The 49,680-nt window shown below is 69.5% G+C and carries 41 protein-coding genes and 1 pseudogene; 18 read left to right on the plus strand and 24 right to left on the minus strand.

Translation table 11 applies throughout. From position 1 onward, the window contains the following. Positions 1-581 (minus strand): annotated as a pseudogene (locus AB6A66_RS15970) (hypothetical protein); the annotation flags it as partial. Positions 582-722: 141 nt separating this feature from the next. Here AB6A66_RS15970 and AB6A66_RS15975 point away from each other — a divergent pair. The 6 genes from AB6A66_RS15975 to lexA all read left to right on the plus strand — a co-directional run bounded on the left by AB6A66_RS15975 (position 723) and on the right by lexA (position 5,594). After that, entirely contained in the window at positions 723-1,304 is a 582-nt protein-coding gene (locus tag AB6A66_RS15975; protein ID WP_371038364.1) for an aminodeoxychorismate/anthranilate synthase component II, read from the plus strand. Then, complete coding sequence (trpD, locus tag AB6A66_RS15980) at positions 1,301-2,323, plus strand: anthranilate phosphoribosyltransferase (protein ID WP_371038363.1); 1,023 nt, start codon at positions 1,301-1,303, stop codon at positions 2,321-2,323. Before AB6A66_RS15975 ends, trpD begins: the two co-directional genes overlap by 4 nt. After that, complete coding sequence (trpC, locus tag AB6A66_RS15985; protein WP_371056667.1) at positions 2,320-3,135, plus strand: indole-3-glycerol phosphate synthase TrpC; 816 nt, start codon at positions 2,320-2,322, stop codon at positions 3,133-3,135. The genes trpD and trpC overlap by 4 nt, the downstream gene beginning before the upstream one ends. Then, positions 3,135-3,611, plus strand: coding sequence for a cyclic pyranopterin monophosphate synthase MoaC (moaC, locus tag AB6A66_RS15990; protein WP_371038361.1), 477 nt, complete (start codon positions 3,135-3,137; stop codon positions 3,609-3,611). Before trpC ends, moaC begins: the two co-directional genes overlap by 1 nt. Beyond that, a complete protein-coding gene (gene glp, locus AB6A66_RS15995) occupies positions 3,608-4,783 on the plus strand; it encodes a gephyrin-like molybdotransferase Glp (RefSeq protein WP_371056668.1) in 1,176 nt (391 codons plus the stop codon). The genes moaC and glp overlap by 4 nt, the downstream gene beginning before the upstream one ends. 103 nt (positions 4,784-4,886) lie before the next feature. Then, positions 4,887-5,594 carry a transcriptional repressor LexA gene (lexA, locus tag AB6A66_RS16000; protein ID WP_371038359.1) on the plus strand — a complete coding sequence of 236 codons (708 nt, stop codon included), beginning with the start codon at positions 4,887-4,889 and terminating at the stop codon, positions 5,592-5,594. On the opposite strand, the gene AB6A66_RS16005 is transcribed toward lexA, so the two are convergent. After that, entirely contained in the window at positions 5,588-7,636 is a 2,049-nt protein-coding gene (locus tag AB6A66_RS16005) for a ComEC/Rec2 family competence protein (RefSeq protein WP_371056669.1), read from the minus strand. The genes lexA and AB6A66_RS16005 overlap by 7 nt on opposite strands. Positions 7,637-7,823: 187 nt before the next feature. Here AB6A66_RS16005 and gltX point away from each other — a divergent pair, with 187 nt between their 5' ends. From gltX to AB6A66_RS16020, 3 genes are all read left to right on the plus strand, one after another. Then, positions 7,824-9,239: a glutamate--tRNA ligase gene (gltX, locus tag AB6A66_RS16010; RefSeq protein ID WP_371056670.1), complete on the plus strand. Its 1,416-nt coding sequence runs from the start codon at positions 7,824-7,826 to the stop codon at positions 9,237-9,239. 114 nt (positions 9,240-9,353) lie between these two features. Next, the gene (gene gltA, locus AB6A66_RS16015) at positions 9,354-10,649 is read left to right on the plus strand and encodes a citrate synthase (protein WP_371038356.1); all 1,296 of its coding nucleotides are present in this window, start codon (positions 9,354-9,356) and stop codon (positions 10,647-10,649) included. Positions 10,650-10,820: 171 nt separating this feature from the next. Further along, positions 10,821-11,474, plus strand: a complete 654-nt coding sequence (locus tag AB6A66_RS16020; RefSeq protein WP_371038355.1) for an alternative oxidase — start codon at positions 10,821-10,823, stop codon at positions 11,472-11,474. Positions 11,475-11,480: 6 nt separating this feature from the next. Here the strand turns inward: AB6A66_RS16020 and AB6A66_RS16025 are convergent, their stop codons facing one another. The 10 genes from AB6A66_RS16025 to AB6A66_RS16070 all read right to left on the minus strand — a co-directional run bounded on the left by AB6A66_RS16025 (position 11,481) and on the right by AB6A66_RS16070 (position 22,860). After that, positions 11,481-12,257 carry an enoyl-CoA hydratase-related protein gene (locus AB6A66_RS16025; RefSeq protein WP_371038354.1) on the minus strand — a complete coding sequence of 259 codons (777 nt, stop codon included), beginning with the start codon at positions 12,255-12,257 and terminating at the stop codon, positions 11,481-11,483. Positions 12,258-12,338: 81 nt separating this feature from the next. Further along, positions 12,339-12,794 (minus strand): cytochrome c-type biogenesis protein CcmH, encoded by a 456-nt coding sequence (locus tag AB6A66_RS16030; protein ID WP_371056671.1) that lies wholly within the window; start codon positions 12,792-12,794, stop codon positions 12,339-12,341. After that, entirely contained in the window at positions 12,791-14,779 is a 1,989-nt protein-coding gene (locus tag AB6A66_RS16035; RefSeq protein WP_371056672.1) for a heme lyase CcmF/NrfE family subunit, read from the minus strand. The genes AB6A66_RS16030 and AB6A66_RS16035 overlap by 4 nt, the downstream gene beginning before the upstream one ends. Before the next feature lie 55 nt (positions 14,780-14,834). Further along, positions 14,835-15,422: a holin family protein gene (locus AB6A66_RS16040; RefSeq protein ID WP_371038351.1), complete on the minus strand. Its 588-nt coding sequence runs from the start codon at positions 15,420-15,422 to the stop codon at positions 14,835-14,837. Further along, positions 15,413-16,024 carry a holin-associated N-acetylmuramidase gene (locus AB6A66_RS16045; RefSeq protein WP_371056673.1) on the minus strand — a complete coding sequence of 204 codons (612 nt, stop codon included), beginning with the start codon at positions 16,022-16,024 and terminating at the stop codon, positions 15,413-15,415. The genes AB6A66_RS16040 and AB6A66_RS16045 overlap by 10 nt, the downstream gene beginning before the upstream one ends. Positions 16,025-16,121: 97 nt before the next feature. Next, positions 16,122-16,571 carry a cytochrome c maturation protein CcmE gene (gene ccmE / locus AB6A66_RS16050; RefSeq protein WP_371038349.1) on the minus strand — a complete coding sequence of 150 codons (450 nt, stop codon included), beginning with the start codon at positions 16,569-16,571 and terminating at the stop codon, positions 16,122-16,124. 19 nt (positions 16,572-16,590) lie between these two features. Beyond that, positions 16,591-17,619 (minus strand): N-acetyl-gamma-glutamyl-phosphate reductase, encoded by a 1,029-nt coding sequence (argC, locus tag AB6A66_RS16055; RefSeq protein WP_371056674.1) that lies wholly within the window; start codon positions 17,617-17,619, stop codon positions 16,591-16,593. 28 nt (positions 17,620-17,647) lie between these two features. After that, complete coding sequence (locus AB6A66_RS16060) at positions 17,648-18,460, minus strand: glutamate racemase (protein ID WP_371038347.1); 813 nt, start codon at positions 18,458-18,460, stop codon at positions 17,648-17,650. A gap of 13 nt (positions 18,461-18,473) precedes the next feature. Continuing rightward, positions 18,474-19,352 carry a lysophospholipid acyltransferase family protein gene (locus AB6A66_RS16065; protein WP_371038346.1) on the minus strand — a complete coding sequence of 293 codons (879 nt, stop codon included), beginning with the start codon at positions 19,350-19,352 and terminating at the stop codon, positions 18,474-18,476. Positions 19,353-19,440: 88 nt separating this feature from the next. Beyond that, positions 19,441-22,860: an indolepyruvate ferredoxin oxidoreductase family protein gene (locus AB6A66_RS16070; protein WP_371056675.1), complete on the minus strand. Its 3,420-nt coding sequence runs from the start codon at positions 22,858-22,860 to the stop codon at positions 19,441-19,443. 183 nt (positions 22,861-23,043) lie between these two features. Here AB6A66_RS16070 and AB6A66_RS16075 point away from each other — a divergent pair, with 183 nt between their 5' ends. Further along, the gene (locus AB6A66_RS16075; RefSeq protein ID WP_371056676.1) at positions 23,044-23,949 is read left to right on the plus strand and encodes a LysR family transcriptional regulator; all 906 of its coding nucleotides are present in this window, start codon (positions 23,044-23,046) and stop codon (positions 23,947-23,949) included. A gap of 253 nt (positions 23,950-24,202) precedes the next feature. Here the strand turns inward: AB6A66_RS16075 and AB6A66_RS16080 are convergent, their stop codons facing one another. Both AB6A66_RS16080 and AB6A66_RS16085 read right to left on the minus strand, forming a co-directional pair. Then, complete coding sequence (locus tag AB6A66_RS16080; protein WP_371056677.1) at positions 24,203-24,379, minus strand: hypothetical protein; 177 nt, start codon at positions 24,377-24,379, stop codon at positions 24,203-24,205. Between the two features lie 166 nt (positions 24,380-24,545). Beyond that, on the minus strand, positions 24,546-24,806 hold the full coding sequence (locus AB6A66_RS16085) for a hypothetical protein (RefSeq protein WP_371038342.1): 261 nt from the start codon (positions 24,804-24,806) through the stop codon (positions 24,546-24,548). Positions 24,807-24,926: 120 nt separating this feature from the next. Between AB6A66_RS16085 and purL the strand changes: the two genes are divergently transcribed. Beyond that, complete coding sequence (purL, locus tag AB6A66_RS16090) at positions 24,927-27,086, plus strand: phosphoribosylformylglycinamidine synthase subunit PurL (protein WP_371056678.1); 2,160 nt, start codon at positions 24,927-24,929, stop codon at positions 27,084-27,086. A gap of 87 nt (positions 27,087-27,173) precedes the next feature. On the opposite strand, the gene AB6A66_RS16095 is transcribed toward purL, so the two are convergent. Next, a complete protein-coding gene (locus AB6A66_RS16095; RefSeq protein WP_371056679.1) occupies positions 27,174-28,052 on the minus strand; it encodes an NAD(P)-dependent oxidoreductase in 879 nt (292 codons plus the stop codon). Positions 28,053-28,143: 91 nt separating this feature from the next. Here AB6A66_RS16095 and AB6A66_RS16100 point away from each other — a divergent pair, with 91 nt between their 5' ends. After that, positions 28,144-30,618: a penicillin acylase family protein gene (locus AB6A66_RS16100; RefSeq protein WP_371056680.1), complete on the plus strand. Its 2,475-nt coding sequence runs from the start codon at positions 28,144-28,146 to the stop codon at positions 30,616-30,618. Here AB6A66_RS16100 and AB6A66_RS16105 read toward each other — a convergent pair. Next, the gene (locus AB6A66_RS16105; protein ID WP_371056681.1) at positions 30,613-31,542 is read right to left on the minus strand and encodes a DMT family transporter; all 930 of its coding nucleotides are present in this window, start codon (positions 31,540-31,542) and stop codon (positions 30,613-30,615) included. The genes AB6A66_RS16100 and AB6A66_RS16105 overlap by 6 nt on opposite strands. 79 nt (positions 31,543-31,621) lie before the next feature. On the opposite strand from AB6A66_RS16105, the gene AB6A66_RS16110 reads away from it, so the two are divergent. Further along, the gene (locus tag AB6A66_RS16110) at positions 31,622-32,566 is read left to right on the plus strand and encodes a LysR family transcriptional regulator (protein ID WP_371056682.1); all 945 of its coding nucleotides are present in this window, start codon (positions 31,622-31,624) and stop codon (positions 32,564-32,566) included. 21 nt (positions 32,567-32,587) lie between these two features. Here the strand turns inward: AB6A66_RS16110 and hflX are convergent, their stop codons facing one another. From hflX to AB6A66_RS16135, 5 genes are all read right to left on the minus strand, one after another. After that, positions 32,588-33,862, minus strand: coding sequence for a GTPase HflX (hflX, locus tag AB6A66_RS16115; RefSeq protein WP_371038336.1), 1,275 nt, complete (start codon positions 33,860-33,862; stop codon positions 32,588-32,590). A gap of 16 nt (positions 33,863-33,878) precedes the next feature. Beyond that, positions 33,879-34,118 (minus strand): RNA chaperone Hfq, encoded by a 240-nt coding sequence (gene hfq / locus AB6A66_RS16120; protein ID WP_371038335.1) that lies wholly within the window; start codon positions 34,116-34,118, stop codon positions 33,879-33,881. A gap of 168 nt (positions 34,119-34,286) precedes the next feature. After that, positions 34,287-35,801: a TrkH family potassium uptake protein gene (locus AB6A66_RS16125; protein WP_371056683.1), complete on the minus strand. Its 1,515-nt coding sequence runs from the start codon at positions 35,799-35,801 to the stop codon at positions 34,287-34,289. 7 nt (positions 35,802-35,808) lie between these two features. Continuing rightward, positions 35,809-37,185, minus strand: a complete 1,377-nt coding sequence (gene trkA, locus AB6A66_RS16130) for a Trk system potassium transporter TrkA (RefSeq protein WP_371038333.1) — start codon at positions 37,183-37,185, stop codon at positions 35,809-35,811. Positions 37,186-37,278: 93 nt separating this feature from the next. Continuing rightward, entirely contained in the window at positions 37,279-39,699 is a 2,421-nt protein-coding gene (locus AB6A66_RS16135; RefSeq protein ID WP_371056684.1) for an FAD-dependent oxidoreductase, read from the minus strand. A 211-nt stretch (positions 39,700-39,910) separates the two neighbouring features. Here AB6A66_RS16135 and AB6A66_RS16140 point away from each other — a divergent pair, with 211 nt between their 5' ends. Then, positions 39,911-42,319 (plus strand): FAD-dependent oxidoreductase, encoded by a 2,409-nt coding sequence (locus AB6A66_RS16140; protein WP_371056685.1) that lies wholly within the window; start codon positions 39,911-39,913, stop codon positions 42,317-42,319. Between the two features lie 56 nt (positions 42,320-42,375). Continuing rightward, positions 42,376-42,990, plus strand: a complete 615-nt coding sequence (locus AB6A66_RS16145) for an NTP transferase domain-containing protein (RefSeq protein WP_371056686.1) — start codon at positions 42,376-42,378, stop codon at positions 42,988-42,990. On the opposite strand, the gene AB6A66_RS16150 is transcribed toward AB6A66_RS16145, so the two are convergent. The 3 genes from AB6A66_RS16150 to AB6A66_RS16160 form a co-directional block, all read right to left on the minus strand. Continuing rightward, positions 42,963-43,586, minus strand: coding sequence for a Hint domain-containing protein (locus AB6A66_RS16150; RefSeq protein ID WP_371038329.1), 624 nt, complete (start codon positions 43,584-43,586; stop codon positions 42,963-42,965). The genes AB6A66_RS16145 and AB6A66_RS16150 overlap by 28 nt on opposite strands. A 200-nt stretch (positions 43,587-43,786) precedes the next feature. Then, positions 43,787-45,517 (minus strand): Hint domain-containing protein, encoded by a 1,731-nt coding sequence (locus AB6A66_RS16155; RefSeq protein ID WP_371056687.1) that lies wholly within the window; start codon positions 45,515-45,517, stop codon positions 43,787-43,789. A gap of 688 nt (positions 45,518-46,205) precedes the next feature. Continuing rightward, positions 46,206-47,447, minus strand: a complete 1,242-nt coding sequence (locus tag AB6A66_RS16160) for a Coenzyme F420 hydrogenase/dehydrogenase, beta subunit C-terminal domain (protein ID WP_371056688.1) — start codon at positions 47,445-47,447, stop codon at positions 46,206-46,208. A gap of 164 nt (positions 47,448-47,611) precedes the next feature. Between AB6A66_RS16160 and AB6A66_RS16165 the strand changes: the two genes are divergently transcribed. The 3 genes from AB6A66_RS16165 (at position 47,612) to AB6A66_RS16175 (ending at position 49,490) form a co-directional block, all read left to right on the plus strand. Continuing rightward, on the plus strand, positions 47,612-48,289 hold the full coding sequence (locus tag AB6A66_RS16165; protein WP_371056689.1) for a rhomboid family intramembrane serine protease: 678 nt from the start codon (positions 47,612-47,614) through the stop codon (positions 48,287-48,289). Positions 48,290-48,429: 140 nt separating this feature from the next. Further along, entirely contained in the window at positions 48,430-48,912 is a 483-nt protein-coding gene (locus tag AB6A66_RS16170) for a UDP-N-acetylglucosamine--LPS N-acetylglucosamine transferase (protein WP_371038325.1), read from the plus strand. After that, positions 48,909-49,490, plus strand: coding sequence for a glycosyltransferase (locus AB6A66_RS16175; RefSeq protein WP_371056690.1), 582 nt, complete (start codon positions 48,909-48,911; stop codon positions 49,488-49,490). Before AB6A66_RS16170 ends, AB6A66_RS16175 begins: the two co-directional genes overlap by 4 nt. Positions 49,491-49,680: the final 190 nt, after the last annotated feature.

The following is a 49,680-nucleotide window of genomic DNA, read 5'->3' on the forward strand; positions in this document are numbered from 1 at the left end:
GGCGCGCTGGCCGGCGCATCCGCCCGGTCCGGGGCTGCATCGCGTGCGCCCCCATCCGGCGCGGCCTCGGCAGGCGGCTCGGCTGGCGGGGCCAGCGCAGCGCGTTCCGGGGCGGCCGTCTCGGGACGCCCGGGCGCTTGCGGGGCGGCGGGCGGCGTTTCGCCTTGCGGCGCGCCGGGACCCTGCCCGGCCTGCGCGATCGTTGGCGCCGTGTCGGTCGCGGACTCGGCCTCGGGCGCGGGGCCGGGTTCCGGGGGGACGGCGATGTCGCCCGCCGGCGTGCCTGTTGCCGGCGGAGTGGCCGCTTCGCGCTCCACGCCCTCGAGCGTCGAGAGGTCGTCGGGCGCGGGCGCATCCGCGCGCGGCGCGTCCCCGTCGGGGGCGGGCGCATCCTCCGGGCCGGGCAGCGTGGCAGGTGTGTCCCCTGCGCCCCGGTCGAACCCCGATCCCGCCGGCACATCGAGCGCCCCTTCGGTTTCGGGCACCAGCCGCGGCGGGTCCGAATAGACCGAGAGCACCGCGACGCCCACCACCGAAAGCGCCGTTCCCCACAGAAATCCTGCCAGAGCTCCGCGTGCCATGGCCTTGCCTCTTCTTTGTTATCCCGCCGCGGGGTCGATCCCGTGCGGCTTGCCTGCCCCTTGACGCTTTCGCGCAAGCCTGAGCATGTATAGCCCGACACGGGGGCGCGCCTCCACCCCAAGTTTCACCGGGCCCGCTCGATGCTGCTCCTGATCGACAATTACGACAGCTTCACCTGGAACCTCGTGCATTTTCTCGGCGAGGAAGGCGCCCGTACGGTCGTGCGGCGCAACGATGCGCTGACCCCGGCCGAGGCGCTCGAGATGCGGCCGGAGGGCATCGTTCTGTCGCCGGGGCCGTGCGACCCGGACCGCGCGGGGATCTGCCTCGATCTCACCCGCGCGGCCGCCGAGGCGGGCGTGCCGCTTCTGGGTGTCTGCCTCGGGCACCAGACCATCGGGCAGGTCTTCGGCGGACGCGTGGTGCGCGCGGGGCGGATCGTCCATGGCAAGACGGACGAGATCGCCCATGAGAGCACCGGCGTCTTCGCGGGGCTGCCCTCGCCCTTCCGGGCCACGCGCTACCACTCCCTCGCCGTCGCCGAGGAGGGGTTGCCGGACTGCCTCACCGTGACCGCACGGGCGGGCGACGGCACGATCATGGGGCTCGCCCACCGCGAGCTGCCCGTGCATGGCGTGCAGTTCCATCCCGAGTCGATCGCCTCGGAGCACGGCCACCGGATGCTGCGGAACTTTCTCGACCTGACCCGCGTGGCCGCATGACCGAGGGGCTGAAGCCGCTCATCGGCGCCGCCGCCGATCGTGCGCTGACCTCGGAGGAGGCCGAGCGCGCCTTTCAGTGCCTTTTCGAGGGGGAGGCGACTCCGTCGCAGACCGGCGGCTTTCTCATGGCGCTGCGCACCCGCGGCGAGACGGTGGACGAATACGCCGCCGCCGCCCGCGTGATGCGCGCCAAGTGCCACAAGGTCGTCGCGCCGCCGGGCGCGATGGACATCGTGGGCACGGGCGGCGACGGCAAGGGCACGCTGAACATCTCGACCGCCGCGGCCTTCGTCGTGGCCGGCGCGGGCGTGCCGGTGGCCAAGCACGGCAACCGCAACCTGTCGTCGAGATCGGGCGCCGCCGACGCGCTCGCCCAGATGGGCGTGAACGTCATGGTCCACGCAGACGTGGTGGAGCGCGCGCTTGCCGAGGCGGGCATCGGCTTCATGATGGCGCCCATGCACCATCCGGCCATGGCGCATGTCGGCCCGGTGCGCGCGGAGCTCGGCACGCGGACAATCTTCAACATCCTCGGGCCGCTGACCAATCCGGCCGGGGTCGCGCGCCAGCTGACCGGCGCATTCGCCGGCACGCTGCTGCGTCCGATGGCGGAAACGCTCAAGCGGCTTGGCAGCGAGCGGGCGTGGCTCGTGCACGGCGCGGACGGCACCGACGAGATCTCGATCGCGGGGCCGTCGCGTCTCGTGGCGCTCGAGGAGGACGGCGCGATCCGCGAGGCCGAGATCCACCCGGAAGATTTCGGCTTGCCCGTACACCCCTTCGACGCGATCCTGGGTGGAACCCCGGCCGAAAACGGGCAGGCGTTTCGCGCGCTTCTCGACGGGGCGCCCTCGGCCTACCGCGACGCGGTGCTCCTGAACGCGGCCGCCGCGCTGGTGGTCGCGGGCCGCGCGGCGGACGAGCGCGAGGGCGTGGCGGTCGCGCGCGAAAGCCTCGACAGCGGCGCGGCGCGCGGCAAGGTAGAGGCGCTGGCCCGGATCACCACGGAGGCGACATGACCGACACCATTCTCGACCGCATCAAGGCCTACAAGCTCGAAGAGGTCGAGGCGTGCAAGGCCGCCAAGCCCATCGGCGAGGTGGAGACGGCGGCGAAGAACGCGCCACCCGTGCGCGGCTTCGCGGACGCGCTGCTGCAGGCCTCGAAACAGGGCTACGGCCTGATTGCGGAGATCAAGAAGGCGTCGCCCTCCAAGGGGCTCATCCGCGAGGATTTCGATCCCGCAGCGCTGGCGGCCGCCTATGCCGCGGGCGGGGCCGCGTGCATCTCGGTGCTGACCGACGCGCCAAGCTTCCAGGGCTCGAAGGAGGACCTCACCCTGGCGCGCGAGGCGTGCAGCCTGCCGATCCTGCGCAAGGATTTCATGTTCGACCCCTACCAGGTGGCCGAGGCGCGGGCGATCGGCGCGGACTGTATCCTGATCGTCATGGCCGCCGTCACCGACGAGGAGGCGACGGCGCTCGAAACCGAGGCCGCGCGCTGGGGCATGGACGTGCTCGTGGAAGTCCACGATGCCGAAGAGCTCGAGCGCGCCGGAAGGTTGTCCTCGCGCCTCGTCGGGATCAACAACCGGGACTTGCACAGTTTCGAGACGTCGCTGGGCGTGACGCGGAAGCTCGTGAAGCGGGTGCCCGAGGACAAGATCATCGTGTCGGAAAGCGGCCTGTCCAGTTCCGACGATCTCGCCGAACTCGCCCGCTATGGCGCGCGCTGCTTCCTCGTGGGCGAAACCCTGATGCGTGCGGACGACGTGGCCGCCGCGACGCGCGCTCTTCTGTCGAAGCCGCTCTTTGCCGGTGGAGGCATGTGATGGCAAGCCTCACCCACTTCGACGAGAGCGGGGCGGCGCAGATGGTGGACGTGTCGGGAAAACCCGCGACCGCCCGCACCGCGACCGCCGCCGCCTGGGTGAAGATGCGCGCGGAAACACTTGCGATCGTTGAAGAAGGCTCCGCGAAAAAGGGCGACGTGATCGGTGTGGCGCGGCTTGCCGGGATCATGGGCGCAAAGCGTACGGCCGAGCTGATCCCGCTCTGCCACCCGCTGCCGATCACGAAGGTCACGGTCGAGATCGAGCCCGACCGCGATCTGCCCGGGCTGCGCATCTCGGCGACGGTCAAGACGACCGGCCCGACCGGCGTCGAGATGGAGGCGTTGACCGCGGCCTCCACCGCCGCGCTCACCATCTACGACATGCTGAAGGCGGCGGAGCGCGGCATGGAGATCGGGGGCCTGCGCGTCACGCTGAAGGACGGCGGAAAATCGGGCCGGTACGAAGCGCCATGATCACCGTCGACGAGGCGCTCGCGCGCCTGTTCGCCCTCGTGGCGCCGCTGGGCGCCGAAGAGGTGCCGCTCGAACGGGCGGCGGGACGCGTGCTGGCACGGGACGCCGTCGCGGATCGGGATCAGCCGCCCTTCCCCGCCTCGGCGATGGACGGCTACGCGGTGGCGGCGGCCGAGGCGCGGCCCGGCGCGCGCTTCCGCGTGGTCGGAGAGGCGGCCGCGGGGCGGCGCTTCGCGGGCGCGCTCGGGCCCGGAGAGGCCGTCCGGATCTTCACTGGCGCGCCGATACCCGACGGGGCCGACCGCGTGGTCATCCAGGAGGACACGGCGCGGGAGGGCGAGACGGTCATGCTCCTCGACAGCCTCGGCGCGGGCCCGCATGTCCGCCCCGCCGGCGCGGATTTCCGCAAGGGCGACCGTCTCGCCGCGCCGCGCCGGCTGTCGCCCGCCGACGCGGCGCTTCTCGCGGCGATGAACCTGCCGCGGGTGACCGTGGCGCGCCGGCCCGAGGTGGCGATCCTCGCCACCGGCGACGAGTTGGTGCTGCCCGGCGAGCGCCCGGGCCCCGACCAGATCATCGCCTCGAACAGCTACGCGCTGAAGGCCCTTCTGGAGGCGCTTGGCGCGGAGGCGCGGCTTCTGCCCGTCGCGCGTGACACCACGGCGTCCCTGCGCGCCGGCTTCGAGCTGGCCCAAGGCGCGGATCTCGTGCTGACCGTCGGCGGCGCCTCGGTGGGCGACCACGACCTCGTGGGGCCCGTGGCCGCCGACCTCGGCATGGAGCAGGCGTTCTACAAGGTGGCCATGCGGCCGGGAAAGCCGCTCATGGCGGGCCGGCTGGGCGATGCCACGATGATTGGGCTGCCCGGCAACCCGGTCTCGGCCATCGTCTGCGGCCACGTCTTCGTGGCCCCGGTGATCCGCAAGATGCTGGGCCTCGGCGAAGCCCCCGCGCCGCGCCGGCAGGCCCCGCTTGCCCGGGCGGTGGCGGCCAACGGCCCGCGCGAGCATTACATGCGCGCACGCCGCACGGATACGGGGCTCTGCCCCTTCGACAGCCAGGACAGCGCGCTTCTGTCGGTGCTGGCCGAGGCGGACGCGCTTCTCGTCCGCCCCGCGTCCGACGGGCCCCGCGCCGCGGGCGAGATCGTGGACTTCATCCCGCTTTCCTGACGCAGCGTGGCCGCAACGCGACAGGTCTGATGTGGATAAGCTTGACACAAAACGGGAACATGCGTAGAACATCGGCAATCTGCACCGGGACGGAGGGCGCCCAATGCTCACGCGCAAGCAAATGGATCTGCTGGACTTCATCCACACGCGCCTGCAGCGCGACGGCGTACCGCCGAGTTTCGACGAGATGAAGGAGGCGCTGGACCTGCGGTCGAAATCCGGGATCCACAGGCTGATCACCGCACTGGAAGAGCGCGGCTTCATCCGCCGTCTCGCCCATCGTGCCCGCGCGATCGAGATCCTGCGCTTGCCCGACCAGCTGGCCCGGCGCGGCGGTGCCTCTGGCTTCGTGCCGCGCGTGATCGAGGGCGACCGCGGCGAGGCGCCGCCCCGCCCGGCGGCGGCGCGCGACGTGGAGAGCGCCGAGGCGATGGAGCTTCCGCTTCTGGGCCGCATCGCCGCGGGCACCCCGATCGAGGCCATCGCCGACGAGACGCCCCAGATCGCCGTGCCGGGCGCGATGCTCTCGGGCAAGGGCCGGCATTACGCGCTCGAGGTGAAGGGCGACTCGATGATCGAGGCCGGCATCAACGACGGCGACGTGGTCATCATCCGCGAAACCGGGGAGGCGCAGAACGGCGACATCGTCGTCGCGCAGGTTGAGGGCTACGAGGCCACGCTCAAGCGGTTCAAGCGGAAGGGCGACATGATCCTGCTGGAGGCAGCGAACGCCGCCTACGAAACCCGCGTGCTTCCCGAGGGCAGCGTGAAGGTCCAGGGCCGGCTGGTGGGGCTGATCCGCACCTACTGAGCCTGCGCCGCGGCAAGCCGAGCGGGCACCTCCGCCACGGTCGCGGGCGTCCAGAGCCTGCGGCCCTCCCGCAGGGTCGCGCTTTCGATTATGTGACCGCCGGGATCGGGCCAGATCGCAAGGCTGCCCGCCCCTTCGAGGCGCCGCGCGTCCAGCAGCAGGCAAGGCTGCGCGGGCCCGTCATAACGCTCCGTCATCACCACGATCTCGCCGGGCGCGCAGCCCTCGAAATTCGCCGCATGGCGCTTGCCCCAGACATGGCGCACCGGTCCCGCCTCGGGCCAGCGCGCCACGGCCTCTGCCCGCGTGGCGCCGTCGCCATCGTTCTCCAGCCAGACCGAGGCGGGAAACCCCGCGCCCCGCTCCTTGCTGAGCGCCCGGCCGTCCGCGGTCATCACGCCGACGAGCGCGCCTTCGTCCGCCACCAGCACCGGGGGCCGCGCCGTTCCGGTCCAGAGCGCAAGCGCGACGAGTGCAGGAACGAGGCCCGCCCACCGGCCATGGCCCCTCCAAAGCGCGACGAATGCGCCGCCGAGCGCCAGCAAAGGCAACACCGCGGGGGGCGGCGCGGGCACATGGCCGACGGCGTTCGGCATGCCCGCGGCCCTGTGCGCCACGCCGAGGATCCAGTCGAGGCCGAGCCCCATCGCCCGGAGTGGCACGGCCTCGCCGCCGAGCGGCATGAGCAGGATCGCCACCACGCCCGCCGGGATGACGAGCAGCCCCATCAGGGGCACGGCGAGCAGGTTGGCGGGCAAGCCGAAATGCGACAGCTGGTTGAAGTGCGCCGCGCCGATGGGGGCCGTCGCCGCCCCCGCCACCGAGGAGGAAATCACCACGGCCAGGACCGGCGCCAGCCACCGCGGCGGGCGCGGCCCCTTGCGCTCGCGCAGCGCCGCGAACACCGCCACGAGCGCGGTCGTGGCGGCGAAGGACATCTGGAACCCGGGGCCCATCAGCGCCTCGGGCCGAAGCGCGAGCACGATGAGGGCCGCCAGCGCCACAGCGCGAAGCGAGATCGCGCGACGGTCGAGCATCACCGCGAGAAGCGCCACTGCCGCCATCACGAAGGCGCGCTCGGTGGCGATGTTTCCGCCCGAAAGCGCAAGATAGCCCGCAGCGGCCAGGAGCGCGCCGCCGGCCGCGAGTTTCTTCGCCGGCAGCCGCACGCCCGCCCGCGGCAGTGCGAGGATGGCGAGGCGCAGCGCCGCGAAGACGAAGCCCGCGAGAAGCCCCATGTGCAGTCCCGAAATGGCCAGAAGATGCGCGAGGTTCGACTCGCGCAGGGCGCGAAGCGTATCCTGCCCGATGCCCGAACGGTCCCCGCTGAGCACGGCCGCGGCGAAGCCCCCCGCCTCGCCCGGCAGCGCGTCCTGCACCCGTGCCGAGAGCGCCATCCGCGCGCGCGCCACCGCGGCCGCCATCTCGGCCGAAGGCGGCGCGAGGACGAGGACCGGCGTGCGCGTGTAGCCCACCGCGCCAAGCCCCTGGAACCAGGCATGGCGCCGGAAGTCGAAGCCGCCGGGCTCGACCGGGCCTTGCGGTGGAGAGAGAAACGCGGTGAGGATCACCCGCGTGCCCGGCACCGGATCGAGGAACCCCTGTGCGCCATGGAGCGCGACACGCACCTTCGCGGGCGTTTCGCCCGGTGCCATCCGTTCCAGCCTCACCTCGTCAAGGGTCAGGCGCAGCGCGTCCGAAGCGGAGCGATCGATCGCGCGCACCCGCCCCTCCACCGCGCCATAGTAGCGAAACTCGAGAACCGGGGCGGCCACGACATGGGCGCGCGCGCCCGCGACCGCGAAGCCCGCCGCGACGAGCGCGACCGCCCAGAGCGCGGGCGCCACGTGCCAGCCCGCGCGCAGGGCCACCGCGCCCAGACCGATCGCCGCCACGCCCGCAAGCCCCAGCGTCTGCGCCGAGGGTTCTGCCGGCAAGGCGAAATAGAGGCCGATCCCCAGCGCGAAAAGGACCGCCGACCAGGGAAAGAGATGCCCGCGCTGCATCAGTAAGGCCCGGGCGAGCGCGCCTTCGTTCCACATGTTCCACCGTCCCCGCCGGCCCGTCCGGCGCGCGTCACAATGCGCCGTCATGGTTAGCAAGGGGTTAAGGCCCGGCCGCCGCCCGCGCGGCTTGTCCTGCGGCCCCGGCCTCGCTAGACAGGCGCGGAGCGCGCGCGTGGCGACACGCTGGCCCCGGAACGAACCGCACCCCGAGAGAGAGCGCCGAATGACAGACCAGGTGGTCACCCGCTTTGCCCCCTCGCCCACCGGGTATCTTCACATCGGGGGTGCCCGCACGGCGCTTTTCAACTGGCTCTTCGCGCGGGGCCGGTCGGGGCGCTTCCTGTTGCGGATCGAGGACACGGACCGCGCGCGCTCGACGCGCGAGGCGACGCAGGCCATCCTCGACGGGCTCGACTGGCTCGGGCTCGACCATGACGGCGAGGCGATTAGCCAGGCGGCCGGCGCCGACCGTCACGCCGAGGTGGCCCGCCGGATGCTGGCGGACGGCACCGCCTACAAGTGCTTCGCCACGACTGAAGAGATCGACGCGTTCCGCGAGGCGGCGCGTGCTGAGGGCCGCTCCACCCTCTACCGCAGCCCGTGGCGCGATGCGGACCCGGCCACGCACCCCGCGGACGCGCCCTTCGTCATCCGCCTGAAGGCGCCGCGCGAGGGAACGACCGTGATCGCGGACGTGGTGCAGGGCGATGTCACGATCCGGAACGACCAGCTCGACGACATGGTGCTTCTGCGCTCGGACGGAACGCCCGTCTACATGCTGGCCGTGGTGGTGGACGATCACGACATGGGCGTGACCCACGTGATCCGCGGCGACGATCACCTCAACAACGCCGCGCGTCAGATGCAGATCTACCGGGCGATGGGCTGGGACGTCCCGGTCTGGGCGCATATCCCGCTGATCCACGGCCCGGACGGCAAGAAGCTGTCGAAGCGCCACGGCGCGGTGTCGCTCACCGAGTACCGCGACATGGGATATCCGGCGCAGGCGATGCGGAATTATCTCGCCCGCCTCGGCTGGAGCCACGGCGATCAGGAGGTGTTTACCGACGAGGAGCTTCGGCGCCTGTTCTCGCTCGAGGGCATCAACAAGGCGCCCGCGCGGCTCGACATGAAGAAGCTCGACAGCATCAGCGGCCGCCACATCGCGGCGATGGAGGATGCTGCGCTGCTGCATGACCTGGAAGCTTTCCTGGCCGCGACGGGGCGTCCGCCGCTCGGCACCGAGAAGCGCGCGCGCCTCCTCATGGCGATGCCGCACCTCAAAGAGCGCGCAAAGACCTTTCCGGAACTCCTTAAAAAGGCGCATTTCGCCCTCGCCGACCGCCCCGTGGAGCCGGACGAGAAGGCCGGACGGGCGCTCGACAATGTATCCCGTGGCATACTGGGAGAATTGACGCCGCAGGTGCAAAGTGCTAGCTGGTCGCGCGACGCGCTGGAAGATGTCGCGACCCGCTTCGCAGAGGAAAAGGGCATGAAATTCGGCCAGCTCGCAGCGCCGCTCCGCGCTGCGCTGGCAGGACGCGCAGCGACACCCAGCGTCTTCGACATGATGCTGGTTCTCGGTCGCGCGGAAACCGTGGCGCGACTGGCCGACGCCGCCCGCGCCGGGGAAGAGTGAGACGGGGCGCGCTCGGGGCTTCGACGTCACGCGCGCGCAGCGGCCGGTCCAGCCGGCCCCGGTCGCCAACCGCAATGCGCCCGCGTCCCGGGCGCCGGAGACGAGGGAACCGAGATGCCTGAGAGCACGAAGACGGCACAGCTCACCATCGACGGCCAGAGCTACGACCTGCCCATGTTCAGCCCGACGGCGGGGCCCGACGTCGTGGACATCCGCAAGCTCTACAGCCAGGCGGGCGTGTTCACCTACGACCCCGGCTTCACCTCCACGGCCTCCTGCGACAGCACGATCACCTATATCGACGGCGGCAAGGGCGAGCTGCTCCATCGCGGCTATCCCATCGACCAGCTCGCCGAGAAGTCGCACTACCTCGAGGTCTGCTACCTGCTGCTTTACGGGGAACTGCCCGACGCGGCGCAACTCGAGGATTTCGAGAGCCGCGTGACCAACCACACGATGCTGCACGAGCAGATGCAGAACTTCTTCCGCGGCTTCCGGCGCGACGCGCATCCGATGGCGATCATGGTGGGCGTGGTCGGCGCGATGTCGGCCTTCTACCACGACAGCACCGACATCTCGGATCCCTGGCAGCGCGAGGTGGCCTCCATCCGGCTCATCGCCAAGATGCCCACCATCGCGGCCTGGGCCTTCAAGTATTCCGTCGGCCAGCCCTTCGTCTATCCGCGGAACGATCAGGACTACGCCTCGAACTTCCTGCGGATGTGCTTTGCCGTGCCGGCCGAGGATTACGTGGTGAACCCGATCCTCAGCCGCGCGATGGACCGGATCTTCACGCTGCACGCCGATCACGAGCAGAACGCCTCCACCTCCACGGTGCGGCTTGCCTCCTCGTCGGGGGCCAACCCCTTCGCCTGCATCGCGGCCGGCATCGCCTGTCTCTGGGGGCCGGCCCATGGCGGCGCCAACCAGGCTTGCCTCGAGATGCTCAAGGAGATCGGGGAGGTCGAGCAGATCCCGGAATACATCGAGCGCGCCAAGGACAAGGACGACCCGTTCCGCCTGATGGGCTTCGGGCACCGGGTCTACAAGAACTTCGACCCCCGCGCGAAGGTGATGAAGCAGTCGGCCGACGAGGTGCTCGAACTTCTCGGCGTGGGCGACAACAAGGTCCTCCAGGTCGCAAAGGAGCTGGAGCGCATCGCCCTCTCCGACGACTATTTCCGCGACAAGAAGCTCTTTCCGAACGTCGATTTCTATTCCGGCATCATCCTCGAGGCGATGGGCTTTCCCACCTCCATGTTCACGCCGATCTTCGCCGTCTCCCGCACCGTGGGCTGGATCAGCCAGTGGAAGGAAATGATCGCCGATCCGCAGATGAAGATCGGCCGCCCGCGGCAGCTCTACCTCGGCGCGACGAAGCGCGATTACGTGGACATAGAGGACCGCTGAGACCCACGCCCGCGACGCGCGGCACCGGCACCACTGTCGAAGAAAGGGCGCGGCGGCCACGTCGCGCCCTTTGCCGTTCATGTTGCTGCGCTTTGCCGCAGCGGTCGCAGGCTGCGGAGCGCGCCAAGTCTCCTATCTTTTCTGTCAGGAACATGATGACAGGAGAAAGAGATGGAACAGCCCCGCCGCATCGACACGCAAGGCGCCGAATTCGTGCCCGTGCATGTGGCGCCCCGCGACGTTCACGATCGCGTCGCGCTGCGCGTGGTCAAGGCGATGCGCTTCTTCGCCGATCGTTTCTTCGCAAGCCGTTACGGCCACCGCGCCGTGGTGCTGGAAACCGTCGCCGCCGTTCCCGGCATGGTCGGCGGGCTCTTGCAGCACCTCAAGGCGATCCGCCACATCCGCGACGACCAGGGTTGGATCCGCGAATTGCTGGACGAGGCGGAAAACGAGCGGATGCACCTGATGACCTTCATCAAGATCGCGCAGCCCACGCGCGTCGAACGGGGCCTGATCCTCTTCGGGCAGGCGGTGTTCTACAACTTCTACTTCTGGCTCTACCTGTTCGCGCCGCGCACCGCGCATCGCGTCGTTGGCTATCTGGAGGAAGAAGCCGTGGTAAGCTACACGAACTACCTGGGAGAGATCGACGCGGGCCGCGCGGACAACCCGCCGGCGCCCGCGATCGCGATCGAGTACTGGGACCTGCCGCCAGACGCGCGGCTGCGCGATGTCGTGATCGCGGTGCGCGCCGACGAGGCGCATCACCGCGACACCAATCACGGCTTCGCCGACGCCTACGCCAGCGGCACGGGCAACTGAACGGCTTCAGCGCCCCTCGAAGGTCGCGGGGCGCTTCTCGAGGAAGGCCAGAACGCCTTCCTTGAAATCCCGGCTCTTGCCGCATTCGCCCTGCAAGCGCGCCTCCAGCAGAAGCTGGTCGTCCAGCGTGGCCTCGAAGGCGCCGCGGATCGCCTGGCGCACCGCGTTGAACGCCTGCGTGGGACCTTTGGCAAGGTGCTCGGCGCGTCCGCGCCAGCGCTCCTCAAAGGCGTCGTCGGCCACGGCCTCCCAGATCATGCCCCACGCATCGGCCTGGCGGGCCGGAATGCGCTCGGCGAAGAGGGCGGCGCCCATGGCCTTGGCCAGCCCCATCTGCCGCGGCAGAATCCAGGTGCCCCCCGCGTCGGGAATCAGCCCGATCCGCGTGAAGGCCTGAACGAAATACGCGCTCTCGGCGGCGATCACCACGTCGGCCGACAAGGCAAGGTTCGCGCCGGCCCCGGCGGCGGGACCGTTCACCGCACTCAGAACCGGGACAGGGCAGTCATAGATCGCGCGCAGCATGGGTACATACTCGTCCCGCAGCACGCGTTCCAGATCCATCTCGTCGGCATTGGCGCGGTCGCCGAGATCCTGCCCGGAACAAAAGGCGCGCCCCGCGCCGGTCAGCACGACGACGCGCGCCTGCGTCCCGGCCGTGCTGACCGCGTCCCCGATCTCTGCCCGCATCTGGGTGTTGAGCGCGTTCATCTTGTCGGGCCGGTTCAGCGTGACGACCGCTGTCTCGTCCACGATCTCGAGCGTGATGGTCTGGTAGTCCATGTCCCCTCCTCCGATGCGTCTTTGCCGCGTTCTACCGGACAGGACGACGGAGGAAAGACAAAAGGCGCGCCGTGCCCGCGCTCACTCTCTCAGCAGGGCTTCGAGGCGCGCCCGCTCGTTGGAGCTCAGGCTTTCATCCGAGGGCGTCTGCGCTCGCGACCTGCCCCGCAGGTAGAAACCCGCGATCAGCAGCCCGACAAGCAGCATGGCGGGCGCGGCGCCCCACAGGATCCAGTTCGCGCCGGTTGCCGTGGGGCGAAGCAGGACATATTCGCCGTAACGATCGACGACGAACTCCACCACTTCGGCGTCGCTGTCGCCGGCCACGAGCCGTTCGCGCACCAGAAGCCGGAGGTCGCGGGCAAGCGGGGCGTTCGATTCGTCGATGCTCTCGTTGCGGCAGACGAGGCAGCGAAGACCCTCGGACAACTCCCGCGCTCGTTCCTCCAGTGCCGGATCGTCCAGCACCTCGTCCGGCTGAAGCGCGGCGAGCGGCGTTGCGAGGACCAGCGTCAGGACAAGCAGCAATCGCCTCATTCCGCCGGCACTCCGCGCGGCTCCAGCTTCTCACGCTGGCGTCGTGCCCCGGCCGCCACCCGGTAGCGACGGTCCGACAGGCTGAGCGCGCCGCCCAGCGCCATCAGCGCAGAGCCCGCCCAGATCCAGTTCGCCAGCGGCTTGATGTAGGTTCGCACGGCCCAGCCGCCATTGTCCTGCGGATCGCCGATCACGACATAGACGTCACGCAGGAGGCGGTAATCGATGGCCGCCTCTGTGGTGGGCATCCGGGCCACGGGGTAGTTCCGCTTTTCGGGCGTAAGCGTGGCCACCTGGCCCCCATCTTCGGTCGCCAGCGCGACCCGCGCCATCGTGGAGTAATAATTCCGGCCGACAGTGGGATCGTAGGGCAGCTCCTCGACCCCCTCGAGCGTCAGCACGAAATTCTCGACGCTCCAGCTCTCGCCCTCCTGAACGACCCGGATGTCTTCCTTTTCCCATGCGGTCAGCCCGGCGATGCCGACGATGATGACGCCGAACCCGGCATGTGCGACCGCGCGGCCCCAGTCGGCCCGCGGCAGTCGGCTCAGACGGATCGCACGCCGTCCCGCGCGTTGCCAGAGATCCACGCACGCGCCAGAGACGAGCCACGCGCCGAGCATGAGACCGATAGGTCCGAGAAGCGAATTGCCCGTCTGCATCGTCCAGGCAAGCCCGCCCACCGCAAGGGCGAGGATCAGCGCAGGCGTCAGCGTGCGCAGCGCCTTGCCAAGCCGGGCCCGCTTCCAGGGCATGACCGCGCCCAGCGGCAGAATCGCCCCGAGCACGACCATGAAGGGCGTGAAGGCGGCGTCGAAGAAGGGCGGGCCCACGCTGAGCTTCCGGTCGAAGAACATCTCGGCCACCATCGGCCAGAGCGTCCCCACGAAGACGACGAAACAGGACACGGCCAGCAGCACGTTATTGGCGACGAGCGCGCTTTCGCGGCTGACCACGCCGAAGACGCCCCGCGCCTCCATCACGCTGGCGCGTGCGGCGAAAAGGATCAGTGCGCCGCCCATGAAGGCCGCGAGGATCATCAGGATGAACACCCCGCGCTCGGGATCGGTGGCGAAGGCGTGAACGCTGGTCAGAAGGCCCGAGCGCACGATGAACGTGCCGATCAGCGAGAACCCGAAAGCCAGGATGGCAAGAAGGATCGTCCAGCTTTTCAACGCTTCGCGCTTCTCGACCACGATCGCCGAATGCAGCAGCGCAACGGCGAGGAGCCACGGCATGAAGGAGGCGTTTTCCACCGGGTCCCAGAACCAGAAACCGCCCCAGCCGAGCTCGTAATACGCCCACCAGGAGCCGAGCGCGATGCCGATGGTCAGGAAAACCCAGGCCGCGAGGGTCCACGGCCGAACCCAGCGTCCCCATGCGGCGTCCACCCTACCCTCGATCAGGGCCGCGACCGCGAAGCTGAAACAGATCGAGAGGCCCACGTAACCCAGGTAGAGGAAGGGCGGATGCAGCGCGAGGCCGGGGTCCTGCAGGAGCGGGTTCAGGTCCTGCCCGTCGAAGGGTGGCACCGCCATGCGCAGGAAGGGGTTCGACGTGAAGAGGATGAAGGCCAGGAAGGCGACGCCGATCATGCCCTGCACGGCCAGCACCCGCGCGCGGAGCGTGGGCGGCAGGTTGTTGCCGAACCACGCCGCCATCGCGCCGAAGAGCGCGAGGATCAGCACCCAGAGCAGCATCGACCCTTCGTGATTCCCCCACACGCCCGTGATCTTGTAGATGAGCGGCTTGGCCGAGTGCGAGTTCAGCACCACCAGGCGGAGGCTGAAATCGGAGGTCACGAACGCCCAGGTGAGCGCCGCGAAGGAAAACGCCAGCAGCATGAACTGCGTGGTGGCCGCGGGTTCGGCCACGGCCATCCAGCCGGGCCAGCGCCTGTGCGCGCCGACGAGCGGCACGACGGTCTGGAAGATTGCGACCAGAAAGGCGAGGACGAGGGCGAAGTGGCCGAGTTCTGTAATCATGCCCCGAATATAGCGGGGCGCGCGCGTCCGGCCAATCGGATTCGGTGCACCCGCATCAGCTTGTCGCGCCGGCCCCGCGCAAGGCACGCCATTCCGCAAGCGCCGCGTTCTCTGCGACCGCATCCGGAGGCACGGCGCGCGGCGCCGCGCCTGTGGTCTCTGCCGTCTCTGCCGCCTCCGCGCGTGTCATGCGCTGCGCCGCCGCCTCTGCCAGTTCGTGGGCACGGGCAAGGCCGAGCGCCGCCTCGCGCTGGAACTCCTGGCCCTTGGCTTGGTGGCGCGCGCCGAAATAGAAGCTGACGATCGCGCCCAGAAGCCACCAGAGAGGCTCTGGCACGACGGCGAGGCCCTGCATCCTCTCGGCGAACCAGACGGGCGACGCCATCGCCGCGCCGAAAAGCGCGAGCGTGCCGAGCGCCATGGCCGGGCGCGGTATGCGATTGGCGGCGTCGATGAAGCGATCGAAACGTCCCCGGCGCGGCAGGGCGAATTCGGCCGCGAACTGGGCAAGCGCCGCCTGACGGAAATCGGCGTTGCGGCGCGCCTCGGCCTCGGCGTTCACGCGGAAGACTTCCGCCGTATCGGCGAGGACGTTGCGCTCGCCACCAAAGAGAATGTCCAGAAACCGGCCAATCAGTCCCATGCCGACGTCCTTTCCGCGAATTGCTCGTCCGTCATGCGAAAGCGCGGCGCGATGAAATGCTCGGCCCGAAGGATCCAGCCGCCCTTTCCGCCCGTGCGCGTTCGGGCGTATTTGCGGCTGGCCGGGCGCGCGTCGGCGAGCCGCAAATAGTAGTTGCGCCGCGCAATACCGTAAGCGTCGGCGATGTGATCGGGCGCGGCCGCCGTGGCCCGGGTTGCCGCCGCCTCGGTCTCGGGCCCGATGATGCCATCCACCGTCACGCGCAGGCTCATATCGCCCAGAAGCCGCTGAAGGATACGGACCGCGTTGGCGCCGGCGTTGACGTACATGTCGAAGAGCTGCGGCTGAAGCGCGTCGGGCAGGCGCGCGAGCCCCGGTCTCTCGAAATAGTGGCGCACGAAAATGTCGACCGCCTCGCGCTTCGTGAGGCGCCGGACGTCGTTTTCCGTCACCCTCCCGTCCCCGTCGAGGTCGCGCCCGAGGCGCCGAAGGGTGTGGATGGTCACGCCGTGATTTGTTGCGCCGCCCGGATCATGCGGATCGTTCACGAAACCGCCTTCCCGGGCGACGATCTCCTCGGCGATTTCGCGAATGCCTGGCATCGTCCCGCACCTCTGCCTGAGTGGTGCGGGAAAGCTGGCGCTCTGCGGTTAAGAACGCGCTGGGGGAGCGTGCGTTGCGTGTTCCTGCGCGGGCAGGTCAGGACCCGCCGGAGGAGGGCTTGTACACGCCCTGCTCCTTGAGCGCGTCCGCGACTTCCTTGGGCATGTAGGTCTCGTCATGCTTGGCAAGGATCTCGTCGGCCACGAACACGCCGTCCACGAAGCGTCCGGTCCCGACCATGCCCTCGTTTTCCGCGAAGAGATCGGGCAGGACCCCGGTGAAGCGCACGGGGATGGAGGCGCCGCCATCCGTCACCGAGAAGCTGACGGTCTCGCCCTGCCCGCGCATCAGCGTGCCGCTTTCGACCAGCCCGCCCAACCGGAACGTTTCGGTCGGCGCGGGCGGTTCGGCCAGAACCTGGCTCGGGGCGCGGAAGAAGTTGATGCCGTCCCGCATGGCATAGCCGATCAGCCCGGTGGACAGGACGAGCGCGAACGCGGCGACCATGATCACCTGGATCCGACGTTTCTTTTTCAGGCCTTTCATGCGCGCACCGCCCTCGATCTCACGGGAAACAGGGCGCCAGCGTGAGCCCTGTATGCTCTGGCATATGTAGCATCAGGTTCGCGTTCTGCAAAGCCTGACCGGACGAGCCCTTGGTCAGGTTGTCGAGGGCGGCCACCACCATCGCGCGCCCCGGAACCCGGTCGCCAGAGACGCCGATATGGCAGTAATTCGAACCCCTTACATGGCGAGTCGACGGCAATTCGCCAAACGGCAACACCTGCAGGAACGCCTCGTCGCGATAGGCCTGCGACAGCGTGTCGTGGATCGCCGGCGCCTCGCCCTTCACGTAGGCGGTGGCGAGGATGCCGCGGTTCGCCGGCATGAGGTGGGGCGTGAACTGCACGTGAACGGGACGGCCCGCGAGGGCCGAGAACTCCTGGTCGAACTCGCCCAGATGCCGGTGCGTGCCCCCGTAGCCGTAGGCATGATAGCCCTCGGAGAGTTCGGCATGCAGCAGAGGCTCCTTCAGCGACCGACCGGCGCCCGACACCGCGCATTTGAGGTCGAGAACGATGTCGTCGAGGTCGATCAGTCCGCCCGCCACGAGCGGACGCAGCGCATACTGCCCCGCGGCGGCGTTGCAGCCCGTGCCGGCGACCAGCCGCGCGGCGCGAATTTGCTCGCGGTAGAACTCGGTCAGACCGTAGACGGCCTCGGCCTGCAGATCCTGCGCGCCGTGGGGCTTTCCGTACCACGTCTCGTAGTCTTCCGGTCTGCGAAGCCGGAAGTCGGCGGAAAGGTCCACGATCTTCACGCCGCGCGGCAGGTCGGCGATCACCGCCTGGCTCGTGGCGTGGGGCAGCGCGCAGAAGACCAGGTCGATACCGGCGAAATCGACCTCTTCGATCCGCGCAAGCGGAGGCAGGCCGAGATGGCGCAGATGCGGAAAGACCTGCCCCATCGCCTGCCCCGCCTTGCGGTCCGCGGTCAGCGCCACGATCTCCATGCCGCCATGGGTGGCGATGAGCCGGACAAGCTCTGCGCCGGTGTAGCCGGACGCGCCGAGAATCGCGATTTTCGCTGTCATGTGAATGTCTTCCGAAGCATTGTTGATTTCAGACGGCGGCGAAGGCGATCTCGCGTCGAAGAAACTGCACCGCGCGATCGCTCACGCGGCGCGGATCGCCCGTGGTCAGAAAACCCGCCGTGGCGCCGGGGCCCACCATCTCGGGGCGCCGGGCAACGTAGTCGGCAAGGCTTTCGGCGACGATCTCGGGCTGGGAATAAACCGCGACATGAGGGCCGAGCGCCGCGCGGAACACGTCCTCGACCAGCGGATAATGGGTGCAACCCAGCACCGCCGCCTGGGGATCGGGCATCTTGCGCAAGAGCGCCTCCACATGGCTGCGGACCAGCGCCTCGGCAAGGATCAGGTCGCCCTCCTCGATGGCGTCGACCACCCCGCCACAGGCCTGCGCCTCGACGTCCACGCCGATCGCGCGGAACGCAAGCTCGCGCTGGAACGCGCGGGACGCCACCGTCGCGGGCGTGGCGAAAAGCGCCACGTTCTTCAGGGCGACCTCGCGTGGTGGCGAGTTGTCGCCCCACTGCCGCTCCGTCAACGCCTCGATCAGCGGCACGAACACGCCGAGCACGCGCTTGTCGGGGGGCACCCAGGTCTCCTGGAGACGACGCAGCGCCGCCGCGGACGCCGTGTTGCAGGCCAGCACGACCAGGTCGCAGCCCTCTTCCCACAGCCGGGCGACCCCGCGCTTGGTGAGTTCGGTGATGTCGTCGGCATCGCGCACGCCGTAGGGGGCGTGGGCGTTGTCGCCCAGGTAGACGAAGGGGACGTCCGGCAATCGGCGCGCCACCGCGTCCAGAACGGTCAGCCCGCCGAGACCCGAATCGAAAATGCCCACCGCCATGTGCTGCGCTTTCTCAGGCGCGGTGCCTGTCCTCGAACTCGAAGCCGTAGTCGTAGGACGCAAGCGGCTCCGGCGACAGCTCATAGGTCTTGCGGCGCAGGAAGTCCATCATCTGGCGCGAATCGCGCGCCCGGGCGGCGAGTTCTTCGGCCGCGATGGGCTCTCCGATCACCACGCGCACCGGCGTGTCCACCCGCTTGCGGAATTCCGAGATCAGAAGCCCCATGCGCAGCGTGTAATGCAGGTGGCTGGCCAGCTGGAACATGCGCGAATTCGTGCCGTCGAAGAAGATCGGCACGACCTGGGCCCCCGATTTCGCCACCATCCGCGCCGTGAAGCTGCGCCAGCCCGGGTCCATCGGCCGCGCGAAGGGCCGCGCCGCCGTCGAGACGGTGCCGCCGGGAAAGACGCCCATCGCGCCGCCCGCGGCGAGGTAGGACAACGCCTCCTTGCGGGTCTCCAGCGTCTCGCGCACCGCGTCCTTCGTGTCGTCGAAGTTGATCGGCAGGATGACCCGGTTCAGGTCCTCCGCCTTGCGAAAGACCTTGTGGGCGAGGATGCGGAAATCGCCCCGCAGCACCGACAGGATGTATCCCATCATCAGCCCGTCGAGGATCCCGTAGGGGTGGTTGGCAAGCAGGATCAGCGGCCCCTTGCGCGGGATGGAATCGAGCGTGCCGCCGATCACCTCGAGCGAGAGGCCGTAGCGCTCCACCATGACTTCCCAGAAGTCCCGGCCGGCGGCCACCTCGTGCTCGTACCCTCTGGCGCGGCGGATCAGGCTGATCCGGCCGGTGAGGTTTTCCATCATCTTGATGAGTGCGCGGCCGCCCTTTGTCTGGGCGGAGTGGTAGTAGCTGATGTCGCGCGCGATCTGGCGCTGGCTGGCCATGGGTGGTTTTTCTCCGCGTCGGTCGCTGCGTAGTTATAGCTGGAGTCGGATTTTTTCCAGTTCCCATGACATCGGGGTGACGGCCGCGCTACTCGGCCGCCTGCCGGAGGGGCGCGCCGCCCGCGCGGAAGGCGGCGAGAAGCGCCTCGCGGCGTTTCGCGGCCTCTGCCTCGTTGGCCTGCTTCACCGGCCCGAAGCCGCGGATCGAAAGCGGAAGCCGGGCGAGGTCCACGGCGATCTCCCGGGTGGCGTCGTCCACCTTGGGCAGAACCTCCGCCATGTCGCGCTCGTACTGACGCAGGAGCGCACGCTCCATCCGTCGCTCGGCCGTGTAGCCGAAGGGATCGAGCGGCGTGCCGCGCAGCACGCGCAAGCGCCGGAGCGCGCGAAGCGGCCAGACCATCCACTCCCCGAAGGCGCGCTTCTTCGGCCGCCCGTTTGCGTCCTTGCCGGGAAGAAGCGGCGGGGCGAGATGGAAGGTCATGCGGAAATCGCCGTCGAATTCCGCCTCGGCCTTCTCGCGCGAGGACAGAAGCAGCCGCGCCACCTCGTATTCGTCCTTGTAGGACAGGAGCTTGTGATACCCCTCGGCCACCGCGGCCCGAAGCTCGGCATCCTCGATGCTGTCCACCAGCCGCCGGTAGCGCCGGGCGAGCCGCGGTCCTGCGTAGTCGCGCAGGTGCCGCTCACGGTAGTCGGCCTTGTCCTCGGCCGATGCGGGCAGGTCCACCACCTTGGGGGCGAGAAGCCGCGCCGCCTCTTCCGGCGCCGCCGCAGCCCAGCGACCCACCTCGAAGGCGCGAAGATTGGCCGTCACCGCCGTGCCGTTGAGGCGGATCGCTTCTGCGATCGCCTCGGCCGAGACGGGGATGAGGCCGCGCTGCCAGGCCGCGCCGAACACCATCATGTTCGAGAAGATCGAATCACCCATCACCGCGCGCGCCAGTTCCGATGCGTCGAGCAGGAGAAGATCGTCCTTCAGACGGCGCTCAAGCGCGAGCGCGAGCCGCCCGCTGGGCAGTTGGAACTCGGGGTCGCGGGTAAAGGCGCCGGTCATGATCTCGTGGCTGTTGACCACGGCGCCGGTGCGCCCCGTCGCCGTCAGGCCAAGCGTCTTGGCGCCCGCGCTCACCACCAGATCGCCGCCGATCAGCGCATCGGCCTCGCCGGTCGCCACGCGGATCGCGGTGATGTCCTCGGGCCGTTCGGCGATGCGGCAGTGGATGTGCACCGCGCCGCCCTTCTGCGCGAGGCCCGCCATCTCCATCATCGCCGCGCCCTTGCCGTCGATCTGCGCGGCCTGCGCGAGCACCGCGCCCACGGTCACGACCCCGGTGCCCCCCACCCCGGTGATGATCAGGTTGTGCGTGCCGCGGATCGCCGGCAGCGCCGGGTCCGGCAGGTCGGGCAGCTCGAGCTCGGCGGTGGCCTGCTTGCGCGGCGTCGCGCCCTCCAGCGTCACGAAGGACGGGCAGAAGCCCTTGAGACAGGAGAAATCCTTGTTGCAGGCCGACTGGTCGATCTCGCGCTTGCGGCCGAGCGCCGTCTCCTTGGGAACGATGGCCACGCAGTTCGACTGCACTCCGCAATCGCCGCAGCCCTCGCAGACGTCCGGGTTGATGAAGACCCGTCTGTCCGGGTCCGGAAAGGCGCCCTTCTTGCGGCGGCGGCGCTTCTCGGCGGCGCAGGTCTGGATGTAGAGGATCGCGGAAACCCCCGGGACTTCGCGCAATTCCGTCTGCACCGTATCGAGGTCGGCGCGCGGATGCCGCGTCGCGGTTTTCGGGAACCCGGCCCAGTCGGGTTCTTCCTTCTCGTCGAAGACGACCGCGATCCGCCCCACGCCCATCGCGTCGAGCTCGCGGGCGATCCGGTCGGGGGCGAGGCCGCCCTCGTTCGTCTGCCCGCCCGTCATCGCCACCGCGTCGTTGTAGAGGATCTTGAAGGTGATGTTGGTGCCCGCCGCGAGTGCCGCGCGGATCGCCTGGACGCCGGAGTGATTGTAGGTGCCGTCGCCCAGGTTCTGGAACACGTGCGGCGTCTTCGAGAAGGGCGTCTCTCCGATCCAGTTCGCGCCCTCCCCGCCCATGTGGGTGAAGCCGAGCGTGTTCCGGTCCATCCACTGCACCATGTAGTGGCAGCCGATGCCCGCATAGGCGCGGCTGCCCTCGGGCACGCGGGTGGAGGTGTTGTGCGGGCAGCCCGCGCAGTACCAGGGCTGGCGCGTCGCGATTTCCTCGGCGTTGTCGGCGCGCCGCGCCTCGGCGAGCGTGGCGAGCCCCGCGCGGATCGCGTCGGTGCCGCGCCCCTCCTCGACGAGGATCTCGCCCAGCTTCTGGGCGATCCCGACGGGGTCGAGCGCGCCGCGGGTCGGGAAAAGCTCCTCTCGGTGCATGGAGCCCGCGCCGCCCTTGTACCAGCCATAGACACGGCGGCCCCGGCGGTCGTCGAAGATCGCCTCCTTGATCTGCACCTCGATGAGCTTGCGCTTCTCCTCCACGACGACGATGAGGTCCAGCCCCTCGGCCCAGTCGTGAAAGCCCTGCATGTCGAGCGGAAATGTCTGGCCCACCTTGTAGGTGGTGATGCCCAACCGCTCGGCTTCGGCCGCGTCGATGCCGAGAAGCGACAGCGCATGGCAGAGGTCGAGCCAGTTCTTGCCCGCCGCGACGAAGCCGATCTTCGCGCCGGGCTTGCCCCAGACGCGCCGGTCGATGCTGTTGGCGCGGGCGAAGGCTTCGGCGGCGAAGCGTTTGAAGTCGATCATCCGCGCTTCCTGCGCGTGCGGGGTGTCCTGAAGCCGGATGTTGAGCCCGCCCTCGGGCAGGTCGAACTCGGGCCGGACGAGCTGCATCCGGTCGGGCCGGCCATCGACCACCGCCGTGGCCTCGATCGTGTCCTTCATCGTCTTGAGCCCGACCCAGACACCGGCGAAGCGCGACAGCGCCCAGCCGTAGATGCCGTAATCCAGGATCTCCTGCACGCCGGCCGGGCTCACCACGGGCATGTAGGCGTCCACGAGCGCCCACTCGGACTGGTGAAGCACCGTGGAGCTTTCGCCGGTGTGGTCGTCGCCCATCGCCATCAGCACGCCGCCATTGGGCGATGTTCCGGCCATGTTGGCGTGGCGCATCACGTCGCCCGAGCGGTCGACACCGGGCCCCTTGCCGTACCAGAGCCCGAAGACGCCGTCGTATTTCCCCTCGCCGCGCAGTTCCGCCTGCTGGCTCCCCCAGAGCGCGGTGGCGGCAAGATCCTCGTTCAGACCGGGCTGGAAGAGGACATCCGCATCGGCGAGCGGCTTCGCGGCCCGGGCCATCTGCATGTCCACGGCGCCAAGCGGGGAGCCCCGGTAGCCGGTGACATAGCCTGCGGTGTTCAGTCCCGCCGCGCGATCGCGCGCCTTCTGCATCAGCATCAAGCGCGCGAGCGCCTGGGTGCCGTTCAGCAGAACGGGCGATTTCGACAGGTCGAACCGGTCGTCCAGGGAAACCTTCTGAAGGCTCATCTGGCATCCTCCTGACGCTAGGTACCTAGTATTTGCCGTTCGGGATAATAGGTCATAACACATGACCCGTATAGCCCATTCGGATCGCGTTTCGTCACGGAAAAGAGACCTGGATGCGACAAGGTCCGCATGATTGTCGGGGACGGGCTTGAGCGGGGGCGCAAGTTGAGGAACGATACGATCATGGATTGGGACAAGTTGCGGATCTTTCACGCGGTCGCGGCCGCGGGAAGTCTCACCCACGCGGGCGAGGTGCTGGGCCTGTCGCAATCCGCGGTAAGCCGTCAGATCCGCGCGCTCGAGGAAAGCCTGAACGCGACGCTTTTCCACCGCCATGCGCGGGGTCTCATCCTGACCGAACAGGGCGAGCTTCTCTTCGACGCGACATCGGCCATGTCGAAGCGGCTCGACGCCGCCTCGGCCCGCATCCGCGACAGCGAGGAAGAGGTCTTCGGCGAATTGCGGGTCACCACCACGACGGGGTTCGGCTCGCTATGGCTCAGCCGACGCCTGCACCGCCTCTACGAGAAATATCCCGATCTCAAGATCGACCTGATGCTCGAGGAGCGCGTGCTCGACCTGCCCATGCGAGAGGCCGACGTGGCCATCCGCATGAAGGAACCCTCGCAGGCCGACCTGATCCGCAAGCGCCTGATGGGCGTGCGGATGCGCCTTTACGCCTCGCCCGCCTATCTCGAGGCTTCCGGGCGTCCCGAAACGCTTGACGATATCGCCAGCCACCGGCTGATCTGCCAGAGTCCGAGTTCGGTCCAGGTCAGCGCGGGGGCGACGCTCGTGCAGCACCTGATGACCTACAACGTCCGCTCCACGCTGACGGTGAACAACTATTTCGGCGTGCTGCAGGGCGTGCTCAGCAATCTCGGGATCGGCGTCCTGCCGGACTACCTGATGCACGACTTCCCGGATCTCGTCAGGGTACTCGATACCGTGGAAAGCAACGAGGTGCCGGTCTTTCTCGCCTATCCGGAGGAATTGCGGCAGTCGCGCCGCATCGCCGCCTTCCGCGACTTCGTCCAGTCGGAGATCGCCGCCTACCGGCGCCAGCGCCGGGCCGAAGCGGCGGAGTGAGCGCAACCGTGTTGAGGCATGCTGGCAACGCATGGCGGCATTGTCGTCCCGGCACCGGCTTAGTGCTTGATCGACTCGAAACCGCTCACTAATTCAGCAAGTGAAGTTGATGGCCCCAAGGGCCTCATCATCTTCACCTCCCTGTTGGACTATGGCCGAGACTTGGTCTCGGCCATTTTTTTTGCCCGCGCCGTAAAACGCAAACGGCCGCACCCTGTCTGGGATGCGGCCGGTTCGTTCAGCAAGGCGGAGGTCAGGAGGGGTCCACGAGCCCGCGGCGCATGCGCTCTTCGATGCCGTCCCGCGAGAGAGAGGATTTCGGGCGCCCGCCGTCGAGGCGCTGCTTTTCGGTCACCCGTGCGGAGATGTAGGCGAACGCGAGCACGAAGCCGAGCGTCCCGAGGCAGAGAATGATTGGAAGGCTGTCCATGACGTGATCCTTTCCTTTTGCGCTGTTGTGGTAAAGATACGCGCCGGTCACAGGCGCGGATCACGCGACAAGTCCCAAAAAACCTGTTTTTTCAATGGCATGCCAAAGAATACCGCGCAAAAGTCGCGTTACGTCAACCATTTGCGTGCTGCGCTGCGGCAGGCTGTCACGCCACGAGAAGAATGACGCCAATCCAGAAGATCGCGAGCCCCAGAAGGCCGAACTGCGCCGAAAAGAGGCTGAGAAGAAAGAGCAGGCCCAGCACGCCGCCCACGGCACCGGCCTGTCTTGCGGGCGGCAGCGCCTCGAGGCGGGCAATCACGCTCTGCACGTCCTCGCCGGGCCAGAACGGCGCCATGAGCGCGGCGGCGACGTCGCGCGCGCGCCGCGCGAGCGGGACCAGCAGTGTCAGCCGCGGGGTGCTCATCGCGGTGGCGTCCTCCCGGGAACCCGCATACCACGGTGTGGCGCGCCACGGCAACGCCCCTTCCCCCGGGCGCAGCCATGTCCTAAGACGTGCGCCGACTGGCGAAAACTGGGAAGACGCATGCAGGAACCGGCCATCACGCCCGAAATCGTCGAAGCCCACGGGCTGAAGCCCGCGGAATACGCCAACATCCTGCGCCTGCTGAACCGGGAGCCGACCTTCACCGAGCTCGGCATCTTCTCGGCCATGTGGAACGAGCACTGCTCCTACAAGTCGTCGAAGAAATGGCTGCGCACGCTGCCCACCGAGGGGCCGCAGGTGATCTGCGGGCCGGGCGAGAACGCGGGCGTGGTGGACATCGGCGACGGGCAGGCCGTCGTCTTCAAGATGGAAAGCCACAATCACCCCTCATACATCGAGCCCTACCAGGGCGCGGCCACCGGGGTGGGCGGAATCCTGCGCGACGTCTTCACCATGGGCGCGCGGCCCATCGCGGCGATGAACGCGCTCTCCTTCGGCCGGCCCGATCACCCGCGCACCCGCGCCCTCGTCCACGGGGTGGTCGAGGGGATCGGCGGTTACGGCAACGCCTTCGGCGTGCCCACGGTGGGCGGGGAGGTCCGCTTCCACCCGGCCTATGACGGCAACTGCCTCGTCAACGCCTTCGCCGCGGGACTCGCCGACGCCCACCGGATCTTCTATTCCGCCGCCTCGGGCGTGGGGCGCCCGGTGGTCTATCTCGGCGCGAAGACGGGCCGCGACGGCGTCGGCGGCGCGACGATGGCCTCGGCGGAGTTCGACGAGACGCTGGAGGAGAAGCGCCCCACCGTGCAGGTGGGCGATCCCTTCACCGAGAAGCGGCTGATGGAGGCCTGTCTCGAACTCATGGTCACGGGCGCGGTCGTCTCCATCCAGGACATGGGCGCCGCGGGGCTCACATGCTCGGCGGTGGAGATGGGCGACAAGGGCGGCCTCGGCATCCGGCTCGACCTCGACGCCGTGCCCTGCCGCGAGGCGGCCATGACCGCCTACGAGATGATGCTCTCGGAAAGCCAGGAGCGGATGCTCATGGTGCTCGACCCCGCGCGGGAGGCCGAGGCCAAGGCTGTCTTCGACAAGTGGGATCTCGATTTCGCGATCGTCGGCGAAACGATCCCGGAGGATCGTTTCCTCGTCATGCACAATGGCGCGGTGAAGGCCGACCTGCCCCTGCGTGCGCTCTCGGGCGAGGCGCCGGAATACGACCGCGCCTGGGAGCCCGCTCCCGAACCCGAGCCCCTGGGCGAGGTGCCGCAGGTGGACGCGATCGACGCGCTCCGCGCGCTCATCGCCAGCCCCAACTACTGCTCGCGGGAATGGGTCTGGCGGCAATACGACCACATGGTGATGGCCGACACGGTGGTGGGCCCCGGCCACGGGGCGGCCATCGTGCGGGTGCACGGCACGGGGAAGGCGCTGGCCTTCACCTGTGACGTGACGCCCCGCTATGTCGAGGCGAACCCGGTCGAGGGCGGCAAGCAGGCGGTGGCCGAGGCGTTCCGCAACCTCGTCGCCAAGGGCGCGCGGCCGCTCGCCGCGACCGACAACCTGAATTTCGGCAATCCCGAGAAGCCCGGGATCATGGGCCAGTTCGTCGGCGCGATCGAAGGGATCGGCGCGGCCTGCCGGGCGCTCGACATGCCGATCGTGTCGGGCAACGTGTCGCTTTACAACGAGACGGACGGCCAGCCGATCCTGCCCACGCCCACGATCGGCGGCGTGGGGCTGATCGAAGATCTCGACGAGGCCATCACCGGAACCGTGCGGGACGGGCACGTGGCGCTGCTGGTGGGCGAAACGGCCGGGCATCTCGGGCGCTCCGCGCTGCTTTGGGAGGTGTTCAACCGCACCGACGGCGACGCCCCGCATGTCGACCTTCTCGCCGAACGGCGGAACGGCGATTTCATCCTCGAAAACCGCGCGTTCATTCGCGCCTGCACCGACCTGTCCGACGGCGGTCTTGCGCTTGCGGCCTTCGAGATGGCCGAGGCGGCGGGCGTGGGCGTGGTCCTCGACGACAGCGACATGCCCGCCCTCTTCGGCGAGGACCAGGCGCGCTATCTCGTCGCCTGCAACTTCGACCAGGCCGAGGCGTTGATGATCGCGGCGGGAAGGGCGGGCGTGCCGGTCCGCGCCGTTGGGCGCTTCACCGGCGACACGGTGCGGATGGGCGGCGCCGAAGCGCCGCTCGCCGAGCTCTCCGCGCTCTACCGCGGCCGTTTCGCGGAGCTTTTCGCCTGAGCGGGACGCGGGGGCATCCGCGAGGATGTCCCGTCCCGACAGCATGACCGGCAAGCACAGGACCCTGGATCGGGGGTCCTGAGCCGGTTAGCGGCTGTCGAGCGCGCGAAGCCTCCGCACCAGCGAGGACGTGTCCCAGCGCCCGCCACCCAGCGCCTGCACGTCCTTGTAGAACTGGTCCACCAGCGCCGTCACGGGCAACGCCGCGCCGATCTCGTCGCCCGTGTCGAGGCAGATCCCGAGGTCCTTGCGCATCCAGTCCACTGCGAAGCCGAAATCGAACCGGTCGGCGAGCATCGTCTCCGCCCGGTTCGCCATCTGCCACGACCCGGCCGCACCCTGGCTGATGACCTCGAACACCTTCTCGCCGTCGAGGCCGGCCTTTTCCGCGAAGTTCACCGCCTCGGACAGCGCCTGGACGAGACCGGCGATTGCGATCTGGTTGCACATCTTGGTCATCTGGCCTGCCCCCGGGCCGCCGATGCGCCGGCAGAGCTTCGCGTAGGTCGCGATGACGGGCTCGGCGCGGGCATAGACGTCCTCCTCGCCACCGCACATCACCGACAGCTGCCCGTTCTCGGCGCCCGCCTGGCCGCCCGAGATCGGCGCGTCGACGAAATCGAGGCCCGCCTCCCGCGCGGCGGCATGCAATTCGCGCGTCACCTGGGCCGAGACGGTGGTGTGATCCACGAAGACCGCGCCTGCCTCCATGCCGGCAAAGGCGCCCTCCTCCCCCAGGCAGACCGCGCGCAGATCGTCGTCGTTGCCGACGCACGCCATCACGAATTCCGCACCCGCCGCCGCCGCGGCCGGCGTCGCGGCCCGGTCGCCGCCATGTTGCGCGACCCAGGCTTCCGCCTTGGAGGCCGTGCGGTTGTAGACCGTGACGGAATGCCCCGCGGCCGCGAGATGCCCTGCCATGGGGTATCCCATGACGCCCAGTCCGAGAAATGCGATCTTCGCCATGCGGCCTCCCCTCGCGTCTGTCTTGCCTTTCGGCCCGTCCCCGGTTTCTCTCGCGCCCGGGAATGGAAGACAAGGGCGCAAGGAGGTCGCGATGACGCGTCTCATCGGTTGGCTGCTCAGGATCGCGGGCGGACTCGTCCTGCTCGTCGTCCTGGCGGTGACCATCGTCTATTATCTCGCGTCGCGCTCGCTGCCCGACTACGGCAAGACCGTGACCGTGGCCGGCCTGTCCGCGCCCGTGGAGATCGTCCGCGACACGGCCAACGTGCCGCACATCTTCGGCCAGGCCGACGCCGATGTCTTCTTCGGGCTGGGCTACGCGCACGCCCAGGACCGGCTCTGGCAGATGATCACCATGCGCCGCACGGTACAGGGCCGGCTTTCGGAAGTGTTCGGTCGGCGCACACTCGAGATCGACACGCTTCTGCGCCGTCTCGGCCTCTATCGCCGCGCGCAAAGCTCCGTGGGCGTTCAGGACGCCCGCACGCTCGCCGCGCTCGAGGCCTACGCGGCGGGCGTCAACGCCCGGCTCGAGGAGATCAATCGCGGCAGCCTCGGGCGCGGCGCGCCGGAGCTGTTCATCTTCAACCAGCCGATCGCGCCATGGCAGCCGGCGGATTCGATCGCAATGGTGAAGCTGATGGCGCTACAGCTGTCCGGACATATCAACGAGGAGGTGCTGCGCGCGCGGGTCTCCCTCGCGCTCGAGGACCGGGCCGGACGGATCGCGGACATCCTGCCCGACGTTCCGGGCCAGGGGGTCGCCGCCCTGCCCGACTACGCGAGCCTCGTGCCCGGGCTGCCGCGCTACGCCGAGGCGCCCCGCGGCGCGCCGCGCGACCCGCTCTCGCCGGTGCCGGCGAGAGGCTTCGCCGGGGCCTCGAATGCCTGGGCCGCGGCGCCCTCGCGCTCGGCGGCGGGCGGCACGCTTCTGGCCAACGACCCGCATCTCGGCTTCTCCGCGCCGACGACCTGGTATCTCGCGCGGCTCGAGCTGTCCTCCGGCGGGGTGATCGGGGCCACGATACCCGGTATTCCCGCGGTGCTTTCGGGACGAAGCGCACAGCTCGGCTGGGGGCTCACCTCCGCCTATCTCGACGACCAGGACATCCTGCTCGAGGAGCTCAGCCCCGCCGACGCCTTGGAATACCGCACCCCCGATGGCTGGGAACCCTTCGAGACGCGCCGCGCCATCGTGGAGGTCGCGGGCGAGGCGCCGGTCACCATAACGCTGCGCAACAGCGCGAACGGCCCCGTCCTTCCCGGCACGCAATACGACCTCGGCACCGTGACGCCGCCCGGTCACGTGGCCGCGCTGTCCTGGACGGCGCTCGAGCCCGAGGACACGACGATGCGCGCGGCCATCGCGCTCATGTATGCCAGCTCCGTCGAGGAGGCGCTCGGGGCGGTCGAATACTATGTCGCGCCTGCGCAGAACCTCACCCTCGTCGATTCCGAGACCATCGCGCTCAAGATGATCGGCGCGATGCCCCGGCGGGACGACGCACACCAGAGCCGCGGGCGGCTTCCGGTCTTCGGCTACCTTCCGGAGAACCGCTGGCAGGGCCGTTTCCCGGTGACCGCGAACCCCGAGTTCCTCGCGCCCCGCGGCGGCATTGTCGGCAACACCAACAACAAGCTGCTGGAGCGGCCGTTCCCGCTTCACGTCTCCTATGCCTGGGGCGATACGCAGCGGGTGTTCCGCTGGCAAAGGCTGATGCAGAACCGCGAGGTGCACACCCGCGACAGCTTCATCGAGGCGCAACTCGACACCGTCAGCTTCACCGCGCGCTCCCTTCTGCCGCTCATCGGGCGCGATCTGTGGTTCACCGGCGAGGCGGCGCCCGAAGGCACGCCCGAGCGGCTGCGCCAGCGCGCGCTCCTGCTGCTGGCGGAGTGGAACGGCGAGATGAACGAACACCTGCCCGAGCCGCTGATCTACGCGGCCTGGCTGCGTGCGCTGCAGGACCGGCTCATCCGGGACGATCTCGGCCCCCTCGCCGACACGTTCAGCCATGTCGAGCCGCTCTTCATCGAGCGGGTCTACCGCGACGTCGACGGGGCGAGCGCGTGGTGCGACATCCGCCAGTCCACCGCGACGGAAAGCTGTACCGACATCGCGCGCCTCGCCCTCGATGACGCGCTGGTCCGGATCGCGGAGCGTTACGGCTCGCAACTCGAGTCGCTGCGATGGGGCGACGCGCACCAGGCCACGCATGATCACGCCGCGCTGGGGGAGGTGCCGGTGCTGCGCTACTTCGTGAACATCCGCCAATCCACCAGCGGCGGCGACAATACGCTGATGCGGGGCCTCACCTCCGGCGAGGACCCGGACCCGTTTCTCAACGTGCACGGCGCGGGCTACCGGGGTGTCTACGATTTCGCGGATCCGGACAGTTCGGTCTTCGTGACCGCGACCGGCCAGTCCGGGCACTTCCTGTCGCGGCACTACGACGATCTGGGGCAACTCTGGCGACGGGGCGAATACGTCAACATGTCGCTCGACCCCGACCTCGCGCGGGCGGGCGCCGTTGGCGTGACCGTGCTGCGGCCGAGCGACTCATAGGCCGAACAGGCGCTTCCGGCCGGTCAGGCCGGGCTCGCCGGGCCGCACCGCCGGCGCGATCAGGATCGCCGAGAGCACCAGCGCCGCCGCCGCCATCTCCCGCGCGCCGAGCGCCTCGCCGAAGGCCAGCGCACCGACGGCCAGCATGGTGGGCAGCTCGACGCTTCCGGCCGCCGCCGCCCGGCCCGGCCCGACCAGCGGCACGGCCGACACGTAAAGCAGTTGCGGAACGAGCGCCGTGGCTAGGCCCAGCCCCGCGACCATCAGCCAGGCGGACGCGCCCACGGGCACGAAGGTCGCGACGGGCGCGGCGACCACGAGCGGCATCATGCCCAGCACCGATCCCAGCGTCGCGCACACCATCCGCTCGGGCGCGGTGAGACCGTTCATGAAGGACGAGATGATCACGATCCCCAACCCGAAGGTGAGCGGCGCGGCCAGCGCCTTGAGCACGGCAAGCGGCGTCGCGCCACCAAGCCCCCCGCCTTCGGTCAGCAAGAGCGCGCCACCGAGGATCATCGCGCCCGAGAGCCAGCCGCGCCAACCCACCCAGGCGCCGGCCAGCAGCCATCCCAGAAGAAGCGCGAAGAGCGGGTAGCTCATGTAGATCACGCCCGCCGAAGCCACCGGCAGCGTCCGGAGCGCATCGAGATAGCCCAGCCAGCCGAGGCTCATGAGCATGCCGGTCCCCACCATGATCGCCGCCGGCTTCCGCTTTGCCCGCGTGCGCGGCAGGAAGGGCAGCATGATCGCGGTGGACAGCGCATAGCGATAGAAGGCGATCGAGGCGTCCGCCATGCCGGCCGCCTGAAGCTCGCGCGCGAAAAGCGGCACGAGACCGAAACAGACCGATGCGATCGCGATTGCCGCAGTGGCCGCGGCGGGGCTGGCAAGGCGGGGGGTGGAAAGCGTGGCGTGTGACATGCCACCCCCATACGCCGTTGCAGCCGACAAGAAAAATTCCTAAGTTTCAATCCTCACATGAAACGTTTTCATTTCCCGGATGCTGCCCCGTCTCAATCTTCACCATCTCGCCGTGCTGGAAACGCTGGCCGAAACAGGCACGCTCACCGCGACCGCGGCACGGCTCGGCGTGACTCAATCCGCCGTGTCGCACCGCCTGCGAGAGGCCGAGCGACGTCTGGGCGCGCCGCTCACGCGGCGTGGCGCGGGGGGCCGGCTGAACCTCACGCCCGAGGGCGAGCGGCTGAGGGACTTCGCTGCGCGCAGCCTCGGCGAACTCGCCCGCATCGAGCGCGAGATCGCGGCCGAGCGCGCGGGCGACCGTCGGCTCGTCCGGCTCGGCCAGGCGACCTACAGCCGGTATCACTGGCTTCCCGATTTCCTGAGCTTCCTCGCCACGCACGAGCCGGATCTGACCGTGGATCTTTCCGGCCAGGCGACGGCGCGGCCCTTCGCCAGCCTCGCCGAGGGTGCGGTGGACGTCGTCACGGTCTACGGCCGCCCGTCGGCCCTGCCCCGGCTGCGCTGGTATCTGCTGGGCGCGGACCCGCTGGTGGCGGCCATGGCCCCCACGCACCGCCTCGCCGCGGCGGAGATCGTGGACAGCCACGCCGTCGCCGGCGACCGGCTCTTCAGCTACCCGATTTCCGCCGAACCCGGGTTCGAATGGGAAACGCTGATCGGCCGGCCGAACGCGCCGATGCGCAACGTCACGCAGATGCCCACGCCGGAGGCCGTCATCGACCTTCTCCGCGCGGGCTTCGGCGTCGGCCTCTTCAGCCGCTGGGCGGTGGAGCCCGAGGTGAAAGACGGAACGCTCGTCACCCGGCCCGTGGGCGAGGAGGATGTCGCGCTCGACTGGTGGGCCGTGATGCGCGAAAGCGACCCCGAGGATGGACCCGCCGGCCGGCTCGCCCGCGGGCTCTTGCAGTGGTCGGAAGGGTACCGCAACCCGCTGGCGCGGCTCGGTTTCGAGACGGGGTGACCGTGCCGGAACGACCGGGCCTCAGCCCTGACGGTCACGCTCTGCCATGGCGCGGAACTGCGCCGCGTGACGCGGGCTCCAGCGCACGTCGATGTGGTAGCCCTCTTCGTCCTGCGTCTCGCCCGTGACGAGACCCTTGTCGAAAAGCCACGCCCGGCGGCGGCCGTCGTCGAACCCCAGATCCACCCGCTCCGTCCGCCGCTCGCCTTCCAGCGCGCGGGAGATCATCTGCGTCAGCGCCTCGAGCCCCTCGCCCGTCCAGGCCGAGATCATCGCCACGCCCGGTTTCCGCGCCGCCGCGGCGCGCGCGGCGTCCACGGCCGGCGGCGCCATCCGGTCGAGCTTGTTCCAGACCTCGATCTGCGGGGTCGTTTCCACGACGCCCAGATCCTCGAGGATGGTGCGGACATCGCGCGCCTGCTCCTCGGTCTCGGGGTGCGAGATGTCGCGCACATGCACGATGAGATCGGCTTCCAACACCTCTTCGAGCGTGGCGCGGAAGGCCGCGACGAGTTCCGTCGGCAGGTCGGAGATGAATCCCACCGTGTCCGACAGGATCACTTCGGGCCCGTCCGGCAGGCGGATCGCGCGCATGGTGGGATCGAGCGTGGCGAAGAGCATGTCCTTCGCCATCACCTCCGCGCCTGTCAGGCGGTTGAAAAGCGTCGACTTTCCGGCGTTGGTGTAGCCCACCAGCGCAACGATCGGATAGGGCACCTTGGCGCGCGCCGCGCGGTGCAGCGTTCGCGTCTTCACCACCTTGTCGAGCTGGCGGCGCAGACGCACGAGCTGTTCGTCGATGGCGCGGCGGTCGGCCTCGATCTGGGTTTCGCCGGGGCCGCCCACGAAACCGAGGCCGCCGCGCTGACGCTCGAGGTGGGTCCAGGCGCGCACGAGCCGCGTGCGCTGGTAGGAAAGCGCCGCCATCTCGACCTGGAGGACACCCTCCCGCGTCGCGGCGCGGTCGGAGAAGATCTCGAGGATCAGCCCCGTCCGGTCGAGGAGTTTCACCTTCCAGGCACGTTCGAGGTTGCGCTGCTGCACGGGCGTCACCGGCCCGTCGATCAGGACAAGCTCGATGCCGTCCTCCGTGAAGCGCCGCCCAAGCTCCTCGATCTTCCCGGACCCGAAGAGCGTGCCGGGATGGGCCTTGGGTAGCCGCACGATCTCGGCCCACTCGACGTCGAGCCCCGGCAGCGCGGCGGCGAGCGCCACGGCCTCTTCCAGCGCGTGGACGGGCTCGCGGCGCACAGGCTCCGTACGGATATCCGGATGAAGCACCGCGGCCGGGGTCATCCCGCTTTGCGAGGTGTCAGCTATTTTCGTCGCCGTCGTAAAGGTTGATGGGCTGGGCCGGCATCACCGTGGAAATCGCGTGCTTGTAGACGAGCTGCGATTGCCCGTCGCGGCGCAGGAGCACGCAGAAATTGTCGAACCAGGTGATCACGCCCTGAAGCTTCACGCCGTTTATCAGGAAGACCGTCACCGGAACCTTGGTCTTGCGCACATGGTTGAGAAAGGCGTCCTGAAGATTTTGTCGGTCCGATGCCATGAATTCTTGCCCTGTTTTCTTTCGGTCTTTTGCTCTGTTGCCGTTCCATCGGGCCACGCGCAACCGCCCCGCGAGGCCCGGGCGCACTTTCCCGGCCGGAGTATGTCTTGCATGACCCGGAGTTTCCAGCCCCAATCCGGGCGAGCGCCGCCGCCAGCCGCGGCGCGCTCACCGTCGCCAGAGTTCCGGCGTGATCAGGGCGATGATGGCAAGCATCTCGAAACGGCCGAGCACCATGGCCGCGCAGAAGACGAGCTTGGCCGCCCCCGGCAGCATGGCGAGCGAGATGGGCGTCTCGAGCGCGGAGGTGACGAGCGGCCCGGTGGTCGAAAGCGCCGCGATGGTCAGCACCAGCGCCTCCTCGAAACCGGAGCCGAGCGCGGCGAACACGACCGTCACGAGCGCGAGGCTCAGCGCGAAGAGCATGAAGAAGATCCACGCCACGAAGGCCCCGCGGCGCCGCAGCCGTCGGGAGAAGACGCTCGCACGACCGACCGAGGAGGGATGAACAAGCCTTTCCACCTCGCGCATCCCGTTGAGATAGAGCGCGTAGACCCGCAGAAGCTTGACCCCGCCCGCCGTGGTGGCCACGCCGCCCCCCACGAGCGCGAGCCCGAGCAGGATGAGTCCGGTCGTCTCCAGCCCCGACCAGTTCTGCGCGGCGTCCCAGTCCGCGCTCATGAAGCCGGTGGTGGTCAGATACGACAACACGGTGAAGATCGCGCCCCAGAGCGCCCGCAGCACGGCGCCGAGGTTTTCCTCCTCGCCGAAATCGAAGGCCCCGAGCCAGTGTCGCAGGAACAGAACGAGGGGCACGCCCAGTACGATCAGAAGCCCGAGGCGGAATTCCGGATCGTTGTGCAGCCCGGTCCGCTGCGTCGCGATCGTGTCGCTGGAAAAGGTGAGCCGCGACAGGGCGAAAAACAGGAACAGGAAGATCACCATCTCGCCGCCGCGCCCCGCGCCCGAGACCTCGAGCCCCCCGGTCGCGGAGATCCCCGAGGTGGACATCACCGACATGGCGTGCACCAGCGCGGGCAGCGTCGTTTCGCCCATGATCATCAGCATCACCCAGAGCGCGCCGGTCAGCCCGACATAGACGGGCGCGAGCGCCGCGGTGGCCCGCGCAAGCCGCGTCGCGGGCGCGGCGGCATGCATCTGGGGCTGGCGGCCCTCGCCCTGCCCCGGCTCGGCCGAGGCGGTCACCTCGAAGCCGCCGAGGTTCAGCGGCGCGAGGATCGACGCGGCGGCCACCCAGATCAGGAGGCCGCCCAGCCAGCCGACCTGCGCGCGCCACAGATGCAGTGCGGGCACCAGCCGGCCGGGATCCTCGAAAAGCGTGGCGCCCGTCGTCGTCAGGCAGGATACCATCTCGACATAGGCGTTGAGGAAGGACGTGGTCCGCACCGCCTCGTGGAAGGGGATCGCCATCGCGGTGGGCAGCAGCGTGAACACGCCGAGCAGCGACAGCAGCTGTCGCAGCGTGTCGCGCTCGGGCGGGCGACCCCAGCGCGCCACGGCCACGAGCGTCACCAGGATGAGCCCGAGCGTGCCGGCATAGAAAAAGGTGCGCGCGACGTGGTGATCGCCGTCCACCCGCGCCACCCCCGCGGGAAGGTACATCGACAGGGCGACGACGCCGGTCAACAGCAGCAGAAGCGGAAGACGGTAGAGCCTGCCCATCGCCGGCTCAGAAGAAATCGATCGAGACCTGGAGCAGGCGCTCCACCTCGGGCACGTCGCCGGCGAGCGCGAAGAACAGGACCACGTCGCCATCCTCTATGCGCAGCCCGCCGGTGGGCTTGAGAACCTCGCCATTCTTCTTGACCGCGCCGACGAGGACGCCCTCGGGAAAGTCGATGTCGCGGATCCGCTGTCCCGCGAGGGGCGAGGTCGACAGAACCTCCGCCTCGATCACCTCGGCCTCGGCGTCGCCGATGGAATACACGCCGCGCACCCGCCCGTGCCGGATATGGCGCAGGATCGAACTGACCGTGGTGGCGCGCGGGTTGATGTAGGCGTCCACGCCCAGCGTGCCCATCAGCGGCTCGAGGGTCGGGTCGTTGACCAGCGCGATGCCCATCGGGCAGCCCAGCGACTTCGCGCGCACCGCGGCGAGCATGTTGGTCTTGTCGTCGTCGGTCACGCAAAGCACCGCGTCGGCGCGTTCGATGTTGGCCTCTTGCAGAAGCGCCACGTCGAGACCGTCGCCGTAAAGCACGATGGTGCGTTCGAGCGCGTCCGCCGCGCGTTCCGCCTGGGCGCGGTCGCGCTCGATCACCTTCAGGCGGATGCGCTGGGCGCGTGCCTCGAGCGCGCGGGCGACCGTCAGCCCGACATTGCCGCCGCCGATCAGCACGACGCGCTCGGTGCGCTTGTGATCCTTGCCGAAGATCTCGAGCGTGCGGCCCACGTCCTTGGCATGGGCGACGATATAGGCCTGATCGCCCGGAAAGAGCTGGTCGCCGGGCTCGGGCGCGAAGAGCGTGCCCTCCCGGCGCACGCCCACGACGACGGCGCGCAGCGTGGAGAAGAGGTCGGTCAACTGCCGCAGCGGCGTGTTGACGACCGGGCAGGCCTCACCGATGCGCAGCCCCAGAAGCTGCGCGTCGCCGTCGAGGAAGGTCTCCGTGTCGAAGGTCGACGGCGCCGACAGGCGCTGCAGCGCGGCCTCGGCCACCTCGCGCTCGGGGCTGATGACCACGTCGATCGGCATGTGGTCGCGCCGGTAGAGGTCGGAATAGATCGCCGTCATGTAGGACTGGGCCCGCAGCCGAGCGATCTTGCGCGGGACGGAAAAGACCGAATGCGCCACCTGGCAGGTCACCATGTTGACCTCGTCGGAATGGGTGGCGGCGATGATCATGTCCGCGTCGCGCGCGCCGGCGCGCTCCAGGATGTCGGGGTAGGAGGCGAAGCCCGCAATGCCCTGCACGTCGAGCGAGTCCGTCGCGCGGCGTACCAGCTCCGGGTTGTTGTCCACCACCGTGACGTCGTTGCGTTCCCCCGAAAGGTGGCGCGCGATCTGCCAGCCGACCTGCCCCGCACCGCAGATGATGACCTTCATGTGGAGCGGGCTCCCCTGCTTCCGGAAGCCTCTGCTTGGCAGAAGCCCCGCCCGGGGTCAATCTCGCCCCGGTCGCGGCGCGGTCCCCGGGACTCAGGCCCTCAGCCGCGCGCCCTGCGGATCGAACGGGGCCTGCGGCAGCACGCGGGCCGGGTGCGGCCGGCCAAGCAGCATCACCTCCACCTCCGCGCCCGGGGCCACGCCGTCGAGGAAGCCCAGGGCGAGCGAGCGCCCGACCGCGTAGCCGTAGGCGCCCGAGGTCACGCGGCCCGCGCCGCGGCCTTCGTGAAAGACCGGCTCGCCGCCCGTGGCGTCAGCCCGCGAGGCCTCTGCGGCGGCGTGGTCGATCTCGATCAGGCGAAGCGCCTCGCGGGCCGGGCGGCCCATCGTCTCGGCGGCGGCGTCGCGGTTGAGGAACGGCTTGTCGAGCTTCACGAGCCGTTCCAGCCCGACCTCCTGGGGCCAGTATTCCGGACTGTATTCGCGCCCCCAGGAGCCGTAGCCCTTCTCGATGCGCAGCGACATCAGCGCGCGCGAGCCGACGGGCGCGGCGCCAAGCGCGCGCCCCTCCTCGAGAAGCGCCTCGTAGAGGCGGAGCTGGTCGTCCTCGCGGCAGTGCAGCTCCCAGCCCAGATCGCCGGTGAAGGAGACCCGCAGCGCCGTCACCTCGACGCCCGCGACCTCGATCCGCTTCGAGCGCAGGAAGGGAAAGTCGGGCGTGGCGAGCGAGGCGCCGGTGAGCCGCTGCAGCAGCGCGCGGCTTTCCGGCCCCGCGACGTTGAAGCCGCAATGGCTATCGGTAAGGGACTCGAACACGGTGCCCGCCGGCAGCGGCACCTCGCGGAAGAAGCGGCTGTGGTAACGCTCGGCGAGCCCAGAGCCGATGATCCAGTATTCCTCCGGCGCGAGGCAGGTCACCGTGAAGTCGCCCGCGATCCCGCCGCGCTTCCCGATCAGCGGCGCAAGGCAAGAGCGGCCGGGTTCCGCGGGAATGCGGTTGGCGAAGACGGCCTCGCACCAATCATGGGCGCCGGGTCCGGCGACGCGGTACTTGGCGAAGTTCGAGATGTCGATGACGCCCGCGCGCTCGCGGAGCGCGCGGGCCTCCTCGCCCACCGGCGCCCACCAGTTCTGCCGCGTGAAGCCCAGCGTGTCCTCGGTGCCCGGCGCGTCCGCGAACCAGAGCGGATGCTCCCAGCCGTAGTTCAGCCCGAAGACCGCGCCCATCGCCTTCTGCGTGTCGTAGACGGGGCGCGTGCGCACCGGACGGCCGGCCGCGCGTTCCTCGTTCGGGAAATGGATCGCGAAGCGGTGGGCGTACTGGTCGCGCACCCGCGCCCTGGTGAAGGCGGGCCCCGCCCAGGCCCCGAAGCGCGCCACGTCCCAGGCGAAGAGGTCGTGGCGCATCTCGCCCTCGGTGATCCACTGCGCGGCCATCAGCCCCATGCCCCCCGACTGCGAGAAGCCGGGGATGATGCCGTTGGCGCAGAAGTAGTTCGACAGCTCCGGCACCGGCCCGAACAGCACGTTCGCGTCCGGCGACCAGATCATCGGCCCGTTGATCACGCGCTTGATCCCCGCCTCGCCCACGGCGGGCACCCGCTCGATCGCGCGCATCATGTTCTCCTCGATGCGCTCGAGGTCGTCGGCAAAGAGCTCGTGGCCGAAGCCCCCCGGCGTGCCCTCCTCGGCCCAGAGCCGGACGTCGCGCTCGTAGGCACCCACGAGAAGCCCCTGCCCTTCCTGGCGGAGGTAGTATTCCCCGTCCCGGTCCGCGACCGAGGGCAGGCGGCGGTCTATCGCGGCGATCTCGGGGATCGTCTCGGTGACGAAATACTGGTGCTCGGTGGGCTGGAGCGGAAGCTCGATGCCGGCCATGCGCGCCACCTCGCGGCCCCAGAGCCCGGCCGCGTTCACCACCCAGTCCGCGCGGATGTCGCCCTTCTCCGTCCGGACGAGCCAGGTGCCGTCGGGCATCTGCTCGGTCGCGGTGACGGGGGCGAAGCGGTGGATCTCGGCGCCCCGCGCCCGGGCACCCGCGGCGTAGGCCGCGGTGACGCCCGAGGGATCCACGTTGCCGCCGTCGGGCTCGTACATGATGCAGCGCACGCCCTCGAAATCGACGAGCGGGTGCAGCCTCTCGGCCTCGTCGCGGCCGATTTCGTGAAAATTCATGCCGTAGAGGCGGGCCTTGGCCGCCTGCAGGCGGAGCTGGTGCTCGCGCGCCTCGGTCTGCGCAAGGTAGAGCGAGCCGGGCTGGAACACCCCGCAGCCCTGCCCCGTCTCCTGTTCCAGCTCGCGGTAGAGCTGCATCGTGTAGTGCTGGATGCGGCTTATGTTGGTGTTGTCGTGCAGCCCGTGGATGTTGGCGGCGGCGTGCCAGGTGGACCCCGAGGTGAGCTCGTCGCGCTCCAGCAGCACGACGTCCGTCCACCCCGCCCTGGCGAGATGGTAGAGGATGGAGCATCCGATGACGCCGCCGCCGATCACGACGGCCTGGGCATGGGTTCTCATGAGGCCTGTTCCTTCGCGGTTTCGGCCAGACTGCACCGCGCCGACCCGCGCGGATCGCCGGAACCCGACATTCGATGTCGCCATGGGCCTTCGCGCAAGCGGCCCCAGCCCCCGGCGCCGCACCTCATCCGCGACATTCCGTGTCGCAGCCGGGCTTGCCATCCGGCCCGCAGCTTCAGAGGGTGGCGCAAAGCCAACGCGGAGGATCCCCATGAAGACCACCACCCGTGTCGCCGTGATCGGCGGCGGCGTCGTCGGCTGCAGCGTGCTCTATCACCTGACCAAGCTCGGCTGGAGCGACGTGATGCTGATCGAGCGGTCCGACCTCACCTCGGGGTCCACCTGGCACGCGGCGGGGGGGTTTCACACCCTCAACGGGGACACCAACATGGCCGCGCTGCAAGGCTACACCATCCGGCTCTACAAGGAGCTGGAGGAAATCACCGGCATGTCCTGCGGGCTGCACCACGTGGGCGGCGTGACGCTGGCCGACGACCGCGACCGCTTCGACATGCTGCTCGCCGAGCGCGCGAAGCACCGATACATGGGCCTCGACACCCATATCGTCGGGCCCGACGAGATCCGGAAGATCGCGCCCATCACCAATCTCGAGGGAATCATCGGCGCGCTCTACGACCCGCTCGACGGACATCTCGACCCCTCGGGCACCACCCACGCCTACGCCAAGGCCGCGCGGATGGCCGGCGCCGAGATCGTCACCCACTGCATGGTGCGCGAGACCAACCAGCGCGCCGACGGCAGCTGGGACGTGGTGACCGACAAGGGCACGATCCATGCCGAGCACCTCGTGAACGCCGCCGGCCTCTGGGCGCGCGAGGTGGGCGCGATGGCGGGCGTCTATTTCCCGCTGCACCCGATGGAGCACCAGTACATCGTCACCGACGAGGTACCCGAGATCTACGAGCGCGACGAGGAGCATCCCCATGTCATGGACCCGGCGGGCGAAAGCTATCTTCGCCAGGAGGGGCGCGGCCTTTGCATCGGCTTCTACGAGCAGCAGGCAAAGCCCTGGGCCGTGGACGGGACGCCCTGGGATTTCGGCCACGAGCTGCTGCCCGACGATCTGGACAAGATCGAGGAGTCGATCGCCTTCGCCTATCGCCGCTTCCCCGTGCTGGAGCGCGCGGGCGTCAAGTCGGTGATCCATGGCCCCTTCACCTTCGCCCCCGACGGCAACCCGCTGGTGGGCCCGGTGCCGGGGATGCGCAACTACTGGTCCGCCTGCGGCGTGATGGCCGGCTTCAGCCAGGGCGGCGGCGTGGGGCTGATGCTCGCCCAGTGGATGATCGAGGGCGAGTGCGAGCGCGACACCTTCGCCATGGACTGCGCCCGCTTCGGCGACTGGATCACGCCCGGCTACACGCGCCCCAAGGTCGTCGAGAATTACCAGAAACGCTTTTCCGTCTCCTACCCGAACGAGGAGCTGCCGGCCGCGCGGCCTTTCCGCCAGACGCCGATGTACGACATCTTCGATCGCATGGGCGCGGTCTGGGGCCACCAGTACGGGCTCGAGGTGGCGAACTACTTCGCCGAGGAAGGCGAGCCGCGCTGGGAAACCCCGAGCTTCCGCCGCTCCAACGCCTGGGACGCCACCCGGCGCGAGGTGAAGACCGTCCGCGAGGCCGTCGGCATCAACGAGGTCCACAACTTCGGCAAGTATCTCGTGACGGGGCCGAACGCGCGTGCCTGGCTCGACCGGATCATGGCCGGGCGCATCCCGAAACCCGGGCGGCTCTCGCTCACACCGATGCTCTCGCCCCGCGGGCGGCTCTGGGGCGACTTCACGGTCTCCTGCCTCAACGAGGAGAGCTTCCAGCTGACCGCGAGCTACGGCGCGCAGGCCTTCCACATGCGCTGGTTCCAGATGAACGAGACGGAGGGCGTGCGGATCGAGAACGTCTCGGACCGGCTGAACGGCTTCCAGATCGCGGGGCCGTTGGCCCGCGACGTGCTGGCCGCCTGCACGCGCAGCGACATCGCGGACATGGCGTTCCTTGACGTGCGTCGGCTCACCGTCGGCATGGCCGATTGCCTCGTACAGCGCGTGAGCTATACCGGCGATCTCGGCTACGAGATCTACTGCGACCCGATGGAGCAGCGCGCGCTCTGGTCGGCGCTTCAGGAGGCCGGGCAGCCCCACGGCATGAAACCCTTCGGGATGCGCGCGATGATGTCGCTCCGCCTCGACCGGTTTTTCGGCTCCTGGGGATCGGAGTTCTCGCCCGATTACACCGCCGCCGAAACCGGGCTCGATCGCTTCATCGCGTTCCGGAAGAACGCGGATTTCATCGGCCGCGCCGCTGCCGAGGCCGAGCGCGCGGAGGGCGCGACCCGGACGCTCCGCCCCTTCGAGGTGGACACGCTCGACGCCGACGTCCACGCCTACGAGCCGATCTGGATCGGCGGCGAAGTCCGGGGCTTCTGCACCTCGGGCGGCTATTCGCACCACGCGGACAAGGCCGTGGCCCTGGGGCTGATCCCCTCCGAGGCGGCCGCGCCCGGCCTCGAGGTCGAGATCGAGATCTTGGGCGAGATGCGGCCGGCGCGGATGCTGGAAGACGCGCTCTTCGATCCCGATGGCGCGCGGCTGCGGGGCTGAGACCCCGCGCAGGGTGCGGGCCGGGAATTGGGGTGTCTGCCTTCGATGGAACGCGGATGACACAGGGCCTCGCGATCCTGATCCCGGCCGCGGGGGCGTCGTCCCGCATGCGCGGGCGCGACAAGCTGATCGAGGAGGTGGAGGGCCGGCCGCTGCTCGCGCTTCTCGCCGGGCGCGCGCGCGCCGTGACGGACACCGTGATCGTCACCCTGCCGGAGCCGCCCGGCGCGCGCGGGGCGGCGCTCGCCGCGCTCGACGTGACCTGCGTTGCCCTGCCCGATGCCCGGCAGGGCATGGCCGCCTCCCTGCGCGCGGGCGTCGCGGCGCTGCCGCCCGGCATTCGCGGGCTGATGATCCTGCCCGCGGACATGCCCGAGATCCGGCAGGAGGACATGCAGCGGCTGGCGGACGCGTTCGCGAAGGCCCCTGAGGCGATCTGGCAGGGTGCGGCCGAAGACGGCACGCCGGGCCATCCCGTGCTCTTTCCCGCCGACTGCCTGCCCGCGATCGCGGCCGTGACCGGCGATACCGGCGCGCGCGAGGTGTTGCGCGCGCAGGCGCACCGCGTGCGCCGCCTGGCGCTGCCGGGCCGGCGCGCGCTCACCGACCTCGACACGCCGGAGGACTGGGCGCGATGGCGCGCTCAGCGCGCGGCGGACAGGACCGACTGAGCGCCCGGCGCCGGGGTCGATGGCCTCGCCCAGCCGCGCAGCGTCACGAGTTCGGGGTAGAGGCGCAGAAGTTCCTGGCGCATCGGGTTCGACGGGTCGCCCAGCGCCTCGTCGTCGACGCGCGCGGCCTCGAGCCAGACGCCATCGGCATTGATGGACTGCGTGCCGACGAACATCGGATGGATGTAGGTCGTGTCCCGCGCCGGTTCCTGCTCCACCCCTTCGAAACAGGTCAGGTGGATCGCCGCCATCGGAACCTCGCGCTGCCCGACCCAGCTGAGCGTGCGCGCGTCCGCGAAGGCGACCCGCGTTTGCGGCGACACGACGAGATCACGCTCCGGCAGGCCCGGCCCGAACGCCCCCGCCCGGATCCGGACCGGGCGCAGTTCGGGGGTTCCCGCCAGCCGGTCGCGCGACAGAAGCCGCCGCCCAAGCCACACGATCTTGCGCGGCCCCGCGTCGCGGGTCAGAAGCTCCACGCCGACGGAGAGACGTTCCAGCGCCTCGCCACCGCGCGACGTGGCGACGAAACCACCGGTGTCGCGGCATTCCGGCGCGATCTCGCCGGTCTCGGTGAAGGTGATGGCGAACGGCATGATCTCAACTCCATTTACGCGGCCCCGAAGGACCAGACACGTTACATCCCCCGTGGCCGGACCTGTCCGGCCACGGGGAAGGATGGGGCGCCGGCCGTTTGCCGGCCGGCGCCGGGCGGGCCCTTCCGTTTCGGGAAAGGTGCCGCCCGCGGGATGGTCCCCCGGCAGACCCCGGAGCCGGTGCCGGCCCCGGCCGCAAGTCAGTCCTGCAGCAGCCGCGCCTCGTGCTTCTTCAGCGTGCGGCGCGCCGCCCGGAAATCGCCATCTGCGCCCTCTTTCGCAAGCTCCGGGAAAAGTTCGAGGATTTCGTTACGCTGGGCGTTTCCAATGCCCTTCAAAGTGTAATCGCCGGGCTGGAAGCTTTCCGTCCACGCCCCGTTCGACAGCACCACCTCGTGGTGCTCGAACATGAAGTGCAGGTAGGTCACCCCCAGCGTTCCGACCTCCTGCACCCCGGAGAGCCCGGTCAGATGCTTGGCCGCGGCCAGCACCTCCCGCTCGTCGAAGTAGAGGGTGGTCTTGTCGTTGGCGACGAGAACCCGGTGGTTCGGGCTGACCAGGAGGTCGCGCTCCGGCAGCCCGTTGCCGAGCGCGCCCGCCTCGATGAGAATCGGCCTCAGATGCGGCATCCGGGCAATCTGGTGCCCGGTCAGCGTCTGTGTGCCGATCCAGGCGATTTCCTGGATGCCGTTGTCGCGGGTGATGACGCGGTCGCCCGCCTTCAGATCCTCGACCAGCCGTTCGCCGCGCGGGGTCGCGATGACCGTGCCCGGCGTGAAACACGGAATCACCTTCTCGATGTTCCAGAACTTCGCGCTGCCGGCCACGGCACCGTCCCCGTCGAGGAACTCCACCCGTCCGTCGAGGCCGTTGCCGTCCTTGTCGGGCCTGGTGTCCACCACCCGCAGCGGACCCGCGCCCGTCAGGTCGAGCGTGTCGAAATCGTCGCCGCCGAAGCCGCCGAATATCTTGTCGCCGTCAGTGATGTCGCGGAACACGTCCCGGCCGTGACCGCCGGACAGGATATCGGCCCCGCTGCCGCCTGAAAGCGTATCGTCGCCGGCGCCGCCGAAAAGCAGATCGTGCCCGCTTTCCCCGTGAAGCACGTCGTCGCCGCGTCCGCCCACGACGATGTCGTTCCCCTCGCCCGCCAGGACCGTATCGTCACCCGCGCGGGCTTTCACGATGTCGTCGTCGGGCCCGAGGAAGGGAAACTTGTTGTCGCCCCCGTCGATCACGTCGCCGTGACGGTCGCCGGTGTAGGCGACGTCGATCAGATCGTCCCCCTTGGTGCCCTCCACGAAGCCGTTGGCGTTCGCGCATGGCGGCAGGGTCGAGAAATGCATGTCGCTCAGCGTGATGCCTTGCGCGCCGCCCGTGCCGTCGGCGTCGTCGATCTCGATGCGGGCGACCGGCCCCGGGATTTCCACCAGCGTGGAGGCGGATGCCGGGCCCGCCCCGCCATCATCCTGCGCCCCGGTCAGCAGACCGCCGGACCGCAGCACGCCCGCGCCGGGCGTGACGGTCACCGGAACGGCCTTGCCCGTGGCGTCGAAGGCGCGCACGCTGGCCAGCTCTGCATGAGATCCCGGCAGCCCGCCCCGACCGTCATCGGCCGCGATGCGGAAGCACACGTTCTCGACCTCGGGCCCGAAGGCAGGGTCGGTGGCGGTGAAATCGAAAGTGGCGATGGCCCCACCCGCCGTGTGTTCGGACCCCGGGTGGCCAGACAGCGCGACGCATGAGCCCCGGTCGAAGGCGTCTCCATGCGCGGGACCGAATGCCTTCGATCCGGCTTCCGCCGGTGCGGTCGCGGGGGCACGGCCAAAGCCGATCTGGACGGCGACACCGTCGAGGTCGACCGACTTCGTTTCCCCGGAAGCCTCCGCGGCCGGTCCAAGCGATGTCCAACTCAATACGCGTTCGGGCATTGCCCGTCACCTTTCCCTCTCGACCCATCCTTACGATGGACGTCGCTCGCCCTGCTTTCCTTTCCGCGCCCGGGTCGCAACGCAGCGCGCTGACGGCCTTCGGGCGTTCCATGTCACGCGCCGCTCGCAGGGCATGCCCGGGCAACGCGACCCTCGCAAGGCGACTGTAGAAGGCGCAGCCCCGATCCCAAACGCAAAAACGGCAAGAAAGGGGTCACGGAATGGCTTACTCGCCATGATTTTCACGGTCGCGCCCTCTGGCAAAAGGACCGCATTGTTTCCCCATACGTATACGAAGAGCCTCCCGACCCATCATAATTTCCGTTTCGTCGGGTAATCACGCGCCGGACCGACCGATGCGTTCGGGTATACTGCAAAGATTGGTTCTGATTAGTGAACAATCGGAGAACCGGAATGTGGCGGAACATGGGCAACGCGCGCGCCCGCCACTGTTTGCGCGGGCCCATCAATTGCCCGGTGCGCGCGCCATTGGCCACAGCGGCCGCGGCGTCCGCGCGAATCGATCCCGAGGCTTCCGTCCTGCAGGCTGGAACGACCGCCGCGATCACACGCAAGCTGCATGGAAGCTCCGCGACCCATGCGCCGGCAAGGCCGCGCAGGCCTCTTCCACGCCGCGTCCGGGCGGAGCGGTCCGCGGCGCGTGGCTGTCCCGGACGCAGCGAAGGTTTTACGGCGCGCGGCCGCGAAGGATCCGCCGCGCCATCCCGGCGAAGTTCTTCACGAACGCCCGCGGAGCGGCCTGTCGCGCCGCGGCCCCGAGGCGCAATCCCCGGTAGCGCGGCACGGGCTTGCCGAAAAGCCGAAGCGCCGCGAGACGCGCCAGAAGCACGGTGCGGCGATTGAACTGGCCGGGCTGCATCCGCGCCAGCGCGCGCGGGTCGAAAGCGGTGGTTTCCAGCCGGCCCGCGGCCTCGGCAGCCGCGAGAAGGCGTTGCCCGGTCTTCGTGCGCGCGACCACGAGGCTGACGCCGTCGCGCTCCTCGAAGACGGGATAGCCTTGCTCGTCGCACTGCCATGCGTCCGCGCAGACGATGTCCGCGGCCTTGCCCGTGCCGTCCGCACAGATCTTGCAGCGGTGCTGGACGTGGCGGCTGAGGATCCCGCCCCAGCTTTCCGCATAACTCATCGAGCGGCTGACGCCATCGGCCCGCGTCGCGGTGGCCTGGCCGGGCCAGCCCCGTCCACGGTACCGGAAGGCCGTGATCCCGGACGGGTCGAGACCGAGCGCACGAGCCACCTCCTCGGCACCGGTTTGCGACGGCACGCCGGCGCAGAAGAAGGAAAGGACCACGGGAAAGGTTTCCGCGATGTGCGGATCCTGCCGCGACAGCGCCCGCAGCGCCGCCACGTCACAGGGCTTGCCGACGAAAGCGAAACGGCGCCCGGTTCCGAGAGACGCGCCGAGGCCCGCCAGCGGCGCGGAGGGCGCATAGCGCGAGCCTGCGGCCTCACAAATTTCCGAAACCTTGGTGGAGAGCGTCGGGGTGTTGGCGTAGGGGGGCGCTTCGGCCGCCCGCGTCTGGATCACACCGTCGACCTCTCCTTCCGCCAGCAGATGCACGAGAAGGGCGGAAAGCGCACCGCCCGAGGACGCGTCGAAGCGAAGTCCGGGATCGGTCGAATGCCCCGCGCGCATCTCCAGGTAGGGCCCCCACAGCGCGTGATCCCGCCGCTCGCCGGCGTCCACCGTCTGGCCGAGCCCGGGACAGACCTGCGAGATCAGCCGCTCCTCTGTCTCGGTCAGAGCCCCTGACTGGCGCGGGCGCAAGAACCCCGGCGGCTCCATCTTCATGCTGACGCGCTCGGGCGCGATCATCGCGCACGCGCCACACCCGGCGCAGAGGTTGCCGCGCGCGACACGGGCCAGCGACGGCGACGGGGCTTCGGTTCTGGCGCGGCTCTCGGTCATTCGGTCTCGATCCCTGGGGTCATGCAATCCTGGGCCAGCTTACCTTTCGCATCCGCCGTCCTGCCCGGTCCAGCCCGCAGATGGGCGCGGGACCCGGTGCGGCCGGCAAGGGGCGCGGCGCGGCGCCTCTTGTCAACCCTGCCGTCAGCCTGCAGGAGACGGTCATGAGGCCCTTTGAAACGAGACATTCGGGACCCGGCGCCCGCCGGCGCGTCGGTCTGCCCGGCGCCGTCCTCGCGCTGGTCGCGATCAACCTGCTCGTCGAGGCCTGTCTCGCGGGCGCGGATGCCGGATGGTGGGGCAGTCCGGCCTGGCGCACGCTCGCCTACCACAACGGCGCTTTCTGGGGCGGCCTTCTGGACAACTGGCGCCCGAACTACCCGTTGCAGCCAGCGACGATGTTCGCGACCTACGCGTTCCTCCATGCCGGCATCGGACATCTGGCCGGAAACATGCTGGTGCTCCTCATCCTCGGCGGCATCGTGGCGCGCCGCGCCGGTCAGGGCGGCTTCGTGGTCATCTACCTCGCATCGGCGGTCCTGGGCGGCGCGGCCTTCGCGGTCCTGAGCGACAGCCCGCAACCCATGGTGGGCGCATCGGGGGCGCTTTTCGGGCTCGCCGGCGCCTGGAAGGCGTGGGAACTGGACGAGCTGCGCGCCGCGGGTCTCAGCCGCTGGCCGGTCTGGCGCGACATCGCCGCGCTCGCAGCCCTCAACGTGATCTTCTGGTATCTTCTGGGCGGCGTGCTGGCGTGGCAGACGCATCTGGGCGGATTTCTCGGCGGGGCTCTGGTCTCGACGATCATCGGGCCGCGGCACATCCGGCCCTGCCCCGGCGATTGACCCGGCGGCCCGGACCGGCCCGCGCCGTCCTTGGCAGTTTCCTGTTTACGCCACAGAGTCTCCGCGCAAAGGTCAGGAAGGCGGGATAGCCCTCAGCCGATGGATGCGAGCCTCGAGCAGCCGACGGAGCCCGAAACGCGATGAAGAGACCGATCCGCATCATGGCCGTCGCCTCCGCCGGGGGCCACTGGATGCAACTCTTGCGGCTGCAGCCGGCCTGGGACGGCTGCGAGGTCACGTTCGTCAGCACCGATCCCGGTTTGCGGTCGGAGGCGGAAAGCGCCGCGGCCGCCCGTGGCCAGGCCAGGCCGGGGTTCGTCGTCGTGCAGGAGGCGAACCGCTGGCAGAAGGCCCGTCTCGTCCTGAGCCTGCTGCAAACCGCGCTCGCGGTGCTGCGCCTGCGGCCCGACGTGGTGATCACGACCGGCGCGGCGCCGGGTTTCTTCGCGGTGCGGCTCGGCGGGCTGATGGGCGCGCGGACCGCCTGGGTCGACAGCATGGCGAATGCCGAGAAACTGTCCCTCTCCGGCAAGAAGGCCGGACCGCACGCCGACCTGTGGCTCACGCAGTGGCCGCATCTCGCGTCGCCCGACGGCCCGGATTACAAGGGGTCCGTGATTTGATCTTCTTCACCGTCGGCACGCAGCTTCCCTTCGACCGCCTGACCCGGGCGGTGGACGAATGGTGCGCGGAGACCTCCGCCGACCTGACGGTTTTCGGGCAGGTCGGCTGCCTGGGACCGAACAGCTACCGCCCCGCGTCCTTCGCCTTCGAGGAGCGGATCACGCCGCAGGAGTTCGTGGCGAAGGCGAAACAGGCGACCGTGATCGTCAGCCACGCGGGCATGGGCACGATCATCACGTCCCTGACCCTCTCCAAACCGCTCGTCGTGCTCGCGCGGCGCGCGCAATACGGCGAGCAGAGGAACGATCACCAGGTCGCGACCGTACGGCATCTGGGCCAGCGCAGCGGCCTGACCGTCGCCGCGAGCGAAGCGGATATCCCGAAGATCCTGGACCGGCTCGTGGCACAGGATCGCCAGGACGCCGCGGCGGACGCCCTGCCGACCTACGCCGACGAACGCCTCATCGCGTCGCTGCGCGACTTCATCCACGACGGGCATCGGGGCGTGCGCGACGCCCGCCCCTCCGACGCGGCGCCGCCCGCCCGGTCCGGTCACGCCCGACGCCAGCGGTCCTGATAGGGCCGCGGCGGGCGCGCGGCAGCCTGCGGCATTCCCGGCCCTTGCGTCCGGGCATGGTCTTCGGCCAGCTTCGTGACGGTGGGAGGGGCCCGCACCCGGCGCGCGCCCGGCGCGGCGGCGGGCACGGCCCGAAACGCACCTCCCGCACGAGCCGACGCGGCCGGGCGCGTCGGCGCGCCCCGCGAAC

Origin of the sequence: Rhodosalinus sp. K401 (assembly GCF_041365735.1) — a bacterium.
Classification (GTDB): domain Bacteria; phylum Pseudomonadota; class Alphaproteobacteria; order Rhodobacterales; family Rhodobacteraceae; genus Rhodosalinus.

Coding starts and splice junctions, on each gene's coding strand:
- AB6A66_RS15975 (WP_371038364.1), top strand. CDS start 723: ATGCTGCTCCTGATCGACAATTACGACAGCTTCACCTGGAACCTCGTG.
- trpD (WP_371038363.1), top strand. CDS start 1,301: ATGACCGAGGGGCTGAAGCCGCTCATCGGCGCCGCCGCCGATCGTGCG.
- trpC (WP_371056667.1), top strand. CDS start 2,320: ATGACCGACACCATTCTCGACCGCATCAAGGCCTACAAGCTCGAAGAG.
- moaC (WP_371038361.1), top strand. CDS start 3,135: ATGGCAAGCCTCACCCACTTCGACGAGAGCGGGGCGGCGCAGATGGTG.
- glp (WP_371056668.1), top strand. CDS start 3,608: ATGATCACCGTCGACGAGGCGCTCGCGCGCCTGTTCGCCCTCGTGGCG.
- lexA (WP_371038359.1), top strand. CDS start 4,887: ATGCTCACGCGCAAGCAAATGGATCTGCTGGACTTCATCCACACGCGC.
- AB6A66_RS16005 (WP_371056669.1), bottom strand. CDS start 7,636: ATGTGGAACGAAGGCGCGCTCGCCCGGGCCTTACTGATGCAGCGCGGG.
- gltX (WP_371056670.1), top strand. CDS start 7,824: ATGACAGACCAGGTGGTCACCCGCTTTGCCCCCTCGCCCACCGGGTAT.
- gltA (WP_371038356.1), top strand. CDS start 9,354: ATGCCTGAGAGCACGAAGACGGCACAGCTCACCATCGACGGCCAGAGC.
- AB6A66_RS16020 (WP_371038355.1), top strand. CDS start 10,821: ATGGAACAGCCCCGCCGCATCGACACGCAAGGCGCCGAATTCGTGCCC.
- AB6A66_RS16025 (WP_371038354.1), bottom strand. CDS start 12,257: ATGGACTACCAGACCATCACGCTCGAGATCGTGGACGAGACAGCGGTC.
- AB6A66_RS16030 (WP_371056671.1), bottom strand. CDS start 12,794: ATGAGGCGATTGCTGCTTGTCCTGACGCTGGTCCTCGCAACGCCGCTC.
- AB6A66_RS16035 (WP_371056672.1), bottom strand. CDS start 14,779: ATGATTACAGAACTCGGCCACTTCGCCCTCGTCCTCGCCTTTCTGGTC.
- AB6A66_RS16040 (WP_371038351.1), bottom strand. CDS start 15,422: ATGGGACTGATTGGCCGGTTTCTGGACATTCTCTTTGGTGGCGAGCGC.
- AB6A66_RS16045 (WP_371056673.1), bottom strand. CDS start 16,024: ATGCCAGGCATTCGCGAAATCGCCGAGGAGATCGTCGCCCGGGAAGGC.
- ccmE (WP_371038349.1), bottom strand. CDS start 16,571: ATGAAAGGCCTGAAAAAGAAACGTCGGATCCAGGTGATCATGGTCGCC.
- argC (WP_371056674.1), bottom strand. CDS start 17,619: ATGACAGCGAAAATCGCGATTCTCGGCGCGTCCGGCTACACCGGCGCA.
- AB6A66_RS16060 (WP_371038347.1), bottom strand. CDS start 18,460: ATGGCGGTGGGCATTTTCGATTCGGGTCTCGGCGGGCTGACCGTTCTG.
- AB6A66_RS16065 (WP_371038346.1), bottom strand. CDS start 19,352: ATGGCCAGCCAGCGCCAGATCGCGCGCGACATCAGCTACTACCACTCC.
- AB6A66_RS16070 (WP_371056675.1), bottom strand. CDS start 22,860: ATGAGCCTTCAGAAGGTTTCCCTGGACGACCGGTTCGACCTGTCGAAA.
- AB6A66_RS16075 (WP_371056676.1), top strand. CDS start 23,044: ATGGATTGGGACAAGTTGCGGATCTTTCACGCGGTCGCGGCCGCGGGA.
- AB6A66_RS16080 (WP_371056677.1), bottom strand. CDS start 24,379: ATGGACAGCCTTCCAATCATTCTCTGCCTCGGGACGCTCGGCTTCGTG.
- AB6A66_RS16085 (WP_371038342.1), bottom strand. CDS start 24,806: ATGAGCACCCCGCGGCTGACACTGCTGGTCCCGCTCGCGCGGCGCGCG.
- purL (WP_371056678.1), top strand. CDS start 24,927: ATGCAGGAACCGGCCATCACGCCCGAAATCGTCGAAGCCCACGGGCTG.
- AB6A66_RS16095 (WP_371056679.1), bottom strand. CDS start 28,052: ATGGCGAAGATCGCATTTCTCGGACTGGGCGTCATGGGATACCCCATG.
- AB6A66_RS16100 (WP_371056680.1), top strand. CDS start 28,144: ATGACGCGTCTCATCGGTTGGCTGCTCAGGATCGCGGGCGGACTCGTC.
- AB6A66_RS16105 (WP_371056681.1), bottom strand. CDS start 31,542: ATGTCACACGCCACGCTTTCCACCCCCCGCCTTGCCAGCCCCGCCGCG.
- AB6A66_RS16110 (WP_371056682.1), top strand. CDS start 31,622: ATGCTGCCCCGTCTCAATCTTCACCATCTCGCCGTGCTGGAAACGCTG.
- hflX (WP_371038336.1), bottom strand. CDS start 33,862: ATGACCCCGGCCGCGGTGCTTCATCCGGATATCCGTACGGAGCCTGTG.
- hfq (WP_371038335.1), bottom strand. CDS start 34,118: ATGGCATCGGACCGACAAAATCTTCAGGACGCCTTTCTCAACCATGTG.
- AB6A66_RS16125 (WP_371056683.1), bottom strand. CDS start 35,801: ATGGGCAGGCTCTACCGTCTTCCGCTTCTGCTGCTGTTGACCGGCGTC.
- trkA (WP_371038333.1), bottom strand. CDS start 37,185: ATGAAGGTCATCATCTGCGGTGCGGGGCAGGTCGGCTGGCAGATCGCG.
- AB6A66_RS16135 (WP_371056684.1), bottom strand. CDS start 39,699: ATGAGAACCCATGCCCAGGCCGTCGTGATCGGCGGCGGCGTCATCGGA.
- AB6A66_RS16140 (WP_371056685.1), top strand. CDS start 39,911: ATGAAGACCACCACCCGTGTCGCCGTGATCGGCGGCGGCGTCGTCGGC.
- AB6A66_RS16145 (WP_371056686.1), top strand. CDS start 42,376: ATGACACAGGGCCTCGCGATCCTGATCCCGGCCGCGGGGGCGTCGTCC.
- AB6A66_RS16150 (WP_371038329.1), bottom strand. CDS start 43,586: ATGCCGTTCGCCATCACCTTCACCGAGACCGGCGAGATCGCGCCGGAA.
- AB6A66_RS16155 (WP_371056687.1), bottom strand. CDS start 45,517: ATGCCCGAACGCGTATTGAGTTGGACATCGCTTGGACCGGCCGCGGAG.
- AB6A66_RS16160 (WP_371056688.1), bottom strand. CDS start 47,447: ATGACCGAGAGCCGCGCCAGAACCGAAGCCCCGTCGCCGTCGCTGGCC.
- AB6A66_RS16165 (WP_371056689.1), top strand. CDS start 47,612: ATGAGGCCCTTTGAAACGAGACATTCGGGACCCGGCGCCCGCCGGCGC.
- AB6A66_RS16170 (WP_371038325.1), top strand. CDS start 48,430: ATGAAGAGACCGATCCGCATCATGGCCGTCGCCTCCGCCGGGGGCCAC.